This window comes from Flavobacterium sp. 245, from assembly GCF_004362055.1.
Classification (GTDB): domain Bacteria; phylum Bacteroidota; class Bacteroidia; order Flavobacteriales; family Flavobacteriaceae; genus Flavobacterium.
Genome location: NZ_SNXB01000019.1, coordinates 1 through 41,914 on the forward strand (window position 1 = coordinate 1; position 41,914 = coordinate 41,914).

General features: G+C 32.7%; 44 protein-coding genes and 4 tRNA genes. 16 read left to right on the plus strand and 32 right to left on the minus strand.

Features of this window, described 5'->3' with window-relative positions; all coding sequences use genetic code 11:
- Positions 1–163: 163 nt before the first annotated feature.
- From EV145_RS21960 to EV145_RS22005, 10 genes are all read right to left on the minus strand, one after another.
- The gene (locus EV145_RS21960) at positions 164–1,003 is read right to left on the minus strand and encodes a phytoene/squalene synthase family protein (RefSeq protein ID WP_133527317.1); all 840 of its coding nucleotides are present in this window, start codon (positions 1,001–1,003) and stop codon (positions 164–166) included.
- 3 nt (positions 1,004–1,006) lie between these two features.
- Positions 1,007–2,473: a phytoene desaturase family protein gene (locus EV145_RS21965; protein ID WP_133527318.1), complete on the minus strand. Its 1,467-nt coding sequence runs from the start codon at positions 2,471–2,473 to the stop codon at positions 1,007–1,009.
- Between the two features lie 37 nt (positions 2,474–2,510).
- Positions 2,511–3,410, minus strand: a complete 900-nt coding sequence (locus EV145_RS21970) for a MerR family transcriptional regulator (protein ID WP_133527319.1) — start codon at positions 3,408–3,410, stop codon at positions 2,511–2,513.
- A 257-nt stretch (positions 3,411–3,667) separates the two neighbouring features.
- Positions 3,668–4,168, minus strand: a complete 501-nt coding sequence (locus EV145_RS21975) for a tetratricopeptide repeat protein (RefSeq protein WP_243739303.1) — start codon at positions 4,166–4,168, stop codon at positions 3,668–3,670.
- 96 nt (positions 4,169–4,264) lie between these two features.
- A complete protein-coding gene (locus EV145_RS21980) occupies positions 4,265–4,822 on the minus strand; it encodes a DUF4256 domain-containing protein (protein ID WP_133527320.1) in 558 nt (185 codons plus the stop codon).
- An 18-nt stretch (positions 4,823–4,840) separates the two neighbouring features.
- Positions 4,841–5,506 carry a DNA alkylation repair protein gene (locus EV145_RS21985; RefSeq protein WP_133527321.1) on the minus strand — a complete coding sequence of 222 codons (666 nt, stop codon included), beginning with the start codon at positions 5,504–5,506 and terminating at the stop codon, positions 4,841–4,843.
- A gap of 24 nt (positions 5,507–5,530) precedes the next feature.
- Entirely contained in the window at positions 5,531–6,109 is a 579-nt protein-coding gene (locus EV145_RS21990; RefSeq protein ID WP_133527322.1) for a YdeI/OmpD-associated family protein, read from the minus strand.
- A 10-nt stretch (positions 6,110–6,119) separates the two neighbouring features.
- Positions 6,120–6,497: a DoxX family protein gene (locus EV145_RS21995; RefSeq protein WP_133527323.1), complete on the minus strand. Its 378-nt coding sequence runs from the start codon at positions 6,495–6,497 to the stop codon at positions 6,120–6,122.
- 6 nt (positions 6,498–6,503) lie between these two features.
- The gene (locus tag EV145_RS22000) at positions 6,504–6,971 is read right to left on the minus strand and encodes an SRPBCC domain-containing protein (protein ID WP_133527324.1); all 468 of its coding nucleotides are present in this window, start codon (positions 6,969–6,971) and stop codon (positions 6,504–6,506) included.
- 5 nt (positions 6,972–6,976) lie between these two features.
- Entirely contained in the window at positions 6,977–7,300 is a 324-nt protein-coding gene (locus tag EV145_RS22005; protein WP_133527325.1) for an ArsR/SmtB family transcription factor, read from the minus strand.
- A gap of 294 nt (positions 7,301–7,594) precedes the next feature.
- Here EV145_RS22005 and EV145_RS22010 point away from each other — a divergent pair, with 294 nt between their 5' ends.
- Both EV145_RS22010 and EV145_RS22015 read left to right on the plus strand, forming a co-directional pair.
- On the plus strand, positions 7,595–8,077 hold the full coding sequence (locus tag EV145_RS22010; RefSeq protein WP_133527326.1) for a nuclear transport factor 2 family protein: 483 nt from the start codon (positions 7,595–7,597) through the stop codon (positions 8,075–8,077).
- Between the two features lie 98 nt (positions 8,078–8,175).
- Positions 8,176–9,345 carry a dipeptidase gene (locus EV145_RS22015; protein WP_133527327.1) on the plus strand — a complete coding sequence of 390 codons (1,170 nt, stop codon included), beginning with the start codon at positions 8,176–8,178 and terminating at the stop codon, positions 9,343–9,345.
- A gap of 103 nt (positions 9,346–9,448) precedes the next feature.
- On the opposite strand, the gene EV145_RS22020 is transcribed toward EV145_RS22015, so the two are convergent.
- Both EV145_RS22020 and EV145_RS22025 read right to left on the minus strand, forming a co-directional pair.
- Positions 9,449–11,188, minus strand: a complete 1,740-nt coding sequence (locus EV145_RS22020; RefSeq protein WP_133527328.1) for an amidohydrolase family protein — start codon at positions 11,186–11,188, stop codon at positions 9,449–9,451.
- A gap of 370 nt (positions 11,189–11,558) precedes the next feature.
- Positions 11,559–11,631 (minus strand) — tRNA-Lys (locus EV145_RS22025).
- A gap of 386 nt (positions 11,632–12,017) precedes the next feature.
- Between EV145_RS22025 and EV145_RS22030 the strand changes: the two genes are divergently transcribed.
- The gene (locus EV145_RS22030; protein ID WP_133527329.1) at positions 12,018–13,403 is read left to right on the plus strand and encodes a WG repeat-containing protein; all 1,386 of its coding nucleotides are present in this window, start codon (positions 12,018–12,020) and stop codon (positions 13,401–13,403) included.
- A gap of 60 nt (positions 13,404–13,463) precedes the next feature.
- Here the strand turns inward: EV145_RS22030 and EV145_RS22035 are convergent.
- The 3 genes from EV145_RS22035 to EV145_RS22045 all read right to left on the minus strand — a co-directional run bounded on the left by EV145_RS22035 (position 13,464) and on the right by EV145_RS22045 (position 13,775).
- Positions 13,464–13,546 (minus strand) — tRNA-Leu (locus EV145_RS22035).
- A gap of 43 nt (positions 13,547–13,589) precedes the next feature.
- A tRNA-Lys gene (locus tag EV145_RS22040) sits at positions 13,590–13,662 on the minus strand.
- A gap of 40 nt (positions 13,663–13,702) precedes the next feature.
- A tRNA-Lys gene (locus tag EV145_RS22045) sits at positions 13,703–13,775 on the minus strand.
- Between the two features lie 127 nt (positions 13,776–13,902).
- Here EV145_RS22045 and EV145_RS22050 point away from each other — a divergent pair.
- Entirely contained in the window at positions 13,903–14,421 is a 519-nt protein-coding gene (locus EV145_RS22050) for a shikimate kinase (RefSeq protein WP_133527330.1), read from the plus strand.
- On the opposite strand, the gene EV145_RS22055 is transcribed toward EV145_RS22050, so the two are convergent.
- Positions 14,413–14,913, minus strand: a complete 501-nt coding sequence (locus tag EV145_RS22055; RefSeq protein ID WP_133527331.1) for a phosphoribosyltransferase family protein — start codon at positions 14,911–14,913, stop codon at positions 14,413–14,415. The genes EV145_RS22050 and EV145_RS22055 overlap by 9 nt on opposite strands.
- Before the next feature lie 112 nt (positions 14,914–15,025).
- Positions 15,026–15,415 (minus strand): RNA-binding S4 domain-containing protein, encoded by a 390-nt coding sequence (locus EV145_RS22060; RefSeq protein ID WP_133527332.1) that lies wholly within the window; start codon positions 15,413–15,415, stop codon positions 15,026–15,028.
- Between the two features lie 79 nt (positions 15,416–15,494).
- On the opposite strand from EV145_RS22060, the gene EV145_RS22065 reads away from it, so the two are divergent.
- On the plus strand, positions 15,495–16,583 hold the full coding sequence (locus tag EV145_RS22065) for an FKBP-type peptidyl-prolyl cis-trans isomerase (protein WP_133527333.1): 1,089 nt from the start codon (positions 15,495–15,497) through the stop codon (positions 16,581–16,583).
- Between the two features lie 76 nt (positions 16,584–16,659).
- Here EV145_RS22065 and EV145_RS22070 read toward each other — a convergent pair whose 3' ends face one another.
- The 3 genes from EV145_RS22070 to EV145_RS22080 all read right to left on the minus strand — a co-directional run bounded on the left by EV145_RS22070 (position 16,660) and on the right by EV145_RS22080 (position 19,092).
- On the minus strand, positions 16,660–17,613 hold the full coding sequence (locus EV145_RS22070; RefSeq protein WP_133527334.1) for a transketolase family protein: 954 nt from the start codon (positions 17,611–17,613) through the stop codon (positions 16,660–16,662).
- A gap of 74 nt (positions 17,614–17,687) precedes the next feature.
- Positions 17,688–18,539, minus strand: coding sequence for a transketolase (locus EV145_RS22075; protein WP_133527335.1), 852 nt, complete (start codon positions 18,537–18,539; stop codon positions 17,688–17,690).
- Positions 18,540–18,792: 253 nt separating this feature from the next.
- A complete protein-coding gene (locus EV145_RS22080; protein WP_133527336.1) occupies positions 18,793–19,092 on the minus strand; it encodes a hypothetical protein in 300 nt (99 codons plus the stop codon).
- 431 nt (positions 19,093–19,523) lie between these two features.
- Between EV145_RS22080 and tgt the strand changes: the two genes are divergently transcribed.
- The 11 genes from tgt (at position 19,524) to EV145_RS22135 (ending at position 30,649) form a co-directional block, all read left to right on the plus strand.
- Complete coding sequence (gene tgt / locus EV145_RS22085; RefSeq protein ID WP_133527337.1) at positions 19,524–20,654, plus strand: tRNA guanosine(34) transglycosylase Tgt; 1,131 nt, start codon at positions 19,524–19,526, stop codon at positions 20,652–20,654.
- A gap of 67 nt (positions 20,655–20,721) precedes the next feature.
- Positions 20,722–21,810 carry an LptF/LptG family permease gene (locus EV145_RS22090; protein ID WP_133527338.1) on the plus strand — a complete coding sequence of 363 codons (1,089 nt, stop codon included), beginning with the start codon at positions 20,722–20,724 and terminating at the stop codon, positions 21,808–21,810.
- Positions 21,797–22,684 (plus strand): DMT family transporter, encoded by an 888-nt coding sequence (locus EV145_RS22095; RefSeq protein WP_133527339.1) that lies wholly within the window; start codon positions 21,797–21,799, stop codon positions 22,682–22,684. Before EV145_RS22090 ends, EV145_RS22095 begins: the two co-directional genes overlap by 14 nt.
- A gap of 112 nt (positions 22,685–22,796) precedes the next feature.
- A complete protein-coding gene (locus EV145_RS22100) occupies positions 22,797–23,750 on the plus strand; it encodes an acetyl-CoA carboxylase carboxyltransferase subunit alpha (protein ID WP_133527340.1) in 954 nt (317 codons plus the stop codon).
- A gap of 140 nt (positions 23,751–23,890) precedes the next feature.
- Complete coding sequence (dnaB, locus tag EV145_RS22105) at positions 23,891–25,435, plus strand: replicative DNA helicase (protein WP_133527341.1); 1,545 nt, start codon at positions 23,891–23,893, stop codon at positions 25,433–25,435.
- Positions 25,436–25,570: 135 nt separating this feature from the next.
- Positions 25,571–25,954: a hypothetical protein gene (locus EV145_RS22110; RefSeq protein WP_133527342.1), complete on the plus strand. Its 384-nt coding sequence runs from the start codon at positions 25,571–25,573 to the stop codon at positions 25,952–25,954.
- Between the two features lie 160 nt (positions 25,955–26,114).
- Entirely contained in the window at positions 26,115–26,594 is a 480-nt protein-coding gene (locus EV145_RS22115) for a hypothetical protein (protein WP_243739304.1), read from the plus strand.
- 13 nt (positions 26,595–26,607) lie between these two features.
- Positions 26,608–27,360 (plus strand): hypothetical protein, encoded by a 753-nt coding sequence (locus EV145_RS22120; protein WP_133527344.1) that lies wholly within the window; start codon positions 26,608–26,610, stop codon positions 27,358–27,360.
- Positions 27,361–27,475: 115 nt separating this feature from the next.
- Positions 27,476–28,267, plus strand: a complete 792-nt coding sequence (locus tag EV145_RS22125; RefSeq protein ID WP_133527345.1) for a sensor histidine kinase — start codon at positions 27,476–27,478, stop codon at positions 28,265–28,267.
- Positions 28,268–28,381: 114 nt separating this feature from the next.
- Positions 28,382–29,047 carry a response regulator transcription factor gene (locus EV145_RS22130; RefSeq protein ID WP_133527346.1) on the plus strand — a complete coding sequence of 222 codons (666 nt, stop codon included), beginning with the start codon at positions 28,382–28,384 and terminating at the stop codon, positions 29,045–29,047.
- Positions 29,048–29,389: 342 nt separating this feature from the next.
- Positions 29,390–30,649, plus strand: a complete 1,260-nt coding sequence (locus EV145_RS22135) for an asparagine synthetase B (RefSeq protein ID WP_133527347.1) — start codon at positions 29,390–29,392, stop codon at positions 30,647–30,649.
- A gap of 1 nt (position 30,650) precedes the next feature.
- Here the strand turns inward: EV145_RS22135 and EV145_RS22140 are convergent, their stop codons facing one another.
- The 12 genes from EV145_RS22140 to thrS form a co-directional block, all read right to left on the minus strand.
- Positions 30,651–31,454 carry an endonuclease/exonuclease/phosphatase family protein gene (locus tag EV145_RS22140; protein WP_133527348.1) on the minus strand — a complete coding sequence of 268 codons (804 nt, stop codon included), beginning with the start codon at positions 31,452–31,454 and terminating at the stop codon, positions 30,651–30,653.
- A gap of 55 nt (positions 31,455–31,509) precedes the next feature.
- Positions 31,510–31,740, minus strand: a complete 231-nt coding sequence (locus EV145_RS22145; RefSeq protein ID WP_133527349.1) for a hypothetical protein — start codon at positions 31,738–31,740, stop codon at positions 31,510–31,512.
- An 82-nt stretch (positions 31,741–31,822) separates the two neighbouring features.
- Positions 31,823–32,491, minus strand: coding sequence for a response regulator transcription factor (locus EV145_RS22150; protein WP_133527350.1), 669 nt, complete (start codon positions 32,489–32,491; stop codon positions 31,823–31,825).
- Between the two features lie 11 nt (positions 32,492–32,502).
- Entirely contained in the window at positions 32,503–34,128 is a 1,626-nt protein-coding gene (locus EV145_RS22155; RefSeq protein ID WP_133527351.1) for a tetratricopeptide repeat-containing sensor histidine kinase, read from the minus strand.
- A 158-nt stretch (positions 34,129–34,286) separates the two neighbouring features.
- The gene (locus EV145_RS22160) at positions 34,287–36,011 is read right to left on the minus strand and encodes a tetratricopeptide repeat-containing sensor histidine kinase (protein WP_133527352.1); all 1,725 of its coding nucleotides are present in this window, start codon (positions 36,009–36,011) and stop codon (positions 34,287–34,289) included.
- A 168-nt stretch (positions 36,012–36,179) separates the two neighbouring features.
- Positions 36,180–36,614 (minus strand): carboxymuconolactone decarboxylase family protein, encoded by a 435-nt coding sequence (locus tag EV145_RS22165; RefSeq protein ID WP_133527353.1) that lies wholly within the window; start codon positions 36,612–36,614, stop codon positions 36,180–36,182.
- A gap of 78 nt (positions 36,615–36,692) precedes the next feature.
- Positions 36,693–37,265, minus strand: coding sequence for a Crp/Fnr family transcriptional regulator (locus EV145_RS22170; protein ID WP_133527354.1), 573 nt, complete (start codon positions 37,263–37,265; stop codon positions 36,693–36,695).
- Between the two features lie 75 nt (positions 37,266–37,340).
- Positions 37,341–38,156: a hypothetical protein gene (locus tag EV145_RS22175; RefSeq protein WP_133527355.1), complete on the minus strand. Its 816-nt coding sequence runs from the start codon at positions 38,154–38,156 to the stop codon at positions 37,341–37,343.
- Positions 38,157–38,257: 101 nt separating this feature from the next.
- Positions 38,258–38,602 (minus strand): 50S ribosomal protein L20, encoded by a 345-nt coding sequence (gene rplT / locus EV145_RS22180; RefSeq protein ID WP_007810721.1) that lies wholly within the window; start codon positions 38,600–38,602, stop codon positions 38,258–38,260.
- Positions 38,603–38,703: 101 nt separating this feature from the next.
- Positions 38,704–38,901 carry a 50S ribosomal protein L35 gene (gene rpmI / locus EV145_RS22185; protein WP_007810722.1) on the minus strand — a complete coding sequence of 66 codons (198 nt, stop codon included), beginning with the start codon at positions 38,899–38,901 and terminating at the stop codon, positions 38,704–38,706.
- A 115-nt stretch (positions 38,902–39,016) separates the two neighbouring features.
- Complete coding sequence (gene infC, locus EV145_RS22190) at positions 39,017–39,568, minus strand: translation initiation factor IF-3 (RefSeq protein WP_133527356.1); 552 nt, start codon at positions 39,566–39,568, stop codon at positions 39,017–39,019.
- 22 nt (positions 39,569–39,590) lie between these two features.
- Positions 39,591–41,537 (minus strand): threonine--tRNA ligase, encoded by a 1,947-nt coding sequence (thrS, locus tag EV145_RS22195; protein WP_133527357.1) that lies wholly within the window; start codon positions 41,535–41,537, stop codon positions 39,591–39,593.
- Between the last annotated feature and the right edge of the window lie 377 nt (positions 41,538–41,914).

Sequence of the window (41,914 nt, forward strand, 5' to 3'; positions counted from 1 at the left end):
ACAAAATTTATTAAAGTTAAATTTTGTTACCGAATTATCTAACCTTTACAATTTCGACGAAGGAGAAATCTTCGCGAGAAGCTCGACAAAGATTGCCACTTTAGATTGCGGAGCTACTTGCGGTCCTTCGACTTCGCTCAGGATGACAAAATGCTTGGTAAATCTAAACCATTTTCAATTTATACGTCACAAAAGACTGCGCTAAAAGTCCTGCTTTTGTATAATTAGAAACACGGATTCTGGTATTTCCAATTTGATGAGATGGCGTGTTTTTTAGCTTTTTGAGCAGTTTTTTATAGTAAATATAAGCGGTGTAAACGCCAAATTTAGCTTCCATTGGCAGTTTTACAATTCCTTGATAAGCAACTCGGAAATCTTCTTCGATTTCTTTGATGATTTGCGCTTTTGCATCTTCATTGAAATTGTTGAGATTGATTCCCGGAAAATAAGTTCGGTTTAAAATGAGATTGTCGTCTCTTAAATCTCTCAAGAAATTTACTTTTTGAAAAGCAGAACCTAAACGCATGGCTTCGTGTTTTAATTGCTCGTATTTTTGTTCTTTTCCTCCAACAAAAACTTTCAGACACATTAAGCCCACAACATCGGCAGAGCCGTAGATATAATCGGCATATTCGGTTTGCGTATTGTAAGTTGATTTTATGAGGTCGAGTTTCATGCTTCGCAAAAATGCCTGAACTAAATCATCGGTAATATTGTATTCTTTAACCGTATGCTGGAAAGAATTTAAAATTGGATTCAAGCTGATGCCTAACTGCATTGCTTTGTAATATTCTTTTTCGAAATCCTCGATAAGATACTCTTTTTCATAATCGTGAAATGAATCTACGATTTCGTCAGCAAAACGAACGAATCCGTAAATGCTGTAAATGGCATCACGAATACTTGGCGATAACATTTTTACTGCCAATGAAAATGAGGAACTGTAATTTTGCGTAATCAGTTTACTGCATTTGAAAGAAACGGCGTCGAATAGTGATTTCATTTTTTAAGATCTAAAAGATTTTTGAATTAACTCAGCAACCAATTTTCCCGAAATTAAAGCAGGCGGAACCCCTGGGCCAGGAACAGTTAATTGTCCTGTGAAATATAAATTACGTACTTTTTTGCTTTTTAGTTTTGGCCTTAAAAAAGCAGTCTGCAATAAAGTATTCGCCATTCCGTAAGCGTTGCCTTTATACGCATTGTAATCTGTTACGAAATCATTTTTGCAGAATGATCTCTTAAATATAATGTTGTTTTTAATTTTTTGTTGTGTAAGCTCCTCAAAACGAGAGATTATCTTTTCGAAATATTCTTCTCGAAGTTCTTCATTATCTTCAATTCCGGGTGCAAGCGGAATTAAGAAAAATCCAGATTCCATTCCGTCTGGCGCAGCAGTGAGATCTGTTTTGGATGGAAAATTGGCATAAAATAAAGGAGATTCCGGCCATTGTGGATCATCATAAATTGCTTTTGCATGTGTATCGAAATCAACATCAAAAAATAAAGCATGATGCGAAATGTTTTCTATTTTTTTATTGAAACCAATGAAAAATAGGAGAGAAGATGGAGCGAAAATTCGATTTTCCCAATATTCATCAGAATAGGCACGATGTTCTTTTTCAAGCAAAGATTCGGTATGCTGATAATCGGCACCGCTTAAAATCAGGTCGGCTTTTATGATTTCGCCATTGATTTTAACTCCAGTTGCAGTTTTGTTTTCAACAATTATTTTTTCAATTGGCGAATTGGTTTTAATTGTTACGCCAAGTTCTAAAGCTAATTTTTCAATGCCTCGAATAACGTCAAACATTCCTGTTTTAGGATGCCAGGTTCCTAGGCCGAAATCGGCATAATTCATAAAATTGTAAAAGGAAGGCGTTTTGCTGGGTTTTGCTCCCAGAAATAAAACAGGAAATTCTAAGATTTGAATTAATTTTTGGTTTTTGAATTTCTTTCGAATATCATGACTCACGTTGCTCAAAAACTGATTGAGTTTTAAAGCTGTTTTTGGTGTAATAAGTTCTAATGGAGAAACTCCGGGGCGATATACAAGATCTTTAATCGCAATATCATAATTGCTTTTTGCCTGATCGATAAAGTCTTGAAGTTTATTGCCGCTTCCTTTTTCGATTTCTTCAAAAGCAGCTTTAATTTCTTCTAAATTGTCGCAAATGCTAATAAAATCATTTGTTCCAAAATAAACCCGATAAGCAGGATTGAGTTTTATAAGCTCGTAATAATTAGAAGTTTGTTTATTAAAATCCTGAAAAAAGCGATCAAAAACATCTGGCATCCAGTACCAGCTTGGTCCCATATCAAAGGTAAAACCGTCTTTTTTAAATTGTCTCGCGCGGCCTCCAATGGTTGGATTTTTTTCATAGATAGTAACATCGTGTCCTTTTTTTGCTAGATAACACGACGCTGCTAAGGATGAAAATCCTGATCCTAATATGATAATTGTTTTTGTCATTTGTTTAACAAATATACAAAAACTTTAAACAAAATAATTATATTTCTTCGATAGTTTCTTCCATTGAGTCAAAAATACGAATGCGCTCATGTAGATTTGATTGATCAATATGTTCAACCATATTGCCCATAAGCCAGATTTCGTTATTTTTCAGCAATAGTTTTTGCGCCATCGATTTTACATATTGATTAATAACAGTTCTATCAGGCTGAACAGTCATGAAAGAAACGAAGGTTATGTTTTCGAAATGACGAGTAAGATCCTGCAGGTTTTCAATAGGCATGCTTTCGCCTAAATAAATGGTTTTGTATCCTTTTGATAAAATTTCGTATTGCAGATATAAAAGACCAATTTGATGAATTTCATTTAAAGGCAATGAAAGAACAAAAATTCGGTCTGTTTTTGTTGGTTTTAAAATTTGAAGACTTTCCGTATAAATTAGAATTTTCTGCTTGATCAAATGACTCATGAAGTGTTCATTTGCGGGTGTTATGGTTTCAGATTGCCATAACAAGCCCAATTCTTTCAACAACGGAAGAAAATGTTCTTTAAAAACTTCTTTAAAGCTTTTCTCTGAGATAAGCCAATCAAAAGTATTGAAGAATAATTCCTGATCGAAATTCATCATCGCCATTTTAAACGAAGTGATCGCATAGTTTTGTGAATTTTTCTTCGAAATGATTTCACGTACTAACACCGGAATTTTCTCCTCAGGATAAGTCGCAATTTTAGATATTTTATAACCGTACTGATGCAGTAAAGTTATATTCAAAAGCTTCTGTAGATTTTGTAAATTATATAGTCTGATATTGGTATCAGTTCGCATGGGTTCAAGAATGTTATATCTTTTTTCCCAAATTCGAATTGTATGCGCTTTTATGCCAGATAAGTTTTCAAGATCTTTTATGCTGAAAACTGTTTTTATATTGTTTACCATTTTTCATTGTTGAATAAACAAAAATATAATAAAATCTGAAAAAACCTTTAAAACTTTATCAAAATGATCGATTATTGAAAGTTTGTAGTAACATACTGATTTAAATGACTTAAAAGGAGCTCTTTTTTTTTATAGTTTTAATTTTGAATACTCAAAAACGAACTATTTAGAGTTGTTCTAAGAAGAATTGAATAAGTTATTTGATGAAAAAGTCGGTCTGTAGAACTATTTCTACAGACCGATTTTTACGTTTTCGTTTATTTGCAAAAAGTCGCTTTGTTTTTGATGGCACTTTGACTGCCAAGTTCAATGGCTTTCGAAAAATCTTTACAGGCATTTTTCTTGTCGCCACTTTTGTTATAAGCCAAACCTCGTAAATTGTACGCGATATAATCTTTGGGATTCAAACCAAGTGACGAAGTGCAATCGTCGATGGCTTCTTTGTAGTTCATTAATTTGTAATTTACGTTTGCTCTTCCAGTAAAAGCATCGGCATTCATGCTGTCTAGTTCAATTGTTTTGCTAAAATCTGCTAGAGCGCCTTTTAAATCGTTTAGCTTAAGTTTGGCTACGCCACGGTTTTGGTAGGCTTCAACAAATTTTGAATTCATGCTGATAGCTTTGGTGTAATCAGCGATGGCGCCTTTTGTATTGCCCGCTTCCGCTTTTTTCATGGCTTTGTCAAAATAAGCAGTTGCAGATTGTGCCCAGGAAGAGCAAGTAATCATAATAAATGATACTAATAGTAGGTTTTTCATAAACTAATTTGGGATTAGTGATTAATTATTTCCAAACGAATTTAAGAAAGATTTATTTTGTCAGAGAACTTCTGGCGTAAAATAAATGTGATTTAATTAAATTTTCAAATATCCTCGAAATCCTCTTGCGGCATAATAGGATTCGGCGCCATTATGATAAAGAAAAACTCTGCCATAACGGAAATCACAAAATACGGCACCGCCCAATTTTCGAACATCATCGGGAGTTGCGATCCAGCTGGACGTTTTGGTGTCAAAATCCCCAAGTTCTTGCAATTGTCGATATTGTTCTTCGGTTAAAAGCGCAATTCCCATTTCGTCTGCCATATCAACAGCGCTGTTTTTAGGTTTATGTTCTTTTCTTGAATCCAATGCTTTTCGATCGTAACAAAGACTCCTGCGAGCTTTTGGACTTTCGGCTGTACAATCAAAAAATAAATATTCGTCATTATTTTTATCATAACCTACAACATCTGGTTCGCCTTCTGTTTTTTCCATTTGAAGCAATGACCAAAGTTTTTCAGGATTAGCTCTGAGTTTAGTGTCAACCTTTGACCATTCTATATTTTGATGACGCTTTGGATTTTTCTCAAAACGAACTTTCAAAATACTGATCAGCTGTTGTTGTTCTTCTTCCGAAATTTTATTTTTCATTTTACTATTTTTTAATCACTATTCTTGTCGACGAACCATTTCGTTAATCCAAATTGGTGCAAAAGGAGAAGTACAGCCTTTTGATGTTGGATAATCTCTGTAAATACCAAGTTTTTCTCCAATGGCTAAAGCGCGTTGTCGATATTCTGGGAATTTAATTCCAATTTGTGCCAAAGTACTGTTCATTGTCCATTGAACTTCTGGCGCAGCTGTTGGCATTTCATTTTCAATTCGGTCGAGTAACGCTGGCAAATCAAGAATTTCAGGATTTCGGGCAACACATCCGCTGGTAAGGCTCCATGCGGCGCGACCGTGCATTATATCATCAGTATGCATCCAAGCTTGGCGTAAAGTTTCTCGATCGGCGTAATCTTTTATTATATAGGAATAAAACCAATCGGCAATGTGAACGAATTTTTCCGAGGAAACCATTTTGGCTATTTGCTCGTTTGAAAGCTTTTTTGGGTCAATAATCAATATTGCTAAAAATCGGGCGTCGGCATTTCCAGTGTCCCAAAGTTCTAGTGCTAATTCGTGATTGATTTTTATTTTTTTTGCCAATGTTCGAATGTCTCCCATTTTAACGCCAAACTGATTCTCAGAAGCACCACGTTTTTTATTTTGGGCAAACACTTTTTCATCTCCAAGAGATTTGAGTTGTATTAAAATATCTTTAGCTGTCATTTTGATTTGTATTAAAACGGCAAATTAATCATTTAAACCTTTTCCGTCAAGAATGTTTTGCGTGTGTTTTTCGACTCTAGCTTCTCGTGTTTTGGCTTGTTTTGGTTGAGAAAAGTGCAATAAGTACGCTCTTTGCCTTCCTGGAGTAAGAGATTCGAAAGCTTTTTTTAATGCTGGATCTTCATTTAGTTTCTTTTGAAATTCTTCGGAAACTGGAAAATCAGAAGTTTTTTTCAACTTGACTTTTAATCCTGCTTTTTCAATTTCAATTGCCTGATAGATATACGTTTTAAGAATCGGCTTTAAATCAACAATTTCTTTAAGATTTGTAAATCGAATATGGCGTGCTGCTTGGACGTTCTCGGACTGCTGAATTAAAATTCCATCGGTATCTTTCATCAAAGCACCTTTAAAAAATAAAAAAGCGCAATATTCTTTAAAAGCATGAATTAAAACGACGTTGCTGTCTTGGTACATATAACATGGATTTCCCCATTTCAATTCTTCGGTAAGCTGGCATTCGAGAGCAATGGTTCGCATTAGCTCTAATTCTTCCTGCCATTTTGTGGCCTTATCAAAGAAAAAGTCAACTTTCGGATTCATTTTTATAAGTTTAAACGTTAATTAGTTTTCGTTCAGCCGGTCTGAAATACCAAGAAATTATCGTCAATACAATCAAAAGAGCGGGACCGAAAAAATCTTTAGCATTATCGCCCGCTGCAAAATGTGAAAATATTGCACCCGACATTGCAAAGAAAAAACCGGCATAAGCCCATTCTTTTAATAATGGGAATTTTGGGATTAGTACTGCAATTACACCTAGAAATTTCCAAACGGCTAATAAAGTTAGCAAATAAATTGGATACCCCAAATGTGACATCCTTAGCGCTTCGTCTTTTGACTGCATCAATTGTACGATTCCTGTGGAAAGCATTCCTAATGCCAGCCAAAGCGTAGCAGTCCAATAAATGATTTTGTTTCTTTTTGTCATGATGATTTATTTTAGGTTATTACAAATTTCTTGTAATCGGTTGTGTGCCATATTTAGGCCTTGTTTAAATGGCAATTGCAGCATTTGATCTCTAAGTTCGTTAGATTTATAGACGATCTGCATAGTAAGTTTGCTGCGATTATCATTTAGTTGTTCAAATTCTAAAAACTCTAATTGAGCAGTAAAAGGAGAATTTTCCATTTCAAATGTTCTGGTAATTTTTTGATTTGGAATAAAGTCATGAATTGCACCATTTGCTTTAAAAACTACATTTCCGTTTGCATCGCTTGTCTCAAATTGATAAGAGCCATGTTTTTTGCTTTCCAGTTTTAAAACTTTTGTGCCCATCCATTGCGCAACAATTTCAGCTTCTTCATACGCTTTAAAAAGCAATGCAACAGGCAGATCAAATTCTCGTGTAATGATTAGATCCTGTTTGCTTTCTTGTGCGTCTATTTTTGTTTTTAATTCCATAGCAGTTAGTTTTCGGGTTTATAGTTTTTCATAATGTCTTCGAGTTTATTGAATCTTTCATCCCACATTTGACGGAAAGGTTCTATGAAATCAGCTATTTGTTTCATTTTTTTTGCATTTATGGTGTAATAGACCTCTCGGCCATTTTGTGTTTGCTGTAATAATTCGCATTCCGTCAAAATTTTTAAATGTTTCGAAACTGTTGGGCGAGCCGTGTCGAACTGCGACGCGATTGCACCTGCAGTCATGGAATGCGAAGTCAATAAAAGTAAAATAGCTCTTCTTGTAGGATCGGCTATTGCCTGAAATACATCTCTTCTTAAATTCATTGTGAAGTTATTTGGCTACAAATTTAAATGAAGTCATTTGGCTACGCAAATTTTTTAACATATTTATTTTGTAATAAATTGAAAATGTGAGTGTTTTGTGAATTTAAATAAGTTTGAAGTTGCAAATTCATTGGATAAATAAAAAATATTGCTTTGGGAAAATTGTTTTTAACTGCTTTGTTTTACTTTTAATACATAATACAAGATTTCTAAAAGGGTTGCATCATTACTAATTACAATGCGATTTTAATTTGTATTTGCTTAAATGAATTGTGAGAACTAATAAATTTAGATATGAAAAAATTACTCTTATTATTTGTGTTGAATATTTCGGCTACACTTTTTGCGCAGGCAGCAAAAGATTCGGAGTTGTTTTTGACGTTAAAGAAACACGACAGTATTTTTTTTGAAAAGAGCTTTAATCAGTGCGATATAGCTTTTTTAGAAAAAGCGATTCATCCAGATTTGGTTTTTTATCATGATCAAGGTGGTATTCAGAATAAAAAGACTTTTTTAGAAAATGTTAAAAAGAATATTTGTGCCAAAGGTTCTCAAAAACCAATACGAAAAGTAAAACCAGAAAGTCTTGAAGTGTATCCGCTTTATAGTGAAGGCAAATTATATGGGGTTGTGCAAACAGGAATTCATGATTTTTACATAAGAGAGGCAAATAAGCCGGATGTTTTTACCAGCACAGCAAAATTTACACATGTTTATCTTTTAATTAATAAGGAGTGGGTTTTGAAAGAGGTTTTGAGTTTTGATCATAAGAGTTAGATGCAATAGAGAATTAAAAAGGAACTAAGAAAAGTTAGTAGTACTGACGGCCTGAATAAAAACAAGCGAGCAATTCCAAAACTTTATCAAATAACAAAATGAAAATAAAACTGTTTATTGTACTTGTCTTATTAATAAATAATGCAAATGCGCAAGATTATAGTAAAATTCACCAAAAAGCCATTCTTGTAGATACTCATAATGATTTTTTAACCAAAGTGATGCAGTATAATTTTGCATTGGATTCTGATTTGCGTGGAAAAACGCACAGTGATTTAACTAGATTTAAAATTGGCGGACTGGATGTTCAGTTTTTCTCTGTCTGGAGCGATGGCAATCAACAAAGTCCTTACGCATTTGCAAATCGTCAAATCGATAGTCTTGACGCTGTAATCAAAAGAAATCCTGATAAAATTGTAAAAACTGCTAACGTAAAAGAAATTCTAGGCGTTGTAAAGCAAAATAAAATTGCAGCTTTAATTGGAATTGAAGGCGGGCATCAGATTGAAAACAGTTTGGATAATCTAGATGCGCTTTATAATCGTGGAACGCGATATATGACACTTACGTGGAATAATTCAACCGATTGGGCAACAAGTGCTTTTGATGATAATTCTAAGCCTGAATTTAAAGGAAAAGGATTATCTGATTTTGGAAAGAAGGTAGTTCGGCATATGAATAAAATAGGAATGCTGGTCGATGTTTCTCACGTGAATGAAAAAACATTTTGGGATGTTATCGAAACGACTTCTAAACCTATTATCGCGTCGCATAGTTCGGTTTACAAGCTTTGTCCAGTGCCAAGAAATTTAAAAGACGATCAGATAAAGGCGATTGCCAAAAATAATGGTGTTGTTCAAATTAATTTTAATTCAGGTTTTATTGATCCAACAGAAAAGAAACGCGAAGAGGCATTTATGGAAAGCCATAAAAAAGAGTTTGATTCTTTACATGTCGCTATAAAAAATGAAAACATAGCCGAAGAAATGATTCATGTAAAATACAAACAAGAATCGGATAGTTTAAGAGCTCCGTTTGCTTTAGTTATAGAGCATATCGAATATGTTATAAAATTAGTTGGTGTAGATTATGTTGGCATTGGTTCAGATTTTGACGGAATTGTTCTTCCTCCCCAACAACTTGATGATGTTACATCTTATCCATTAATTACTAAAGCTTTGTTAGAAAAAGGATATTCAGAAAAAGATATTAATAAAATTCTGGGTGGAAATATTTTAAGGGTTTTGAAGGCTAATGAAGTGAATTAGAAAAAAAGGATTTTGAAGATTTTTTTAAATAAAAAAGATAAACAAAAAACCTATCTCATTTGAAATAGGTTTTTTGATTTTAGTAAGAAGTTCAAAATTCTATTTATTGAATAAAATATACTTTTTTGATTTTTCCATTTTCAATATGATAAATTGCGGTTGCGTCTAAATATTTATCGCCAAATAAAACATGCTCTTGGTCGATAACAATGTTTCCTTGTACAATTCTGCCTTTTATTTCACAATGTAGATTAGGAGTGTTTTCAAACATTTTTTGATAATTTCCTCTAATTTTTTCTTTTCCTTTGGCAATCAATGTATTTGGATAATCATACAATTCAACATCCTCAGCATACGGCTCTAAAAAAGCATCAATATTTCTGAAGTTGTAGCCATTCAATTGACGCTGTACTAGAATTTCGGGTGTGTCTTTTAGGATCTCATTCGGATTAAAAACAGTTCCTTGGTTAATTACTTTGTTTATTTTAGTTAAGTTCTCAAGGTTTTCGACAGGGTTTTGGTCTAGTAAAATCAAATTAGCTTTTTTGCCAACAGCAATACTTCCAAATTCTTTTTCTTTTCCAATAAATTTAGCTCCGTTAAGCGTTGAAGCGGTCAGAATTTGCCAATTGCCAATGCCACTTTCCTGCATCATTTTTAGTTCAGGCTGATAGGATGTTGCATGCAATGTTCCTATATTTCCAGCATCTGTTCCGGTCGCAATAATTACACCTGCGTCTGAGAGTAATTTTAAATTGGTAAGCATATTGCTTTCGTCGCTTTTTAGATTGTCTATTCTTTTTTGCGATAATCTGGCCTTTTTATATTTGTTTACCAAAGCTGTATCTGCAATGTGTTTTAAATCTTGCAAAGAACCAAGCTGAAAAGCATCGGATTTTTCTAATTCATATAAACTGAATTTGATTTGCTGTCCAAGTGAATTGCTATAATTTCTGTGAACCACCAATGTTGGGCACAGAATTGTTTTTTTCTTTTTTAATAAAGCGATAAAATCAGGTTTTATAACTTCGTCTTCTACACTATGTACTAAAAGATCGGCTCCGTTTTCTACAGATAATTGCGCTGTAATTCTTTCCGTTGCATGTACGGCAACTTTTAGATTGTACTTGTGCGCTTCATCAATAACTGCTTTTACTATTGGTAGATTTTTTCGGGCACTTTCTTCAACGGGTAATCCATCGGCTCCGGCGATATACCAAATTTTAATAAAATCGGGTTTGTATTGCAACTGATTTTGAACCGATTTAATTCCTTCTTCAACTGTTTTTGTTAAAACAAATGGTTCATCATCTTTTAAGTTTTGGTACACAGCTGGTTCGTAAGTTGTGGCCAAAGGTCCAGTTATAAAAATGGTTGGCGCATAATTTTTATCTTTAAAATCATTTCGCTGTTGTAGATAATGGTAATTTGCTCCAACATCAATAACAGTTGTAATTCCGTTTTGTAAGTAGCGGCGCAGTTTATCTTCCATGTTGCTTTTTGCAAAAGCAATTTCCTTATCATATGGAGCAAACTTTCTTAAATCTATAACATCTGGACGAGTGTATAAGCCACCATTCTGAAAAAAATGAATATGGGCATCGGTCAAACCAGGTGCAAGATATTTTCCTGATCCATCAATGATATTTGAATTTGTGGGAATTTTAATTTTTTTGCTGGATTGAATACTCGAAATTTTGTCATTAGTTAGGACAACGGTCTGTTCAGGTATTAACTTATGGTTTTCCACATCAACGACTGTGGTATTTGTGATGTAAGTTTGTGAAAACACTGATAAAGATGAAATCAAAAACCAAAGTGCAAAAAAGTATTTCTTTGTCATTTTTATTGATGTTAGTTACTTAAAAGTGAATAGTTGTTTCTTGTGCAACTTGTTTTTTTAGGGGATTTAAGCCTTATTTGGTATAGCTTCGATTTTTTTAATACTAAAATTTTGATTTATTTATATTGCTAAGTTAGTTCTTATTTTAAATTTACACGAAATAAAATTTTGCTGATAGATTTATAGTATCCGAATTTAAAAAAGAAAGCATTTCATTTTAAAGAAGTTGAGAAAATGTAAAAATGAATTTTAAAGAGAAAGAATCTGAGTTAGTTAATAAGAAGAAGAATTAAATAGTTTCATCTTCTAAGAGAGATATCTCGTTTGTGAAAAAGAAAAAAGGTCAAGTAAATTAATACTTGACCTTTTGTGACCCGACTGGGGCTCGAACCCAGGACCCCATCATTAAAAGTGATGTGCTCTACCGACTGAGCTATCGAGTCATTGTTTTCTCTAATGAGGGTGCAAATATAAGTACTTTATTTAGGTTATGAAGCCTTTTTTAAATGCTTTTTTGTAATAATTTATAAAAGCCTATTTTACAGTAAAATAAGATCTGTTTTTTTTAAGATTCAAACGACCGGGAATTAAAAACTATTATTAGGTTTTGAAGATTTTGATTAATATCTAAGATATTTATAATTTTTAGTAGGAGTCTAAGGCAAGCTTTTAAAAATAATTTTATAATAAATAATGATAAAAAGTAATGGATTGACTCTTAATAAAATAAAATTACGAGTCTATTCTTTAAAGGAAATTTAATATACTTACAAGTAAATTGACGTCTTCTGATTTATTTAATTGATTTTGAAAATAAATAAAAAACAATATGCTATACCCAATTAAACGTAACGATAAATATGGTTTTATTAATGAAAAAGGTGAAATAATCATTGAACCAAAATTTGACTACACTAGTGGTTTTTCAAATCAAGTTTGTGGTGTTACAAATAAGCTGTCCGAGATCAATTTTGAATATAATGGAGAAATTTATTTTCATACTGCCTCGACAATCATTAATAGAGAAGGTGATATATTATTTCCTTTTAAAAAATATGTAACTATTGATAAATATTCTGAAGATGTTGCATTTTGTTATGACGAAAAATTAAGAAGGCACGGTGTAATAGATAAAAATGGTGAAGAAATAATTCCATTTATTTTTTCAACTTCCGAAATAGAATATTCTTTCTTCTCTAATGGGCTTGCAAGGATAAAAAGAGATGGGAAATATGGTTTTATTAATAAAAATAATGAGGTTGTAATCCCATTTGATTATGATAAAGCGAGTAATTTTCATAATGGTTATTCACTTGTAAAAATCAAAAACAAAGAATTTTTAATAAATAAAAACGGGGAAATCTTTAAAACAAAACATAATATAATTTCAGTATTTTATGAAGATAGAGCAATTGTTAAATTAAAAAATAGATATGGGTTTATAAATGAGAAAAATGAACTTGTTATCGACTATTTGTATGATAGAGTAGTAGGTGTTTTTACTGAAGAACATTGTTTAGCGAAAATCGGAGAAAAATATGGACTGATTAATGCATCAGGAAAGGCGATAATTGAATTTAAATTTGAGGAAGTAAGGTGGATTGGAAATGGCGTTTTTCCTGTCAAAATTGGTAAAAAATGGACCTTAATCAATCTCAAGGGTGAGATGAAATTTGAACCGAAATTTGAATACATACATGATTTTAATAAATTCAATGAAAATATTGACTATTTTGATGCTAAACTTACAAGGGCTGAATTTAATAGAGAAGATTATTATATAGATATTCACGGCAATTTAATTTCTAAAATTAAAACAATAGAAAAAGAAGTTGTATATGCCGAATTAAAAGAGCTTCTAAGCAAAAACGCCGAACAAAAACAAATTTGGGATAAAGCGGAATGGAGTTATGATGGGTTTTCTATTACAAAAAAAGGAGCTATAAAACCATTTTATTTTATTTTGAAATGGTTTAAAAACAACGAGTTGTTAACAGATGAAGGCATAGAGGCCTACAATGATAAAAATAACTTGGAAATAGGGCTTTATCGAGATATGTTTAAGGAAGATGCTGCTGGCTTTTTGGATTATTTTTATGATTACTGGTATGACAAACAACATATTGCAAATTATCAAATAGATCCCGATTTAAAATTTGAAGAAGATGAAAATATTGGGAAGTATTGGGAATTTTACAAGCAAAATTTTAACTAACGATCTTTTGAGTCATAAAAAAAAGCCTGAGAATCTATATTCTCAGGCTTTTTTTTATTGTGACCACGGTGGGATTTGAACCCACACGCCCTTACGAGCACCACCCCCTCAAGATGGCAAGTCTACCGTTTCTCCACGTGGCCAAAAATGAAAAAAGGTCGAGTAAAATAAATTACCCGACCTTTGTGACCCGACTGGGGCTCGAACCCAGGACCCCATCATTAAAAGTGATGTGCTCTACCGACTGAGCTATCGAGTCATTGCTTTCAAGAAACTTATTTTGTTAATCACAAATTTTGTGACCCGACTGGGGCTCGAACCCAGGACCCCATCATTAAAAGTGATGTGCTCTACCGACTGAGCTATCGAGTCATATTCGTTTCTTGAATGCGGGTGCAAATATAAGGAGTTATTTTCGAAGTTTCCAAGCATTTTTATCATAAATTTGTCTTTTTTTACAAAAAGTTCCCAATGTCTTAGTTTATAAGGTTTTATTAATATGAAAAAAATAGTGTTATTAGGTTATATGGGTTGCGGAAAGTCAACAATTGCCCAAAACTTGTCAAAAATTACAAATATTCCGTTTCTAGATTTAGATTCTTGCATTGAAAAAAAAGCAAATTTGTCTATAAATGAGATTTTTTCTAAACATGGAGAGATCTATTTTCGAAAATTAGAACATGAAATGTTTTTAGAATTGCTTAATTCTTCAGAAAATAACATTATTGGTTTAGGGGGTGGAACACCATGTTATGCAAATAATCATTTACTGCTTCAAAATGATGATTTAGTATCTATATACTTAAAAGCATCAATTGATACTTTATATAACAGATTGGCACAAAACAAGAGCAAACGCCCACTGATTGCAAATATGGAGGAAGAGGAAATGAAGGAATTTATCGCAAAACATTTATTCGACAGAAGTTTCTATTACAACCACGCACAGCATAAAGTTTCGGTTGATGGCAGATCAGTCGAAGAAACGGTTAACGATATTTTAGAAATTTTAGCTTAAGAACGCGTAATTATCGCCATTTTCGTCAAAAACAACCTGAACATGCTCTAATAAAGAAGTTGATAAAGAGATTCCCTTAAAATCGGCTTTTACAGGGTATTTTTTATGGTTTCTGTCAACAAGTACTGCTGTTTTGAATTTCTTAAGCGGAACGTCTAAGAAATGACGAACAGCATATATTAAAGTAGTGCCCGAATTAAGGACGTCATCAACTAATACTAAACCTTTGTTTTGGTACTCTTCTTTGGTTAAAGAAGTCTGAATTGGCAATTGCGGATTTTGTTTGTCGACTTTGACTTCGCAGGTTGAAACTTTTAGTGTTGAAATATTGCTTAACGCCAAAGCGAGTTTTTGAGCAAAAATAGATCCGTTAGTGGCAATTCCAGCAATCACAACTTCCTCTTCGTCAACAAATGTCTCGTAAATTTGATAAGCGATACGTTTGATTTTGTGTTCGATTTCCTGATTGGTTAAGATGATGTTTTTGCTCATGACTTTATTTTTTTGCTAAAATACGATTAGAATTTTAGATTTCAGATTTTAGATTTCAGATTTTTTTTGAATTGGAATATGTTTCCAATGACTATGAGATTAGAATTGGAATTTAATTTTCCTCTTCCTCGTCAAAAATTTCATTGCCATATTCGTCAATGTCTCTTCGGTCTTTTTTGGTAGGTCTTCCTGTTCCGCTTTTTCGGTAATGTTCTTTAGACAGTTTTAGTAACTCTAAATGCGCATACGCTTCAGGCGGCGTTTCGTTTTTGCGGTATATATCGACAAGTTTTGCGCCCACGCGGCTTTCCGGAATGTCAAGAACCGTAATGATTTGTGTAATCTGATCTTTTCTAAAGGTAATTCTATCAGTAGGAAAAACTTCTTTAGAAGGTTTGGCAACCTGCCCATTTACTGTGATATGGTTTTTTTTGCAAGCTTCAGTAACCATGTTTCTGGTCTTGTAATAACGCACGCACCATAAGTATTTATCTATTCTCATAATTTTTCTAAAATCGAAGTTAAATTCTTTACAAAAATAAATCAATATTGTATCTTGCGCACCTAAAAAATTAACAATAATGAATAAATTTAAATATTATTTTATTTTATTACTAGCTGGTATCGCTATGGTTTCTTGTAATAAGAGTGATGATGATGAAACCACGGTCGTAGTAAGAGATTATAAAGAGCAATATTTAAAAGATAAAGACTCTATCGAAAATTATTTAAAGACGAATTATATTGAGAGCGTTAGTGCTGATTATGATGTTGTAATAAAGAAAATTCCTGCTGGAGGTACACAAACTTCAATTTGGGATCAAAAAACATATCCTTTAGAGTCTAGAGATGTTTATAATCATGATGTAGATTACAAGGTGTATTATTTAACGTTAAGAAAAGGAACGGGTGAAGCTCCATGTAATTCAGATAGAATTTATGCTGCTTACTCGGGTAATTTGCTAAATGGAACTTTGTTCGATACATCATACGGGTATGGAACTCAATTTGAGTTATTCGTTTATTCAGATGCTCCTGTAATCGATGGTTGGGGAGAAATCTTTCCTAAGTTTAGAACAGGCACATCTACTACTGCAGCAAATGGTGTAGTAACATATGATAATTACGGAGCAGGTGTAATGTTTTTGCCTTCGGGATTAGCTTATTACGCAAATGCACAAGATAAAATTCCTTCATATTCTTGTTTGGTATTTAGTTTTAAATTATTTGGTCTATTGAGATTGGATCATGATATAAGAATAAATGGTACTGCAATATCTTCTGAACCTGATGGTATTCCTGATTATTTGGAAGACGTTAATAAAGAAGGTAATGGTGTTGGGTATGTTTATGATTTAAGAGATAAAGTACGTTATCCAAATCCTCCAGCGTGGATGGTTGATGATACTGATGGTGATGGAATAGCTGATTTCTTGGATATTGATGATGATGGAGATGGTTATACGACTCGATTTGAAACAACAAAGCCTGCTGATGCTCCGGTTACTGGTATAAGTAAATATTATCCTTTTGATCCAATTCCGGATAATCCTAGCACGCCAAATGTTGATGAAAGCGAAACGTATGGTATTCCTGCATTTGGAGGTGATTATACTTCTCCAGGAAGATTAAGAATACATGTTGATAAAAATCATCATAGTGCAAAGTAATTAAGATAAAAATAGAAATAAAAAAACCTCGAAATGTGAATTTCGAGGTTTTTTTATAAAGAAAGAAAAGTAAAAATTATTTTCTGTTAATAACTCTTTCTACAGCTTCAACAATCGCTTGATTGTTCAGTTTGTATTTTTCCATTAATTGCTCTGGAGTTCCAGATTCTCCAAAACTATCTTTTACTGCAACAAATTCTTGTGGAGTTGGATTGTTTAAAGCTAATACACCTGAAACACTTTCTCCAAGACCTCCAAGGTAGTTGTGCTCTTCTGCAGTAACCACACATCTTGTTTTAGCAACCGATTTAAGAATAGCTTCTTCGTCAAGAGGTTTAATTGTATGAATGTTGATTACTTCAGCAGAAATTCCTTTTGCTTCTAATGCCTCAGCAGCAATAAGAGCTTCCCAAACTAAATGTCCTGTTGCAATAATAGTAACATCTGTTCCTTCGTTTAGTAAAATTGCTTTTCCAATTACGAATGGTTCGTCAGCAGGAGTGAAGTTCGCCACAACTGGACGTCCAAAACGTAAATAAGCAGGTCCATGGTGATCTGCTAATGCTATTGTAGCGGCTTTAGTCTGGTTGTAATCGCAAGTATTGATTACAGTCATTCCTGGTAACATTTTCATTAATCCGATATCTTCTAGAATTTGGTGAGTTGCACCATCTTCTCCTAGAGTTAAACCAGCGTGAGAAGCACAGATTTTTACATTTTTATCTGAATAAGCAACAGATTGACGAATTTGATCGTAAACTCTTCCTGTAGAGAAGTTAGCGAAAGTTCCAGTAAAAGGAATTTTTCCACCAATAGTTAAGCCTGCAGCGATTCCGATCATGTTAGCTTCAGCAATTCCAATTTGGAAAAAACGCTCTGGGTGATTTTTTTTGAATTCATCAAATTTTAATGATCCAATTAAATCTGCACATAATGCTACAACATTTTCGTTTTTTTGACCTAGTTCAGTCATTCCCGCTCCAAAACCTGAACGAGTATCTTTACTTCCTGTATTTTCGTATTTTTTCATTTTTGTCTTTTTGCTGTACGCAATAGGCTGTAGGCAATAGGCATAAAGCTTACTGCTTAAAGCTTATAGCTTTTTTAATAATCGATTTGATCTGCAGAATAGTTTTGAGCTAAAGCGGCTGCCAACTGATCGTTGTTTGGCGCTTTACCATGCCAAGCATGTGTGTGCATCATAAAGTCTACTCCGTTACCCATTTCAGTGTATAATAAAATACAAACTGGTTTTCCTTTTCCTGTTCTTGATTTAGCATCAGTTAAACCAGCAAGGATAGCATCAATGCTGTTCCCTTCTTTAATTTCAAGAACATCCCAGTCAAAAGCTTCGAATTTTGCGCGAAGGCTTCCCATTGGTAAAACTTCGTCAGTTGTTCCGTCAATTTGTTTTCCGTTAACGTCTACAGTTGCAATAATGTTGTCTACTTTTTTAGCAGAAGCATACATAATTGCTTCCCAGTTTTGACCTTCCTGTAATTCTCCGTCTCCGTGCAAAGTATAAACAATATGATTGTCTTTGTTTAATTTTTTAGCTTGTGCTGCCCCAAGAGCTACAGATAAACCTTGTCCTAATGACCCAGATGCAATACGAACTCCAGGTAAACCTTCATGAGTTGTTGGGTGACCTTGTAAACGAGAATCTAATAATCTAAAAGTAGCAAGTTCTGATATTGGAAAATAACCGCTGCGTGCTAAAACGCTGTAAAATACTGGAGAGATATGTCCATTTGAAAGGAAAAATAAATCTTCTCCAATTCCGTTCATATCAAAACCTTCTTTGCGGTCCATAATATTTTGATATAGTGTTACCAAAAATTCAGTACAACCTAATGAACCACCTGGGTGTCCAGAGTTTACAGCATGTACCATTCTAAGAATGTCTCTTCTTACTTGGATCGTTAAATCGCTTAATTGTTGTGTGTTAGGCTTCATTTTATATGTAAAATTTTAAACTGAAGCAAAAGTAATTGTTATTTTGCGGGGAGACAAATGATTTTCTGCTTTAGTTTACTGCAATTGTTAAATTTTTTTGCCTTTTTTTTATCAGATTTGAGGAAAAATCGAGATATCGATAATTGCCGAAAAAGTTTTGCCACAGATTAAATGGATTATAGTGATTTTTGAAATCGTATTAATCCATTTAACCTGTGGCAAAAAAAATAGTTGTAGAAATTTGATAGTATGATTAATTAGTGTCGCTTTCGCTGTAAAAATTATTTTCTTCGTCTTCTGATCCAATTTCTTCCTGATCATCATCTAGTTCGGCGCCCGGAACATCAAGATTATCTCCGAGTTTATCACTGTTTTGTTTCCATTCGTGATTGTCCTGATTGACAATTCTTTCTCCAGAAATGTCTTCTGGGTCAACATCTTCAAGTTTGTCTTCTTGATTGTAAATGTCTTCGCTTGCCGGATAGTCTAAATTCTCCAGATTTCTTTCGATTTGATCTTCTTTTATTGGATTGTTTTCTTCTGAGGTTATCATGATTTCTATATTTAATTGATTTATAATGTTTTGTAATTCATTAAAATTAAGAAATCAATACTCTTGTTGTGTTATACTTTAGTGAGTTGGTTGTTGTAATTTTTACATTTGAATTGTTTCTTGAAAAACGATCATCTCTTTGCGTTAGGGATTACTTCACTAATGTTTTTATTTTTATTAGAGTTCAGTGTACTTCGTTTGAAACGGCATCCTTTTGTGACAAATGTCAGGACTCAATTAACAATGAATTTTCCTGGAACAAAAGATATAGTGGATAGCCCGACCGGAGGGAACGTCCAAATGAATTAAAAGTTTCAGGTTTTCTTTGTTTAAAGTTTCAAGTTGATCATTATCTAATTTTCTAATTGCCAAATTATCTAATTAAAAATCTCTGAAATTAGCGTATCTTTGCCGACTGAAAAAAGAAACAGATGAAGTTTGATTTATTACAAAAAGATCCGCAATCTAAAGCGAGAGCGGGAAGTATTACTACAGATCACGGCGTAATTGAAACGCCTATTTTTATGCCTGTTGGTACAGTTGCTTCGGTAAAAGGGGTACATCAGCGTGAATTGAAAAACGATATTAATCCAGATATTATCCTTGGAAATACGTATCATTTATATTTGCGTCCGCAGACAGAAATTCTTGAAAAAGCTGGGGGATTGCATAAATTCATGAATTGGGATCGTAATATTTTGACTGATTCTGGAGGATATCAGGTGTATTCTCTTTCTTCAAATCGAAAAATTAAGGAAGAAGGAGTGAAGTTCAAATCGCATATTGATGGTTCTTACCACTTTTTTACACCAGAAAATGTAATGGAAATTCAGCGTACCATTGGTGCTGATATTATTATGGCTTTTGATGAGTGTACTCCATATCCTTGTGATTACAGATATGCGCAAAGATCAATGCATATGACACACCGCTGGTTAGACAGATGTATTAATCATTTGGAAAAAGTTCCTTATAAATACGGTTACGAACAAACATTTTTCCCGATTGTTCAGGGAAGTACGTATAAAGATTTACGCCGTCAGTCGGCTGAATATATTGCTAATTCTGGACAGCAAGGAAATGCAATTGGTGGACTTTCTGTTGGTGAGCCTGCTGAAGAAATGTACGCGATGACTGAGGTTGTTTGCGAAATTTTGCCAGAAGATAAACCTCGTTATTTAATGGGTGTTGGAACTCCTATAAATATTCTTGAAAATATTGCGTTAGGAATTGATATGTTTGACTGTGTTATGCCAACGCGTAATGCGAGAAACGGAATGTTGTTTACGGCAAACGGAACAATTAATATCAAGAATAAAAAGTGGGAAGCTGATTTTTCTCCAATTGATGAAATGGGGCACACTTTTGTGGATACTGAATATACAAAAGCATATTTACGTCACTTATTTGCTGCTAACGAATATTTAGGAAAACAAATCGCGACGATTCATAATCTTGGTTTTTATATGTGGTTGGTTCGTGAAGCGAGAAAACATATCTTAGCTGGAGATTTTAGACCATGGAAAGAAATGATGGTTAAAAATATGAGTCAAAGACTTTAAAATATGTTGATTTGTTTAATCGTTTATTCGGTTAAACGATTAAACAAATAATCGATTAAACTTTACTATGTTAACGATAATAGATAAGTATATTTTAAAAAGATATTTAGCCACTTTTTCGGTGATGATCTTATTATTTATTCCGATTGGGATTGTAATTGACGTTTCTGAAAAAGTGAATAAAATGCTGGAGAACAAAATTCCGTTTATGGATATTGCGTTCTATTACTACAACTTTACTATTTATTTTGCAAATTCTCTTTTTCCGATATTTTTGTTTTTATCGGTAATCTGGTTTACTTCAAAATTGGCAAATAATACAGAGATTATTGCAATTTTAAGTTCGGGAATTTCATTTACCCGTTTTTTAAGACCTTATATTATTGGCGCTTCGATCGTTTCGGTTTTTGTGCTTTTGATGGGATTTTTTATTGTTCCTGCGGCAAGTGAAGGTTTTAATAATTTTAGATATACTTATTTAAAAGGAAACGGAAAAGAGTTGATGCGTGGCGAAAACACAAATGTTTATCGCCAAATTAACGATCACGATTTTATTTTTGTAAACAGTTTTAACGAAGAATCTAAAACGGCGTTTAATTTTACCTTGGAACATTTTGAAAAGGAAAAAATGACGTATAAAATTTCAGCAAGCCGAATTAAATGGGATCCTAAAAAAAGAACCTATGTTTTGTACGATTATACTAAAAGAACTGTTGGCGAATTGAATGACATAATCGAAAAGGTTCCTGAAAAAGAAGTAAAGTTTAAGTTTGAATTGGCCGATTTAACGCCAGTTGTTTATATTGCTGAGACGCTTTCGTTAGGGAAATTGATTGATTTTATTGAAAAAGAGCGAAAAAGAGGTTCAGGAAATATCAATACTTATCTGGTCGTACTTTATAAAAAATATAGTGTACCGGTTTCTGCCTTTATTTTAACTATTATTGCCGTTGCGGTTTCGTCAATGAAGCGTCGTGGCGGAATGGGAACCAATTTAGCGATCGGAATTGCAATTGCTTTCTCATTTGTGTTCTTTGATAAAATATTTGGAACCCTTGCCGAAAAATCTACATTCTCACCTTTATTAGCTGTTTGGTTCCCGAATATTGTCTTCGGAATTCTAGCGGTTTACCTATTACGTAATGCGAAACGATAATTTAAAAAGTTATTTAAATCTTCATTTAATTGTTTTTATCTGGGGTTTTACAGCCATTTTGGGCGCTCTTATCACCATTGATGCTGATAATTTAGTTTGGTTCAGAATGCTTATTGCAATGTTTTTTTTAGGAGCATTTATAATTTATAAAAAACAGTCTTTTCAGGTTCCAATAAAAGAGCTTTTCAAGCTTATTTTTGTTGGTTTGTTGATTGCTCTGCATTGGATTTTCTTTTTTAAAGCAATTCATGTTTCCAATGTTTCAATTACGCTTTCAATATTTTCTCTTGGTGCATTCTTTGCTTCTTTGTTAGAGCCCCTTTTTTATGGAAGAAAAATATTGTTTTACGAGGTTTTCTTCGGATTGGTAATTATTGCCGGACTTGCTTTGATATTGCAGGTCGAGATTAAATATCTAACAGGTGTTTATTATGCATTAGCAGCGATAATTCTGGGTGTTGTGTTTACTTTGCTGAACGGAAAATTAATCGCAGATCACGAACCTTCGGTTATTACATTTTATGAATTTGGCGCCGGAGTTTTTTTCATCACTATTTATTTTTTATTTCAAGGTAAATTCACTGCCGATTTCTTTACGCTGTCATTAAACAATTGGATTCTGCTGCTTATTTTGGCATCAATTTGTACAGCATATGCTTTTACTGCATCGGTAAAAGTAATGCAGCGATTAACGCCTTATACAGTAATGTTAACGACTAATTTAGAGCCTGTTTACGGAATTATGCTGGCTTATTTTATTTTGGGCGGAAAAGAAAAAATGAGTACTGAATTTTATATTGGTGCGGTCATAATTATCATTACAGTTATTTTAAATGGTGTTTTTAAACATTATAAAAACAAGAAAGAAGTGTAATAATTTACGTATCTTTTAAATCACAATTTGATACTTTACTAACAATTAACTATGCCAATGATATAATATTTTTATATTTGCGGTTCGATTTAAAAACAAAATTCAAAAATCCATGGAATATTTAGATTTTGAGCTTCCAATCAAAGAACTTGAAGACCAGTTACAAAAGTGTGTAATAATTGGAAAAGAATCTGAGGTTGATGTAACAGCAACTTGCAAGGAAATCAACAAAAAATTAGTAGAAACTAAGAAAGAAATATATAAAAACCTTACGGCTTGGCAGCGTGTACAATTGTCAAGGCACCCAAACAGACCTTATACTTTAGATTATATCAGAGCAATTTGCGGTGATACTTTTTTAGAACTTCATGGAGACAGAAGTTTTAAAGATGATAAAGCAATGGTTGGCGGTCTAGGAAAAATAAACGGTCAGTCGTTTATGATTATTGGACAGCAAAAAGGTTTTAATACAAAAACACGTCAGTACCGTAATTTTGGTATGGCAAACCCAGAAGGATACCGTAAAGCTTTGCGTTTAATGAAAATGGCAGAGAAATTCGGAATTCCAGTGCTTACTTTAGTTGATACTCCAGGTGCATATCCAGGACTTGAAGCTGAAGAAAGAGGGCAAGGGGAAGCAATTGCAAGAAATATTTTTGAAATGGTTCGTTTACAAGTGCCAATTATCACCATTATTGTAGGTGAAGGTGCTTCGGGAGGAGCTTTAGGAATTGGTGTTGGAGATAAAGTTTACATGTTGGAAAATACTTGGTATTCTGTAATTTCTCCAGAATCTTGTTCTTCAATTTTATGGAAAAGCTGGGAGTACAAAGAACGTGCTGCAGATGCTTTGAAATTGACTTCATCTGACATGAAAAAACAAAAATTAGTTGATGATGTTATTCCAGAACCACTTGGCGGAGCACACTATGACCGCGAAACTACTTTTAAAACAGTGGCGGAATATATTACTAAAGGATATAACGAATTGAAAGACTTATCAACAGCCGACTTAATTGCCCAGAGAATGGACAAATACAGTAATATGGGGGAGTTTAAAGAGTAAATTCATATAATATGATTAAAAATCCGAAGCCCTGCGGTTTCGGATTTTTTTTTGGTTATCAACAAAAGAAAAATATTTATAAACATTTAATAGTTATAACTCGATAGCAATTTTTTTTTAAATTTTGTTACTTTCGCTATATGGAAAATTTCAAGAATGTAAATCCTGTAAAGGTAGATAAAACCACTATTATTAATCTCGAAAAAGGAAAGCTTCCTCCGCAAGTTATTGATCTTGAAGAAGCTGTTCTTGGAGCGATGATGATTGATAAAAAAGGGGTAGATGATGTAATTGATATTTTGCAGCCTGATGCTTTTTACAAAGACGCGCACAAACATATTTTTGAGGCGATTTTACAGCTTTTTACTGAAACACAGCCAATCGATTTATTGACCGTTTCGACACAGTTGAAGAAAAACGGAAAGTTAGATGTAGCGGGAGGCGATTTTTATTTGATTCAGCTTACGCAGAAAATTGCTTCGTCTGCGCATATCGAATTTCACTCGCGTATTATTCTGCAGAAATTCATTCAAAGAAGTTTGATCAGAATCTCTTCTGAAATTATCGAAGAATCGTATGATGAAACTACAGATGTTTTTGATTTATTAGATAAAGCCGAATCTAAATTATACGAAGTAACTCAGGGAAATATCAAGCGTAGTTCTGAAACTGCGCAGAGTTTGGTTCTTCAGGCAAAAAAGCGTATTGAAGAAATTGCTGGTAAAGAAGGTTTGAGCGGTATTGCAACTGGTTTTGAAAAATTAGATGAGGTAACTTCTGGATGGCAACCTTCGGATTTAATTATTATTGCTGCTCGTCCAGGTATGGGTAAAACGGCTTTCGTACTTTCGATGGCGCGAAATGTTGCAATTCAGTTTGGTCATGCGGTGGCAGTTTTCTCTCTGGAGATGGCATCGGTTCAGCTGATTACAAGGCTTATTTCTTCGGAAACAGGATTGTCTTCAGAAAAATTAAGAACAGGAAAATTAGAGAAACACGAATGGGAGCAATTAAGTACTAAAGTTAAAAACTTAGAAAAAGCACCATTATTTATTGATGATACACCTTCGCTTTCGATATTCGATTTACGTGCAAAATGTCGTCGTTTAGCTTCGCAACACGGAATTAAATTGATTATTATTGACTACTTGCAGTTAATGACTGCTGGAGGAAACGGAAAAGGAGGAGGAAACCGTGAGCAGGAGATCTCGACAATTTCCCGAAACTTAAAAGCATTGGCAAAAGAGCTAAATGTTCCTGTTATTGCACTTTCTCAGTTATCGCGTGCCGTTGAAACCCGTGGATCGAGTAAACGCCCGTTGCTTTCGGATCTTCGTGAATCTGGAGCGATTGAGCAGGATGCTGATATTGTATCGTTTATTTATCGTCCTGAATATTATAAAATTGAAGAATGGGATGATGATGAGGCATCACCAACAGCAGGGCAGGCTGAATTTATTATAGCCAAACACCGTAACGGTGGACTTGAAAATATTCGTTTGAAATTCTTAGGGCATTTAGGTAAGTTCGATAATCTTGAAGATTTTACCGGCGGATTTGACGATTTGCCTTCAAAAATGAATCATGACGACAATCCGTTCATCACTAAAAATCTTCCTTCTGCCAATGAAGCTTTTGGAAGCAATCTCAATGACGACGATGACGACAGTGATGTGCCATTCTAAATACAATTTAAAAACCTTTTTATAAGGTTTTTTTTATGTCTTAATGTTAAATTTATTAATAAAATTCAGTAGATTAGCCAATCGATTGCTAAACAATTGCATAATTAACTGTAACCAATAAACAAATTATATATTATGACAAATCAAAAATTACCCGAAAGAGACACTGACATTAGCTTAGAAGTAGCTCAAGATTGGGTTGCAAAATGGAAAAAACAGACAGACGAAGAAACAGCAAAGAAACGTGTTAATTCGTTTTTAATCCCGAAGGTTAATTTAGAAAAAGTTTTAGCACAAGGAATTGATGCAGCTAGAGCTTATATTGGAATTAACGATAAAGGCTTGCAAACTTTAATGATCGTTGGTACAACTTATAATGAAGAAACAGGAATTTATGAAGATCAAATTCCAGGTAATAAAGTTGCTGCCAAATCTTATGGTGACGGAGCTGGGATTTATGATTTCTCAGAACCAAGCCCACCAACTCCACCGGATCCAAATAGCCCATTGAACGAATAATATGCATTTTTATCTTATAAAAGCGGGGTATATACTTTTATTGCTAAACTTCATTTTATATGGATTAGGCTTCTTTAAGAATAATTTGGCTTATAAATTTTTTACTGTCTATTTGTTTATATTATCAGGTGTACAGTTAAGTTCTTACATTATAAAACAAATGGGAGGTAATAATCTTTATTTATCACACATTTATTTCATAGGACAGTTTATAGCTTTAAGTTTTTTTTATCTACAACTGGTAAAAGACCCTTTCCAGCAAAAAGCAATTAAGATTGGTTTTGTATTGGTTTTGTCGACCTTGGTCATTCAATACAGTTTAAAACCAGAGATGTTTTTTAAATTCAATTTATATGAAATTTTTATTACTTCGTTCTTGTTGATTATTTACGCAGTATTTCATTTTTACAATATGCTGGATGAGAAGAAAGAATTTTACTTTATCAATATGGGACTTTTATTGTATCTTTTTGCAAGTACAATTTTATTTCTGATAGGGAATCTTACTGCAAAATTCAGCAAAGATGTTAGTTTGATAACTTGGATGATAAATGCAATTTTGATAATAGTGTATCATTTGTTTTTCTTGTACGAATGGAAAGTAAGTTATTTTAGAACGAAGACAATTAATTCTAACTGATTATTTTAATACAATGGTAAAAAAAACAACTTTATTTGGGCTTGCAGGAGCCGCAATTATAATGTTTTCCTGTCAAAAAGATAATTCACAAGATAATGGTTCTGCAGTTTCGGCAACAGAACAAGAGAATTGGCTTACAGCTAGTTTAGATAACAATTTTGCAAATTCTCAAAAACAAGTTACCGCTTATTTATTTTCAACAGATGAACTTTCTAAACTGGTAGAAACTCCAAATGTCGAAAATGTACAGTTTGTATTAGGCTACAGTGACAATACAGTACAAATTAAAGTTATTGGAGTTGACAAATCAGGTAAAGAACTTGCAAGTGTTGATTCTAAAATATTAAAAGATCCCTCTTATGATGCTAAATTGGCAAAGCTTGAACATGGCTTGACAAGTAAAACAGATAAAGGATCTGCTCTTTTAAATGAACATTTAATGTTGTCAGAAGAAGCTTTTGACGGTATTGTAGCGTGGCAGGAAAAACTAAAAACTGGAAGTGATTTAAACGAAGTGCTTTCTTATGAAGGAGCGCGTTTTCAGCATTACAGTTTAGAAGCTGCTGTTGTAGCTGAAATGCTAAAAGGCAAGGATACACCAAACATTGGTTTGTTTCTAGGACTTAACGGAATTGGAAAAGTAACTACAATCTTGGTAGAGTTGGATAAAAACAATGCTATTAAATCGAAATCATCTTTAACAGGGAAAACTATGGATAATCCTGAGGATGTTTATGATGGCGCTCGTCCTTCACCTCCATTGTAAAATTAATTATTAAACAATAAAGAAACCTCTCTCGAAATTTTTTGAGGAGGTTTTTTTGATTTTTTCAACATTAGTTCAATCTTTTGAAACACAAAGAAGAAAATATCTTAAGCATATGACAGAAAAAGCAATCTCAGAATCTGAAATTATTGCAACCGCAATATTTAGCTGTGTTTCTTTTTTATTGATGGGTCTTGTTTTGATCTTGTTTTTTTATTTTTCGCGAAAAAAAATAACTCAGAAAGAATTAGAAAAAAGAGATTTAGAAATTCAGTATCAAAAGGAACAACTGCACGCCATTATTGTAACTCAGGAAGAAGAACGAAAACGAATTGCACAGGATCTTCATGACGATATTAGTTCGAAACTGAACATTGTTTCTTTGAATACGCATTTATTATCAGCTTCAAATTTAACTGAAGCTGAAACAAAAGAAATTACAGGAAATATTATAAGTCTTACAACTAAAGCTTTAGATAATTCTAGAAAAATAGCGCATAATTTATTACCGCCTGTTTTTGAAAAATTTGGACTCAGTGCTGGTGTAGAAGAATTATGTGCGGAATTTGAAACCAGCAAATTGGTTAAAGTTTATTATAACAATACAGCCTATTTTGATGAAAACGACATTGATCGCCATTTGCATGTTTTCAGGATTCTTCAAGAATTTATGAATAATTCAATCCGACATGGAAAAGCAAGTGAAATCAAGATTTCTTTTTCTGAAGAAAATGGAATTGCAACTTGTAATTATGAAGACAACGGAATTGGTTTTGACAGTAAAAACGCTGAAAATCAAAAAGGGCTCGGAATGAAAAATATTGACAGCCGTATTTCTTTTCTGAACGGAACCATTCAAATTTCTTCAGAAGTCAATAAAGGTTTCGCCGCAAATTTTACATTTTAAGTTAAAATGTTGTGTTTTTTGTAGAATTAAATCGACATTGTGGATTTCTTCGATTATTGTTTGGGACATATTTTGTAAATTCGGCAAACCAAACGACCAAAAACAGAATAAAAAATGAATGCTGCTATTAAAATTGCTTTAGTTGATGACGAAGTTTTATTTCGAAAAGGAATTGCCTTTTTATTGCAGAGAGAAGATAATATTGAAATTATTTTTGAAGCATCAAATGGCGAGGAACTTCTTGATAGTTTAGAAAAATGCGAAATCAAACCTGATATTATTATAATGGATTTGAAAATGCCATTATTGAACGGTGTTGAGGCAACAAAAATTATTCGTAAGTCTAATCCAGATATTAAAATAATTGCCCTTACCAGCTACGATTCGAAATCATTTATCGCAAATATGATTCAAATAGGTGCGGTGGCTTATCTTCTAAAAAATACTACTCCAAAAGATTTGATCCTTACTATTAATGAAGTTGCAAAAAAAGGATTTTATTACAGTGAAAATGTGTTAAAAACGATTCAGGAAACAATTGTTTCTTCAAAAAATTCAAAAGTGAATTTAGAAACAAGTTTTCTTTCTCCTCGTGAAATCGAAATATTGCAGCTAATCTGTCAGCAGAAAACAACTACTGAAATTGCTGAACATCTTTTTTTAAGTCCGAGAACCGTTGAGGGGCATCGCAATAATTTGCTTCTTAAAACTGAATCAAGAAATATTGCTGGATTAGTGGTGTACGCGATTCAAAATGAAATTGCGGTTTTGACGTTGTAATTTTTCAGGCAGTTAAAAATTGTATTGATAGAACATAATATAAAATAATTGTAAGAACAAGTACGCAAATCCCTATTTTTTGAAGTACATTTAATCCCTTTGGCTGGTTATTACTTTCGTTAAATTTCATAATTTTGGTTTTCATTGATTTAGAACTCAATGATTTGGGTTACCAAATGTAGTTAGAATTTACCTTTGTGAAATAGGTGTTTTTACCTGATTTTATAGGTAAGAATATAAAAAACGAAAAAACTTTATTTTAACTTTTCTTTCGGTTATAAAACAAAGGCAACTATGGTATTTTTAAAAGCTTCCTTTATATCTTTACTAAAATAATTTTTGATGAAGAAGAGTTTAATTTACATCTTTATAGTAATGCTTTCGTTTTCGGCTAAAGCTTCCTTTATATTGCTTCCGATGGATGAGACAACGCAGCAAAATCATCTTAAAGCGTACGGAATTACTTATTGGTGCCTGAGCAGAGATTATAAGGCAAGCTGGCTTCTTAATTACAGAGGTGGTTCGTTTTTATTGCCAGATGCTGAGGAAATTAGAAAAGAATGTAAAATCCGTGGCGTAAGTTTTGAAATTTTGTCTGATAGTGAAGAAGCTTCGATTTTAAATGAAATCTCAAGTCCGTCGCAAAATATGGAATCGGTTATTTTAGAAAAAGCGCCGAAAATTGCCGTTTACACTCCAAAAGGAAAACAACCTTGGGATGATGCGGTAACTTTGGTTTTAACTTATGCCGAAATTCCTTTTACTCCAATATATGATGAAGAAGTCTTAAGCGATCAGCTATTATTGTACGATTGGCTTCATTTGCATCATGAGGATTTTACCGGTCAATATGGTAAATTTTATGCAGCATATAAAAATACTCCTTGGTATATTGAACAGAAAAAAGATGCCGAGGCTTTGGCTGTCAAATTAGGCTATGCAAAAGTTTCTCAAGAAAAAGGAGCCGTTGCAAAAAAAATTAGAGATTTTGTTATTGGAGGTGGTTTTATGTTTGCTATGTGTTCTGCCACAGATAGTTTTGATATTGCGTTGGCAGCTGATGGTGTTGATATTTGCGAAGCTATGTTTGACGGTGATGCAAGTGATTCTAATTATCAAGCGAAATTGGAGTACGGAAATTCTTTTGCGTTTAAAAATTTTACTTTAGAAAGAAGACCAGAAGTTTATGAGTTTTCAGACATCGATATGACATCAAAACGTAAAATTCCTATGGAAAAGGATTATTTTACTTTAATGGAATTTTCTGCGAAATGGGATCCAATTCCTAGTATGCTTTGTCAAAATCATACACAGCTTGTTAAAGGTTTTATGGGACAGACAACTTCTTTTGATTCCTCATTAATAAAATCAAATGTTTTGATAATGGGAACTTGTGAGCTAAATGGCGAATCAAGATATATTCATGGCGAAAAAGGAAAAGGAATGTTTACTTTTTTTGGAGGCCATGATCCAGAAGATTTTCAGCACCAGGTTGGCGACCCGCCTACAGTTTTAGATTTACATCCAAATTCTCCTGGATATCGATTAATTTTAAACAATGTTTTGTTTCCTGCGGCTAAAAAGAAAAAACTTAAAACATAAATTAGTTTAAGGAAAATTCTATCCAAACAGGGAGGTGATCAGATATTTTTCGAGCTTCAGAAAGTGAGTTGAAGTTTTGATAAAATAGAATTATTCCTGAATTTATGTGATTAATTCCAGTTGTCTTAAAAAAAATATTATCAAATTCAGATGCAAGACAAACAGCGTTTTTACATTTTTGTTTTAAAGTTGTCTTTTGGTTCTGCAAAATGGGAGTGTAGCCCATTTTCTTTAAAGGAAAAAATACCGTGTGGGATTGTGGACAATTAAAATCTCCAGCAAAAATCAAGTTCAAGTCAGGATATTCAGCAGGTAAAAATTTGAAATATTTAATTTCAGTTTCGGGATTTCTATTTTTTGTAATCGCGTGAAAATTGCTTAAGGTGATATTTTTTTTGCCAATTTCAAATGTGGCAAAATACGGCTCTCGATCTATTTCTAAACTATATTTTTTTTCAAGCCAAGGTTTGCCTTTCAGTTTAACTTTACTTGTTTTCCAAATAAAGGCATAACGCTCTGCTTTGTAACTGCTGCTGCTGGTTGGGTCGCTTACAGCATAATTCCACTTTGAACCTTTTTGATTTAGGATATCAGTAAGTTTTGCAATTGCCTGCGCGCCGCCATATCCTGCGACAACTTCTTGAATAGCAATAATATCATAGTCAAGAACTATTGAAGCTATAAAGTTTATTTCGGTTTCAGATTTTGATTTTCCGTAATTCTCTAAATTCCAAGATAGAATTTTTGTTTGCGAAAAAGAAAGAAATGTAAAAAAAGAAAGAGCAAGGCTTAAAATATTTTTCATTAGGTATTTAAAACCTCAAATATAAGAAGCATTGTAAATTTGATCATTCTTAGTCTTAATTTTTTTTATATCTATTTTTCAATGCTGTTGAAATTATGATAATTTGCAAAACTAGAAGTGCTGGAATAAAAACCATTTTCCATTCAATTTCAGAACCTCCTGTTTTTGCAGAAACAAAAGCAAAGCTTATTGATAAGAAAATGCAAAGGATCATAGTCTTCATAATAATTCTGTTTTTAGTTGTATTAATTTTGTCAATAAAATTAATGCGTATTTTAGGTTTCATTGGTTTGTTAATAGGATTTAATACAAATTTAGAAGTATAAAAAAGCATTTCCTTACGGTAAACCGTAATCAAAGTGTTAAATTTATACGAGACCAAAATCTTTTGCAATGGCAATTAAATGAACATTGTTATTGGCTTTAAAATATATTTTTAACTTATTGATTCGTTTTTCAATACTGCTGGTTCCGTTTGGAGTTATTGACAACGCTTTAAATTCGTTTGAAATATGTTCTAAAATATAGCCTTTTGCTAAAAGTGATAAAATAGAAATATCATAAGACTCAATTTCAATTAAAGATTTGTCGTTAAAACTAAATGATAAATCAGAGGATAATATTCTTTCCTCGTTTCTATAAGCGCCTTCAATAGCTTTTCTTAATTCTTCCATACTGTTTCTGCCTTTAGAAACATAAGCATTTATGCCTAAATCGTAAAAAAGAGATTTGATTCGGTATGATTTGTCTTCTATCGAAAAGACTATTTTTTTCAAGTTTGGCTGTACTTTATTTATCGCCTCGATAAGATCTTCGCCACTTTCAAGCTGATTTTTTCGATGATCAGATTTAAATGATAAATCGCTTATAAGCAAATCATAAGGATCATTTTCTGCAAGTCCTTTTTTGATTTTTAATAAACCGTCATCACAATATTTTACATGATCTATTGAACTTACTTTTAGGTCTTCAAGTATTTGTATTACAGCAATGCTTATACTATCTAGATCTTCGGCAACTAAAACTTTTTTGAACATATAATTTATTTTTAAATAGGAAAGGTGAAACTTAATTTAAACCCATTGTCAGAATTTTTATCAAAAGTAATAGTTCCATTTATAGTTTTTATACGGCTTTCCACATTTTGGAGTCCATTTTTTAAAATAAAGTCATTATTCTTTGCTCCAATGCCATTATCCGCATATGTTACGATAATATTTTTTTTATTTATTTTGAAAGTTGTACTTACCAAAGTTGCCTGACTATGTTTTTTCATGTTTAAGAATAGTTCCTGAAGCACTCTGTAAAGTATAATTTTTTTGTTTTTATCAATTTCATTCCAGCGCACAGCATCAAAACCTTGCATTATAATATTTACTTTATCTGTTTTGTATCCTGAAATCATTTCTTTTAATTCAGAAATGTAATTTTCGTCAGTAAGAATAAAACTGTTTTCTTTTGAAATATTTCTGGTCTTTGAATATATGTTTTCCAGATTATTTAAAAGTTGCTCTTTATTTTCATTTTGTTCCAGATTTCCTTTTCTGATCAGCGTTAAGGTTTGATACAAATCGTTGGCAAGTTCGGCATCTAGTTTTTTTGAAATTCTTGCTTCACTTTTATAAATTGCTTCATTTTTTTCTTTTTTGCTTTTTCTAGAAAGACGGAAAAATAGGAATAAGAGTGCTGAAAGTACAAACACTATGGAAATGTACAAAACAATATTTCGGTTTTTCTGTCTTTCTAATTGCAGTTCTTTTTCTGCTTTTTGAGTTTTTAGTTCTAAATTTTCTTCTTTGTTTTTCTTTGAATTATATATAGCATCAGCAAATTGATTTTTTGCTTTTTTTCTGCTTACAATTAGACTATCGACTTTTCTAATATAAATCTTCCAGTATTTTTTTGAATTTTTGGCATTATCAGCTTCGATTAGATTAGCTAACATGTTGATTTCATTTGTTACCGATTTTGCTCTTTTAGCACAATTATAAGCTTTCTCTGCATTAAGCTTTTTTAGTTCTGGATTGTTGTATTTTGAATAATATAAATAAAAAGCATAATAGTTGCCAATTAGTTCATAATCATCTTTTAATGTGAGAGTTAATTTTAAACTTTCGTCGAAGCACTTGAATGCTAATTCTTTATGATTTCCAAGACGTAAGTAAGAAAGACCTAAATTATATAATATGGCAGCGCGCTGAACATCTGTATTTGACGGGGTTATTTTATCTGCAATTTTATACCGAGCTATTGGTTCTAGTAAATTTATCGCCTCTTGATATTTTTTTTGATGCATATAGACAAATGCAATTTCAGATAATATTCGTGATTTTCTAAAGGTAGAGACTGCTTTTTTTAGTGCTTTTTTATGATAGTATAGTGCCTTTTCGTAATCATACGTGTACAAATAGTTATAAGCCATGAATGTATAAACGTTCACAGGATACTTTGTATTGGTTGTTTTATCTAAGTAGGGGAATGCTTTTATAAGTGTAGTTTCTGCTTCATAATAATCGCCATTTTGTTGCAGGATTTCTACCATATTGCTTAATGTACCAACATAATCATCTGCATAATCTTCTTTTGGATCACATAATAATTGTGTTTTATTAAAATAAAAAAGCGCGCTGTCATTTTTTCCAGAATCCCAAAAAGCATTTGCTTTTTGCTGCATTTGTTTTATTTCGGCTGAACGATCTTTTAGGATATATTTTATTTGCAGATTTTTTGATGCACAAAACTGTATTGAAAAAACTATTGCCAAAATAATACAAAAGATTAGCAAGCAAAAAGCGATGTAGTTATTTCGGAAAAAGCGAATTAGGTTCTTAATCATAATATTGGAAATTTAATTAAAACCTTAAAACCTTTTCCTAATTCTGAATAGATGTCAATTTCACCTTTAATATTGTGAATTCGATTCTCCATATTATGCAGACCATTTTTTAATACCATTTTAGTGGCATCGATTCCTTTTCCGTTATCCGAATAATTGATTAAAATGGTATTGTCTTTTTCTTTAAAAGTTATTGCAACTAAACTGGCATCACTATGTTTTTTCATATTTACAAGTAATTCCTGAATGGCTCTGAAAACCGATATTTTTTTAATTTTATCAACTTTATTCCATGAAATTGTGTCCAAACCATTTAATAACAGATTTACATTAGAAGTATTAAATCTGGATATCATCTCTTTAAGTTGGACAGCATAATCTTGATTACTTAAAAATGGATTGTTTTCTCTGGAAATATTCCTTGTTCGGGAATAAATATTATCTAGTTTCTTTAATAAGTGATCATTATTTTCTTCAATAGAAAGATTTCTATTTTCAACAAATGCCAGGGCGTGATAAATATCATTAGCTAATTCGTCATGTAATTTTTTTGAAATTCGAGTTTCACTTTGATAAGTTGCTTCAATTTTTTGACGATGCGCTTTTGCTGTCAAATAAAAATAAAGAAAGATAATCAGGCACAATGCTATGATGATTATGGCATATGAAATAATGTTTCTTCTTTCTTGTTTTTCTATTTGAAGATCATTTTTAATTTTTTGAGCCTTTAGTTTTAAGTTCTCATTTTTTTCTTTTTTTGTATCATACTTGATTTTTGCAAAGTTGTTTTTTGCTCTTTGTCTGACTTCATAAATACTGTCTCCTAATTTTATATAAATAAGCGAGTTTTTTTTTGCTTCTGTATCTGAACTATTTTTAATAATGAATTTCAGAGCCAGTAAACAATCATCAATATTGCCAGCTGAAGTATGATTTTCGTAACTTAATTTTGCATACTTCATTGAGAGAACAGCATTATCCTTTTCATAATAGTTAGCAAGATTATAATAAGTTCGCCCCAGACCATCGTGATCTTTTACTTTGGCCTTTATTTCAATACTCTTTTGAAAATAAGACAGCGCTCTTGGGTCTTTAAGTTTGTAATAGCAATACCCTATATAATCGAGTATTTTTGAATAATATGTTGGTTTTTGCTGTATGATTTTCTCTTTAGCTATTGAAAGAAAAATCGGCAGCGCCTTGTTGAATTTTTGCTGTTTTATATGAATAACAGCATTATTGTTTTTTGCCTCAAGTATATTAATTCGGTCATTTTTTAAAGTAAATGCTTTTGAATAATAGTAAATAGCATTTGGGTAGTCATAAGTATAATAATAATTTCTGCCTAGAACGCTATAGATATTCCATACGTATTCTGAACCCTTAATTTTATTTAAAAAAGGAAATGTTTCAGTTGCAGTTAAAGTGCTTCCAATAAAATCTTCATGGTCTTGTTGAATTTCGGCCATGTAATACATGCAGTAAACATAATTTTTAGGATCCTCATTTGGGTTGCAGTTTGCCCTCGCTTCGTTGTAAAGATAAAATGCACTATCTGGCTGTTTATTCTTGTAAAATAAATCAGCAGCATTTATTATCTTTTCTATTTTGTCTTTGTTATTTGTAATCTTCTCTGGACTATTTTTTTTCTTCTGACAGCCAAATAGTGAAAGCAGAATTAATAAAATAGGCAACGAAAATTGTATTCTTTTTGAAACCATGCGCCAAAAATAGAAAATTATATTTCTTACAACCACGTATAAATACGGTATTTTGTTTTTAACGTAAAAAAATAAATTGCGAAATCTCATTTACAAGCATATACAAGCAAACCCTCGCATAGGAGGGTTTGTAGCTGTGAATTTGTTGTAAAATTTATCTTTATAAAATTATTGAGCTCTTAATCCTGTTGCAATTCCTATTCTGTTCCACGCATTAATCGTGATAATAGCTAAAATGATTTCAGCTAAATATTTTTCATCAAATATTCGGGCAGCGTTTTGATATACTTCTTCAGATACATGATTGCTTATTAATGTAATTTCTTCAGTCAAAGCTAAGATTGCTTTTTCTTCTTCAGAATAAAAGTCGGCTTCTCTCCACGCACTTAATAGATATATTCGCTGCTCAGATACGCCATGTTTTCTTGCATCTGCTGTATGCATGTTAATACAATAGGCACAGCCGTTTATTTGTGAAGCACGAATTTTAATTAGTTCTTTATGTACGGGAGTTAATGAAGTTGTAGCCATGTATTTTTCTAAACCTAACATGGCTTGATAAGCTTCTGGGGCAACAGTTGGGATAACAATTCTTGGTTTCATTTCTATATGTTTTAAAAGTTTGATACAAAGTTCATTTATATCGGCATTAAAAAACTTGAACTACTTCAAGAAATTCGTTTAGATTTTTCCAGCTCTGATTTTACTCATGAATTCAGCTGAAAAATCTAAGTAAGAAGCAATCATATATTGTGGAACACGCTGTACAAATTCTGGAAAATGATCGTTAAAATGATGATATCTTTCTTCGGCTGACATTGTAAATAAGAATTTAATCCTCATTTGCATGGCGCCAAACGACTTTTGCGAAACAATTCTAAAGTATCGTTCCAGACTCGGAATTTCAATTAAAAGTGCTTCCAATACAGTTTTGTCAATTGCGATAACATCTGTGCTTTCTACTGCTTGTAAATAAAAACTGGACGGAACATGATTATGATAGCTCAAATAATCCGTAATCCACCAATTTTCAATACCAAATTGCAAAGTCTGTTCTGCTCCTTTAGAATTGATGATGTATTGTCTCATACAGCCTTTAACTACAAAGTAAATAGTATTGCAGATTTGACCTTCTTTCAATACATGTTCTTTCTTTTTTATTTTTGAAAGCTCCAGGCATGATTCTAATTTGTCAATATCTGAAGGTTCGAGATTGATAAATTTTGCAATATGATCAAAAAGCTGTTGGTACATAAGACTGGTCTGGTTTTGTACAAAGTTACTTTTAAAATTTTGTTTCCGATATAAAATTACAGAGGACAAAATAATTTAATTATAGAAATTTATTTGAAATTTACTATTAACTATTACACCGCTAGAAACAGCGGCTTTCCAGTTGGCGTTTTCAATAAACGCCCTAAGCTGACTAACAATTGAATCGCTGAATTTTGTATTCTCAGGATTTGTGAAGTTAATTTCGATATTGATATCTGAGATTTTTGAATCTCTTTTAATAATGAAGTTTGTCTTAGCAAAAAAATCTCTTTGATTTATACTTTTGATAAATCCACTTGGGAACCTAAAAACTGTAAAGAAATCTTTTAGGATTTGCTTTTTTTGATCTAAGAACTCTGTTGCATTTGGATATATCATGCAATAATTATCTACCCCATTCGGATATTCAAAAGGTGTTTCTATTCTGCTTATTACATATAAACTATCAGCGGTCCTTTCAATTTGTTTTGTAAAGTTATGTCCATATTTTAGATTTAATAACTCGTTTGAGGCTTTGTAATAGCAATTTGTTACTGCTGGGTAACTTTCTACTTTATTGCCAATTCGGTATAATGAAAATTCGACCTCAGGAGAATAACAAAATTCAATTTGCTTTTCTTTGAGCAATTTTTTTAAATAGGGATGATGTCTTTTATAATCACTGTCAAGATATCCTTCAGGTTCGATATAATAAAAAATTTCTTCAAATTTGAAATCCATTTTTGCTCTTTCAATTTCAGAAAGACAGTTAGAATCTCGTTTGTCAATTACACCAATTATTGTGCTAATGGAATTCCTGTCCAAATTTTTCTCCTGTGATCTGGCTACTAGGATTTGCATTATGAATAAAGTCAAAAATAGTCTTTTCATTAAAAATCAGGTTTAGTGAAAATGCAAAAAACAAAAAACCATTCGTTAACGAATGGTTTTTCTATGATAAGTAAGTAATCTAAATTGAGTTTATAAAACGTTTATTTTACTTTATTAAGTATTGCTTTGAAAGCTTCAGGGTGGTTCATAGCTAAATCTGCAAGAACTTTACGGTTCAATTCGATTCCATTAGCTTTTACTTTCCCCATGAATTGAGAATAAGACATTCCTTCCAATCTAGCTCCAGCGTTGATACGTTGAATCCATAAAGCACGGAAATTTCTTTTGTTTTGTTTTCTATCGCGGTAAGCGTAGCACATTGCTTTCTCTACTGCATTCTTAGCAACTGTCCAAACGTTTTTACGTCTACCAAAGAAACCTTTGGCTTGCTTCATTATTTTTTTTCTTCTTGCTCTTTTAGCAACTGAATTTACCGATCTTGGCATAATTTTAATGTGTTTTTGTAGCAGGCGCCCTGAATTGAATCAAAGGAACTTGAAAGCCATACTCCAAGGTTATATAAATGATTTTTTAACCTAAAGAATTATTAGATAATTCTTAATTGTTGTTTGATGCTTTTCATATCTGTTGAGTGAACTAGCGCTGAGTGTGTCAAAGCTAATTTACGTTTTTTAGATTTTTTAGTCAAGATGTGACTTTTAAAAGCATGCTTTCTTTTAATCTTTCCAGAGCCAGTAACTTTAAAACGTTTCTTAGCGCTAGATTTTGTTTTCATTTTAGGCATTTTTCCTAGTGTTTTAATTTATTCTTACTTACTTATATCTTAGTCTGAAAGTTTAAAAGTATAAAGTTTGAAAGTCTGCTTTGACTTTTGACTTTATGACTTTCGGCTTTACGACTTATTTCTTTTTCTTCGGAGCAATGAACATAATCATTCTCTTTCCTTCCAAAACTGGCATCGCTTCAACTTTACCATGTTCTTCTAAATCTGTAGCCAAACGTAGTAATAAAATCTGTCCTTGATCTTTATAAATGATTGAACGTCCTTTAAAGAATACGAAAGCTTTTAATTTAGCTCCTTCTTTAAGGAATTTTTCAGCGTTCTTTCTTTTAAATTCATAATCATGCTCATCTGTCTGAGGACCAAAACGAATTTCTTTTACTACAACTTGCGTTGATTTAGCTTTTAAAGCTTTGTCACGTTTCTTTTGTTCGTAAACAAATTTCTTGTAGTCCATGATTTTGCAAACCGGCGGTTCAGCATTTGGTGAAATTTCAACCAAATCCAATTCGAACTGATCTGCTAAGCGTAAAGCTTCTGCAAGCTTAAATACACCTGGTTCGATGTTTTCGCCTACTAGTCTTACTTCTTGTACACCACGAATATTGTTGTTTATTCTGTGTGCATCTTTTTTTTCTACGCGAGGTTGAAAACCTCTGTTGCTTCTTATTGCTATGACTTTATAATTTAAGTTAAACTGTAAAAACTTTTAATGTCTTTTTTATTTCTTCGTTTACAATCGAAGCAAATTCTTCAATAGAAACTGTAATATTGCCTTTTCCTTCTTGGCCGTGGCGACGAATAGAAATTGTGCCATTTTTCTCTTCCTCTTCGCCCACAATCAGCATAAATGGGATTTTTTGCATTTCAGCATCTCTAATTTTCTTGCCAATTGTTTCGTTTCGGTTGTCAATTAGGGCGCGAATTTCGTGATTTTCTAGCAAATCTAAAACTTTTTTAGCATAATTTTCGTATTTCTCGCTCAAAGACAAGATTATAGCCTGTTCAGGCATTAGCCAAAGTGGGAAATTTCCTGCTGTATGTTCTAATAAAATTGCTATAAAACGTTCCATCGATCCAAAAGGAGCTCTATGAATCATAACTGGTCGATGTAATTCATTATCAGCACCTTTGTATGTTAATTCAAAACGCTCAGGTAGATTGTAATCTACTTGAATGGTTCCTAACTGCCATTGTCTTCCTAAGGCATCTTTAACCATAAAGTCAAGCTTTGGTCCATAAAAAGCAGCTTCTCCGTATTCTACAACGGTATTAAGGCCTTTGTCGGCAGCAGCGTTGATAATAGCGTTTTCAGCTTTCTCCCAATTTTCATCAGAACCAATGTATTTCTCTCTATTTTCCTGATCTCTTAGCGAAATTTGAGCAGTAAAGTTTTCAAAACCTAACGAACCGAATACATAAAGTACAAGATCAATCACTTTTTTGAACTCTTCATCTAATTGCTCTGGAGTACAGAAAATATGCGCATCATCCTGAGTAAATCCTCTTACACGAGTCAAACCGTGCAATTCTCCAGATTGCTCATATCTATATACAGTCCCAAATTCAGCATAACGTTTTGGTAAATCTTTGTAAGACCAAGGTCTTACGTTATAGATCTCACAGTGGTGAGGGCAGTTCATTGGCTTCAATAAAAACTCTTCACCTTCAGCCGGAGTATTGATTGGCTGAAAACTATCAGCTCCATATTTTGCATAGTGACCAGAAGTTACATAAAGTTCTTTTTGGCCAATATGTGGAGTAACTACTTGCTCGTAACCCGCTTTCTTCTGAGCTTTCTTTAAAAATTGCTCTAAACGATCTCTAAGTGCAGCACCTTTAGGTAGCCATAAAGGTAAACCTTGTCCCACTTTCTGAGAGAAAGCGAACAATTCAAGTTCTTTTCCTAATTTACGGTGATCACGACGTTTTGCTTCTTCAAGAAGTTCTAAGTATTCAGTCAGATCTTTTTGTTTAGGGAAAGAAGTTCCGTAAACACGAGTTAGCTGTTTGTTTTTTTCGTCACCTCTCCAATAAGCACCAGCTACACTCATTACTTTCATGGCTTTGATAATTCCTGTATTTGGAATATGGCCTCCACGGCATAAGTCAGTAAAAGTAGAGTGGTCACAAAAAGTAATAGTTCCGTCTTCAAGATTCGAAATCAATTCAGTCTTGTAAACGTTGTCTTTGTACATTTCTAATGCATCTGCTTTGCTAACCGGACGCATTTTAAATTCGTGTTTTCCTCGTGAAATCTCAAGAACACGATCTTCAATCTTTTTAAAATCAGCTTCAGAAATTTTCTGATCACCAAAATCCACGTCATAATAAAACCCATTAGCAATTGCAGGTCCAAGAGTTAATTTAATTCCTGGGTACAATTCCTCAAGCGCTTGCGCCATTACGTGCGAAGTTGAATGCCAGAAAGCTTTTTTGCCTTCAGCATCATTCCAAGTATATAAAATAAGATTACCGTCGGTCGTTAATGGAGTTTCGGTTTCAATAGTTGTACCATTAAAAGATGCAGAAATAACATTTCTTGCAAAACCTTCGCTAATGTTTTTAGCGACCTCCATTGGAGTTACGCCTTGAGCGAACTCTCTAATTGACCCATCGGGTAAAGTAATCTTGATCATTGTTTATAATTTTGTGAATGCAAATATAGCGCATTACTAAAATACATACAATATATATATGCATGTTTATATTATATATGTTTTAGGAATGAATATCATCCGTAGTCTAATGCTTTTTTCTACATATATAAAGGTGGAATTTCTACTATATTGTATAGGAAGGATTCTTTAGAGAAGAATTAGTATTTTAATAAGGAGTTATTTCCCGCTATCCGCTACACACGAGTGATAGCGAACTGACGAAGTAATCTTTTGTGGTGAACCCCGCCACAAAAGGATTTCCACTACTATCGGGGCTAGGGAAGTTGTTTTCGAGAGAGGCCTTATATATAAGTATAGAAAGATACGTGTCGGAAAAGCAGTGAAAAGAGACTTTG

Bases quoted from the DNA above. Each gene is read 5' to 3' on its own strand.
- EV145_RS21960 (WP_133527317.1), bottom strand. From the start codon at position 1,003: ATGAAATCACTATTCGACGCCGTTTCTTTCAAATGCAGTAAACTGATT.
- EV145_RS21965 (WP_133527318.1), bottom strand. From the start codon at position 2,473: ATGACAAAAACAATTATCATATTAGGATCAGGATTTTCATCCTTAGCA.
- EV145_RS21970 (WP_133527319.1), bottom strand. From the start codon at position 3,410: ATGGTAAACAATATAAAAACAGTTTTCAGCATAAAAGATCTTGAAAAC.
- EV145_RS21975 (WP_243739303.1), bottom strand. From the start codon at position 4,168: ATGAAAAACCTACTATTAGTATCATTTATTATGATTACTTGCTCTTCC.
- EV145_RS21980 (WP_133527320.1), bottom strand. From the start codon at position 4,822: ATGAAAAATAAAATTTCGGAAGAAGAACAACAACAGCTGATCAGTATT.
- EV145_RS21985 (WP_133527321.1), bottom strand. From the start codon at position 5,506: ATGACAGCTAAAGATATTTTAATACAACTCAAATCTCTTGGAGATGAA.
- EV145_RS21990 (WP_133527322.1), bottom strand. From the start codon at position 6,109: ATGAATCCGAAAGTTGACTTTTTCTTTGATAAGGCCACAAAATGGCAG.
- EV145_RS21995 (WP_133527323.1), bottom strand. From the start codon at position 6,497: ATGACAAAAAGAAACAAAATCATTTATTGGACTGCTACGCTTTGGCTG.
- EV145_RS22000 (WP_133527324.1), bottom strand. From the start codon at position 6,971: ATGGAATTAAAAACAAAAATAGACGCACAAGAAAGCAAACAGGATCTA.
- EV145_RS22005 (WP_133527325.1), bottom strand. From the start codon at position 7,300: ATGAATTTAAGAAGAGATGTATTTCAGGCAATAGCCGATCCTACAAGA.
- EV145_RS22010 (WP_133527326.1), top strand. From the start codon at position 7,595: ATGAAAAAATTACTCTTATTATTTGTGTTGAATATTTCGGCTACACTT.
- EV145_RS22015 (WP_133527327.1), top strand. From the start codon at position 8,176: ATGAAAATAAAACTGTTTATTGTACTTGTCTTATTAATAAATAATGCA.
- EV145_RS22020 (WP_133527328.1), bottom strand. From the start codon at position 11,188: ATGACAAAGAAATACTTTTTTGCACTTTGGTTTTTGATTTCATCTTTA.
- EV145_RS22030 (WP_133527329.1), top strand. From the start codon at position 12,018: ATGCTATACCCAATTAAACGTAACGATAAATATGGTTTTATTAATGAA.
- EV145_RS22050 (WP_133527330.1), top strand. From the start codon at position 13,903: ATGAAAAAAATAGTGTTATTAGGTTATATGGGTTGCGGAAAGTCAACA.
- EV145_RS22055 (WP_133527331.1), bottom strand. From the start codon at position 14,913: ATGAGCAAAAACATCATCTTAACCAATCAGGAAATCGAACACAAAATC.
- EV145_RS22060 (WP_133527332.1), bottom strand. From the start codon at position 15,415: ATGAGAATAGATAAATACTTATGGTGCGTGCGTTATTACAAGACCAGA.
- EV145_RS22065 (WP_133527333.1), top strand. From the start codon at position 15,495: ATGAATAAATTTAAATATTATTTTATTTTATTACTAGCTGGTATCGCT.
- EV145_RS22070 (WP_133527334.1), bottom strand. From the start codon at position 17,613: ATGAAAAAATACGAAAATACAGGAAGTAAAGATACTCGTTCAGGTTTT.
- EV145_RS22075 (WP_133527335.1), bottom strand. From the start codon at position 18,539: ATGAAGCCTAACACACAACAATTAAGCGATTTAACGATCCAAGTAAGA.
- EV145_RS22080 (WP_133527336.1), bottom strand. From the start codon at position 19,092: ATGATAACCTCAGAAGAAAACAATCCAATAAAAGAAGATCAAATCGAA.
- tgt (WP_133527337.1), top strand. From the start codon at position 19,524: ATGAAGTTTGATTTATTACAAAAAGATCCGCAATCTAAAGCGAGAGCG.
- EV145_RS22090 (WP_133527338.1), top strand. From the start codon at position 20,722: ATGTTAACGATAATAGATAAGTATATTTTAAAAAGATATTTAGCCACT.
- EV145_RS22095 (WP_133527339.1), top strand. From the start codon at position 21,797: ATGCGAAACGATAATTTAAAAAGTTATTTAAATCTTCATTTAATTGTT.
- EV145_RS22100 (WP_133527340.1), top strand. From the start codon at position 22,797: ATGGAATATTTAGATTTTGAGCTTCCAATCAAAGAACTTGAAGACCAG.
- dnaB (WP_133527341.1), top strand. From the start codon at position 23,891: ATGGAAAATTTCAAGAATGTAAATCCTGTAAAGGTAGATAAAACCACT.
- EV145_RS22110 (WP_133527342.1), top strand. From the start codon at position 25,571: ATGACAAATCAAAAATTACCCGAAAGAGACACTGACATTAGCTTAGAA.
- EV145_RS22115 (WP_243739304.1), top strand. From the start codon at position 26,115: ATGGGAGGTAATAATCTTTATTTATCACACATTTATTTCATAGGACAG.
- EV145_RS22120 (WP_133527344.1), top strand. From the start codon at position 26,608: ATGGTAAAAAAAACAACTTTATTTGGGCTTGCAGGAGCCGCAATTATA.
- EV145_RS22125 (WP_133527345.1), top strand. From the start codon at position 27,476: ATGACAGAAAAAGCAATCTCAGAATCTGAAATTATTGCAACCGCAATA.
- EV145_RS22130 (WP_133527346.1), top strand. From the start codon at position 28,382: ATGAATGCTGCTATTAAAATTGCTTTAGTTGATGACGAAGTTTTATTT.
- EV145_RS22135 (WP_133527347.1), top strand. From the start codon at position 29,390: ATGAAGAAGAGTTTAATTTACATCTTTATAGTAATGCTTTCGTTTTCG.
- EV145_RS22140 (WP_133527348.1), bottom strand. From the start codon at position 31,454: ATGAAAAATATTTTAAGCCTTGCTCTTTCTTTTTTTACATTTCTTTCT.
- EV145_RS22145 (WP_133527349.1), bottom strand. From the start codon at position 31,740: ATGAAACCTAAAATACGCATTAATTTTATTGACAAAATTAATACAACT.
- EV145_RS22150 (WP_133527350.1), bottom strand. From the start codon at position 32,491: ATGTTCAAAAAAGTTTTAGTTGCCGAAGATCTAGATAGTATAAGCATT.
- EV145_RS22155 (WP_133527351.1), bottom strand. From the start codon at position 34,128: ATGCAGCAAAAAGCAAATGCTTTTTGGGATTCTGGAAAAAATGACAGC.
- EV145_RS22160 (WP_133527352.1), bottom strand. From the start codon at position 36,011: ATGGTTTCAAAAAGAATACAATTTTCGTTGCCTATTTTATTAATTCTG.
- EV145_RS22165 (WP_133527353.1), bottom strand. From the start codon at position 36,614: ATGAAACCAAGAATTGTTATCCCAACTGTTGCCCCAGAAGCTTATCAA.
- EV145_RS22170 (WP_133527354.1), bottom strand. From the start codon at position 37,265: ATGTACCAACAGCTTTTTGATCATATTGCAAAATTTATCAATCTCGAA.
- EV145_RS22175 (WP_133527355.1), bottom strand. From the start codon at position 38,156: ATGAAAAGACTATTTTTGACTTTATTCATAATGCAAATCCTAGTAGCC.
- rplT (WP_007810721.1), bottom strand. From the start codon at position 38,602: ATGCCAAGATCGGTAAATTCAGTTGCTAAAAGAGCAAGAAGAAAAAAA.
- rpmI (WP_007810722.1), bottom strand. From the start codon at position 38,901: ATGCCTAAAATGAAAACAAAATCTAGCGCTAAGAAACGTTTTAAAGTT.
- thrS (WP_133527357.1), bottom strand. From the start codon at position 41,537: ATGATCAAGATTACTTTACCCGATGGGTCAATTAGAGAGTTCGCTCAA.